Below are 55,579 nucleotides of genomic sequence, written 5' to 3' on the forward strand. Positions count from 1 at the left end.
CGAGGTGACGACCGGTGAGACGACGCGCCCTCCTCTCTCTTCTCGCGGGCGCGGGCGTCGCCGGCCTCGCGGGCTGTCTCGGCGACGGTTCGACCCCCGAGGGGTCCGCCGAGACGACCACAGCGACCGCCGGAACCGGAGACGACGGCACCGGAACTGCCTCGGCAACCGCGTCGCCCGACTCCGGCGACCTCCCGCTCGTCGTCGACACCGTGGAGGCGCAGGGCTCGACGGCCGGCGAGGCTCGAATCCCGGCGGACGGGACGCCGACCGTCCTCGACCTCTTCGCGACGTGGTGTGCGCCCTGCGTCGCCCAGATGGAGTCGCTTCGGACGCTCCACGAGGAGTTCGGCGACGACGTGGCGTTCGTCTCGGTGACGAACGAGCGCCTCGGCGGCGGCCTCACGATGGACGACATCCGCGATTGGTGGGCGGAACACGACGGGAACTGGACGGTCGGCCACGACCCCGACAGTAACCTGATGCGCGCGGTCCGCGCGAACGGCCTCCCGTACCTCGTCGTCTTCGACGCCGACGGCGAGGTGTCGTGGACCCACCGCGGCCTCGCCAGCGAGGAGAACCTCCGCGCCGCCGTCGAGGACGTCGCCTGATGCCCGGGTTCGGTCTCGGTCCCGTGCTGGGACTCGACCCCGGGTTCGCGGGCACGCTCGCGTTCGCCGTCAGCGCGGGCGTCGCCACCTTCTTCGCGCCCTGCGCCTACCCGCTTCTCCCGGGCTACGTCGGCTACTACCTCTCCCGCGAGGAGGCCGACCTCGGCGGCGCGGCCGTCCGCGGGTCGGTCGCCTCGCTCGCCGCCCTGCTCGTCCTCGGCGCTATCGGGAGCGCGCTCGCGGTCGTCGGCGGCCGCATCGCCTCGCACCTCGCGCTCCTCGAACCGCTCGTCGGCGTGGCCCTCGTCGGCTTCGGCGTCCTCATGTTCTCCGGTCGCGCGCCGAGCCTCCACGTCGTCCTCCCGGAGTACCGGTCGTCGGTGACCGGCTTCGGCGTCTTCGGCGCGGTGTACGGCCTCGCGGCCGCCGGCTGCGTCGTCCCGATTTTCCTCGGCGTCGTCACGCAGTCGCTCGCGCTCCCGACCCCGCAGGCGGTCGTCTCGCTGGGGGCCTACGCCGCGGCCGCCGCGCTCCCGCTCGCGGTCGTCACCGTCGCGGCCGCGCTCGGCGGCGACCGAATCCGGTCGCTGTCGGGCCACGTCGGCTCGGTCCAGAAGGTCGCCGCGGGCGTGATGGTGCTCGCCGGTCTCTGGCAGATTTGGCTGGCGCTGTCGTTCTTGGGACACGTCTGAGGGGGCGGGCGGTCGGCCGCCCGATAGCCCGCGGCGGCCGACTCAGTCGCCCAGCCCCGGAGCCTCGCCGGTCGGCGTCGGCAGCGACCGAATCTCCCGCGGCGGCACGAGGAAGTTGCCGCGGCGCTTGACGAAGATGTACTCCAGAATGCCGTTGTTGACGCGCTGGCGGACGGTCGGCACGTCGGTCAGGTCGGTGCCGTTCATCGCCTCGCGGACCGCCTCGAACTCGGAGATGCCGCGCTGGAGCGACGGGAAGTGCAGGCTCGCCACGCCGTCGTCGGCCGACTCGAAGTGTCTGCGGAGCAGTTTGACGTTGCCCTCGTCGTCGCGGTTGGCGCGGGCGGCCTTCTGGGCGTGGCCGACGTGGCCGAACTCGAAGGCGTCGTCGCGGAGGCTGTCGAGCATCGCGTCGATGCCGCTGTCGTCGCCGAGGTTGTCGCCGACGCCTTCGACGAGGTCCTGCTCGGCGTGGGCAGGCGAAAACAGCTTCATGACCCGATGGTAGCGGTCTTCCTCGTCGTACCAGTCCGAGAGGCGCTGGCGGACGTTCGCCACGTGCTTCGTGGTCGCGCCCGCGAACGGCCCCTCGTCGATGGTGACGTACTCCTCGGTGGCCTGATTCTTGGCGAAGCCGGCTTTGAACCCCATGAACAGCGGCGACTCCTCGGGGACGGGGTTCCCGTCGGGGACGCCGTTCAGGTCGGACTGGTGTTCCGCCGGGAGGCCGGCCCCGACGAAGCCCGTCCGTCTGGAGTCCACTGAGAAGACCCCCGAGAGGTCGGCGTCGACGGCGACGCCGTTGGCCTCGTCGACCTCGCCGCGGAGCGCCTGTTCGGCTTCGAGGACCGCGTCGGCGCGGTCGGACGCGAGGTGGACGAGCGCGTCCTGCCGGTCGAACTCGGGTGTCTCGAAGGGTGACAGCGCCCGCGGTTCGGGCAGGTCCACGCCCGCCGGGAGCGGGTCGTCGAAGCGGTCGAAGTACCGCGGGGAGTAGGCGACCGACCAGATGACGCCCTCGTGGCTCCGCTCGTAGGCGCGGTCGAGGACGCGGAAGGCGTTCTCGACGGCCTCGCGGTCGGCCTCGGCGGGCGGTCCCTCGCCCGCGAGGTCGAGGTAGAGAAGCACCTGATGCCGGGGCATCTCGACGTTGCCGTGGTCGTCAGCCCGGCAGAACTCGTTCCACGCGTGCTGTCTGCTCGGGAGCGTCTCGAACGCGTCGGTCCCCGCCGGGACGGGGTCGTCCGGTGCCCTGTCGAGGCAGGCGGAGAGCGCCGCCGCGCCCCCGGCCGCGACCGCGGCCTTCAGGAACTCCCGGCGGGACGGAGACCCGTCGAACATACCCCGGCTAGGGACCTCTCGGGGAAGTCCGTTCTGGTGTGTGCGTCGAAGATTTCGCCGCGGTCGTGCGAGACGAGAACACGCGCGCTGGCGTTCGAAACGCACACCAAACGGCATTTGAGTATCGGGCCGCTAGCGGTGGGTAATGAAACGACGAACGTATCTCCGCGCCGCGGGGGCGGGCGCGGCGCTCGGTCTCGCGGGCTGTCTCGGCGGCGGCGACGCCAATCCCAACGTCTCGCTGTCGAAGCCCGACCGCGAGAACGACGTGTCCAGCGAGGACCTCCCCTACCCGGCGTGGGGACAGCAGGTCCCCGACGTGACGCTCGCGGACCCCATCGCGGGGGGCGAGGTGTCGGTGCGCGACATCGACGTGCCGCACTTCCACACGTACTTTTTCACCAACTGCATGACCGTCTGTCCGGTCCTCATCAGCGCGCTCCGAGAGGTCCAGATTCACTCGGTCAGCGAGGGCTACGCCGACGAGGTGTCGTTCTACCCCATCACGTTCGACCCCGCCCGCGACGACGCCGACGCCTTCCGCGCGGAGGCCGACCAGATGAACGTCGACATGGACGCGGGCAACTGGCACTTCCTCCGCCCCGCCGACGAGGCCGAGGCGAAGTCGGTCGTCGAAGACCAGTTCGGCGTCTTCTTCCAGAAGAACGAGCCGAACGACGAGGGCAACTACATGTTCACCCACCTCGGGCTCGTCTCGCTCGTCAACGACGACGGCTACGTCGAGCGGACCTACCGCGGCAACCAACCGGACGAACAGACGCTCATCGACGACCTCACCGCGCTCCGGGAGGCATGACGAGTCGGCGTCGGTTTCTCGCGGCGAGCGGGACCGTCGCAACCGCCGGGCTCTCCGGCTGTCTCGCCGAACTCGGTCGACTCTACACGTCGAACGAACCGCCGGTCGTCTCGAACCGCCCCGACGAGGTGTACGTCCCGACCCACACCGAGGGGATGCGCATGGTCGGGAGCGCGGACGCCGGCGACCTCCGGGTGGGGGTCTTCTACAGCTACCCCCACCGGTTCTGGGTGATGTCCGACGAGGGCGACGGCTTCGGCACGTCGAAAATCTCGGTCGAGGCCGGCGACGACGTGCATCTCATGGCGTCCGTCTGGGACGCCGAGACGGGCGTCGTCGTCCCCGACACCGGCCTCTCGCTCGAAATCGCCCGCGACGGCGACCTCGTGAGCGAGGAGGTCGTCTACGCGATGCTCTCCCAGCGGATGGGCTTTCACTACGGCTCGAACTTCGGCCTCGACGGCGACGGGACCTACGAGGTGACGGTGGACGTGGGCGCGCCCTCCCTGCGCCTGTTCGGCGACCTCGTCGGCCGGTTCGACTCCCCGGCGACCGCGACGCTGGACTTCGAGTACAGCGCCCGCGACCGCGACGACCTCCCGTACACGACGCTCGACGACCAGCAGGGCGACCTCGGCGCGGTCAAGCCGATGGAGATGGACGGGCTTCCCCTCGGCCGCGCCCCCGAGACGCTTCCGGGGACGGCGCTCGGGTCGGCGACGACGGGCAGCCTCCGACTCGTCGGCACCGTCCTCGATGCCGACCGCTTCGGCGACGACCCCTACCTCGCTGTCTCCCCGCAGACGCCCTACAACCGCCTTCTCGTCCCGCGGCTGGGGCTCACCGCGACCGTCGCGTCCGGCGGGTCGACCCGCTTCGACGGCCGGCTCGAACCCGGCCTCGACGCCGACCTCGGCTTCCACTACGGCGCGTCGGTTCCGGGGCTCGCCGGCGACGACGCGACCGCGGACCTCGCGGTGGACGTGCCGCCGCAGGTCGCCCGCCACGAGGGCTACGAGACGGCCTTTCTCGAATTCGACCCCGTTCGCCTCGGGTAACGGCAACCGAGTCGAACAAGGACAGGGCTATTTTCGTCCGGACCGACCGACCCCGTATGGACTCGACGCGCCGCGAACGAGCGACACTCGCCCTCGCCGTCTGGGGCGTCCTCGTCTCGCAGGTGCTCCTCTACCCGGGCGTCTCCGACCTCGTGACCGCCCTCGGCGGCGGACAGGGGGAGTACGACCTCTCGGCCGGGATGCTGTTTCTCGTCGCGGAGTTCGCCTCGTTCGTCGCCTTCTCCAGCGTCTGGGGCGCGCTCTCGGACGCCCTCGGTCGGCGGACGTGGCTCATCGTCGCGGGCGCGCTCGGCGGCGCGGCCAGCTACGTCGCGCTCCTCGCGCTCGCGACGCTCCCGTGGCTCGACGCGACCTTCGGCGCGGTCCTCGCCGTCCGCCTCGTCGGCGGCGCGATGACCATCGGCGCGTTCTCGCTGTCGATTACGATGCTCGCGGACCTCTCCGGAGGCAACGGACGGAACATGGGCGCGGCGGGCATCGCCATCGGCCTCGGCGCGGCGCTCGGCTCGGTCGTCGGCGGCCAACTCACCACCATCGACCCGCTCGCGCCGCTGTACGCGTCCGCCGCGGCGCTCACCGCCGTCGCGCTGCTCGTCACGACCGTCACCGACCGGACGCCCGATTCGACCCGCGTCGGCGTCGGCGTCGTCCTCAAGAAACTGGCCGCGCGCCCGGCGTTCGCGGTCCCCTACGCCTTCGGCTTCATCGACCGCATGACGGCCGGCTTCTTCGCCCTCGTCGGCGTGTACTACTTCCGCGAGACGTTCGGCGCGAACGCCGCCGTCGCGGGCGGGGTGCTGGCGCTCTTTTTCGTCCCCTTCGCGCTCCTGCAGTACCCCCTCGGGTCGCTGTCCGACCGCGTCGGCCGGTTCGTCCCCGTCGTCGCGGGGTCGATGCTCTACGGGGTTGCCATCATCGCGGTCGGGCTCGCCCCCGTCTTCGAACTCGCGGCGGGCCTGATGGTCGTCGTCGGCGTCTTCGGCGCGCTCGTCGCGCCCGCGACGATGGCGCTCGTGACCGACCTCGCCGAGCCGGGCGAGCGCGGGGCGGCCCTCGGTGGGTTCAACGTCTTCGGAAGCCTCGGCTTCCTCGCCGGCTTCCTCGTCGGGGGCGTCGTCGCCGACGCGGTCGGCTACCTCCCGTCGTTCCTCGTCGTCGGCTTCGCCGAGGTCGCAATCGCCGTCGTCGCGCTCCGGGCGGTGAAGCGACTCGACGGCATCGGCGCGGCTCAGACCCCGTCGAGCGCCGACTGAAGCTCGGCGTTCACGACGAGCCACATCCCGCGGAGGCAGACGACCACGGCGAGGCCGACGCCCGCGAGGACGAACGCCAAGAACAGGCCGACGAAGACGCCGCCGCCCCGCGGGTCGGGGACGGTCGCCGCGAACTCGCCGAGCTGGACCGCGAACGCGACGATGCCGGCGACGAGAAACGCGAGCAGCAGTTCGAGGAGCCGCCAGAACGTCTCGATTCGCAGACCGCCGCGGCCGGTGAGAAGGAGGGCGATTCGCCGCGACGCGGCCAGGAGCGAGGCGACCGTGAGAAGCACCGTCGCGGCGGCCGCGAGCCCGAAGCCGACGTCTGCGAGCGGGAGCGACGACGCGAGCGGCGAGACGAGCGTCAGCGCGACGCCGAGGAGGACGCCGGCCGCGAGGAGCGACTCGACGCCGAGAATCGCCGTCTCCGGCTCGTCGCGGGCGATTCGAGCGAGTGTCCGGTACACAACCGACGCTCTCGGCGGGTGCTGAAGGCTGTTTCCCTTGGCCCTAGTCGTGCCCGGAGACGCGAACCGGACGGTAGGGCGCTTCGAGGTAGTCGATGTCGGAGTCCGAGAGCTTGATGTCGAGGGCCTCGACCGCGTCTTCGAGGTGTTCGATACTGCTCGTGCCGACGATGGGCGCGTCCACCCAGTCCTTGTGGAGCACCCACGAGAGGGCGAGTTGCGCCATCTTGACGCCCTTCTCGTCGGCGAGTTCCTCGACGCGCTCGTTCACTTCGCGGCCGCCGCCCTCGAAGTACGGATGGCCCTTGGCGTGCTCGTCGGTCCGGCCGCGGGTCGTCGCCTCGAACTCCTCGTGGGGGCGGGTGAGGTAGCCGCGGGCGAGCGGCGACCACGGCATGACGCCGACGCCCTGCTTCTCGCAGAGGGGGAGCATCTCGCGTTCCTCCTCGCGGTAGAGCAGGTTGTAGTGGTTCTGCATCGTGGCGAAGCGGTCCAGTCCGAGCGAGTCGGCGGTGTACTGCGCCTCGGCGAACTGGTGGGCCCACATCGACGACGCGCCGACGTAGCGCGTCTTGCCGCGGCGAACCGCGTCGTCGAGCGCGCGCATCGTCGTCTCGATGGGCGTGTCGTCGTCGTAGCGGTGAATCTGCAGCAGGTCGAGGCTGTCCATCCCGAGGCGGTCCAGCGAGTTGTCGAGTTCCTGCTCGATGGCCTTCCGCGAGAGGCCGCCGGAGTTCGGGTCGGTTTCGTCCATCTGGAAGTACACCTTCGAGGCGACGACGGCCTCGTCTCGGCGGCCCTCCAGCGCCTTCCCGAGGACGCGCTCGGACTCGCCGTTCGAGTACATGTTCGCGGTGTCGAAGAAGTTGATACCGAGTTCGATGGCGCGGTCGACCAGTTCGAGGCCCGCCTCCTCCTCTAAGACCCACTCGCGCCACTCCGGGGTGCCGAAGCTCATACAGCCGAGACAGATGCGGGAGACCTCCATGCCGGTGTTTCCGAGCGTCGTGTACTCCATGCCGGAACATCCCCGCGAGTCGGCAAAAAGGTGGACCAAGCGGTAGCCGCGGCGGGGACCCTCCCTTCTCGGCCGGTCGTCGACTCACGAGATTCAGGTAAAACGGCCGTTTCTCGGGGTTTGAAACCGTCTCTCTCGATTTATGCCGCTGCGAGTCGTATCATTCATCCGAGGCGTTGCCTCGGTGATTCCGATGTTCACAACGAAACAACTGGTCGCGGTCCTCCTGAGTCTCCTCGTGGTGGGGTCGCTCGCGGGCGTCGCGGCCGCACAACAAGGGCCGGCGGCCGGCGGGACCGTCGTCGTCGGCGAAGGCGAGACCGTCGACGGCGACCTCGAAGCCGTCGGCGGCACGGTCGTCATCGCCGGGACGGTGACCGGCGACGTGTCGGCGACGGCCGGGACCGTCCTCCTGACTGAGACCGGAACCGTCGACGGGAACCTCGACGGCGTCGCGGGCTCCGCGACCCTCGAAGGGACCGTCGGCGGCGACGTGAGCCTCGCGGGCGGCGCGGTGTTCGTCCGCGACACCGCCGACATCGGCGGGTCGTTAGACGCCGCCGGCGGCACCGTCCAGCTCGACGGCGCGGTCGCCGGAAACGTCCGCGTCGGGGCCGACGAGTTCGCCGTCGGCCCGACCGCTCGGGTCGGCGGCTCGCTCGAATACGACGCGACGACCGCGACCGTCGACTCCGCGGCCGTCGTCGACGGCGGCGTGCGACAGGTCGACGACCTCGTGGTCGCCAGTCCCGTCGTCGCCGGCGCGCCGTTCCAGTTCGGCCAGTTCGAAGCCCCGGTCATCCCCGGCTGGGTGGTCTCGGGCTACTGGCTGCTCGCCAACTTCGTCCTCGGCGCGATTATCGTCCTCGTCGCTCCCGACTTCGCCCGCCGCGTGACGGGCCTCGGGACGAAGAAGGCCGTGCGGAGCGGCGGTGTCGGCCTCCTCGCCATCGTCGCGATACCCATCGTCCTGCTGCTCCTGCTGTTGACCATCGTGGGCATCCCGCTCTCGCTGGCCGGCGGGGTCGGATTCGTCCTCGCCCTCTGGGTCGCGGGCATCTACGGCGCGCTCGTCCTCGGGACGTGGCTCCTGTCGCTCGCGGACTACGACAACCGCTGGGCCGCGCTGTTCTCCGGCCTGTTCGTCCTCGCCGTCCTCGACTTCGTCCCCCTCGGGGGAATCCTCGAATTCGTCGTCCTCCTCGTCGGCCTCGGCGCGTTCGCGCTGGCGCTCCGCGGGGAGTCCGCCGACGACGGCGACGAGGGCGTGAGCGCCCCCGGTGAGGGCCCCCAGGAAGGCTCGCCGATGGCCTGACGGCTCGGCGACCTCGCACAATCCGGACGAACAATTATTATGGTCTGTTCTGTCTGTCGAGCCATGGCAGTCGAGTACGAGGCCGAGTCGGAATCGTTCGAGTGGGACATCCCCGAGGACTACAACATCCCCGCGGTCATCGAATCGCACGCCGACGCCTTCGGCGACCGCGTCGCCCTGAAGTTCCGCGACGCCGACGGCGGCCGCGAGGAGCGGACCTACGGCGACCTCCGGGACGACATGAACCGCTTCGCCAACGCGCTCGAATCCATGGGCGTCGGGAAGGGCGACCGGCTCATCCACCTGCTTCCCCGCGACCCCGACGTGTTCGCCGTCCAGCTCGGCGCGCTCAAGCGCGGCGCGCTGCTCGTCCCCAGTTCCTCGATGCTCAAGCCCAAGGACATCGCGTTCCGCGCGAACGACTGCGAGGCGACGACCGCCGTCGTCCACGAGTCGCTCGTCGGCATGGTCGACGAGGTGCGCGACGAGACGCCGCTTTCGAACTTCGTCGTCCTCGGCGGCGACGCCGACGGCTGGACCTCGTTTTCCGACCTCGTCGCCGACGAGTCCGCCGACCACGACGGCCCCGACCTCCGGGCCGAAGACCCGATGTCCATCAACTACACGTCGGGGACGACCGGCCAGCCCAAGCCGGTCCGCCACCGCCACCGCTGGATGCGCTGTTTCGAACTCGTCAACGCCCCCTACTGGTGGGGCGTCACGGCCGACGACGACCTCTCCGACGAACTGCTCTGGGCGACGACCGGAACCGGCTGGGCCAAGTGGTTCTGGAGCCCCGTCGGCGTCGGCCTGACGACCGGCGCGACCCAGTTCGTCTACCGCGGCGACTTCGAACCGGGCGCGTTCCTCGACATCATGGAAGAAGAGGGCGTCACCCGCCTCTGCGCCGTCCCGACCCAGTACCGGATGTTCGCCCAGCGCGACCTCGGCTCGTACGACCTCCGACTGAAAGAGGCGCTGTCGGCGGGCGAACCGCTCAACCGCGAACCCATCGAGGCGTTCCGCGAGGCGTTCGGCGTCATCCCGCGAGACGGCTACGGCCAGACCGAGACGGTCGCGCTCCTCACGAACTACCCCGGCATCGACGTGAAACCCGGCAGCATGGGCAAGCCGACGCCCGGCCTCGGCACGACCATCATCGACGAGAACGAGGCGGAGGTCGGCGTCGACGAAATCGGCGAAATCGCCGTCCCGGTCGGCTGTCCCGGCATCTTCGACGGCTACTACGAGAAGCCGAACCTCGACGAGAAGACGTTCTCGGGCGACTACTACCGCACCGGCGACCTCGCCTCCCGCGACGAGGACGGCTACTTCTTCTTCGAGGGGCGCGCCGACGACATCATCATCTCGGCGGGCTACCGGATCGGCCCCTTCGAGGTCGAAGACGCGCTCGTCTCCCACGAGGCGGTCGCGGAAGCCGCCGCGGTCGCCAGCCCGCACGAGGAGCGCGGCAGCATCGTCAAGGCGTTCGTCGTCCTCACCGACGGCTACGAGGGCTCCGACGACCTCGTGGACGAACTCCAGTCGTTCATGAAAGCGCAGACGGCCCCGTACAAGTACCCGCGCGAAATCGAGTTCGTCGCCGAACTGCCGAAGACCTCCTCGGGGAAGATTCGCCGCATCGAACTGCGCTCGCAGGAACGGGACTGAGCCGCGTCGCCCGGGGAACCCATTTCCCCTTTGTCACCTTTCTTTAGGCGTCGTCGCTTGGTGACGCCCATGTACATCGCGGACCAGACGTGGCCCGAACTCGGCGACTACGTGGCCGAATCGTCGCTCGCGGTCGTGCCGCTCGGCTCGACGGAACAGCACGGCCCGCACCTCCCGCTCGCCACAGACCACCTCATCGCGGAGGCGTTGGCCCGCGAGGCGGCCGACCGGACCGGCTACCTCTGCACGCCGACCGTCAACGTGGGCGTCAGCCCGCACCACCGCCAGTTCCACGGGACCATGTGGGTGGACGCGCCGCAGTTCCGCGACTACGTGGAGTCGATGACGCGGAACCTCGCGTACCACGGCGTCGACCGGGTCGTGTTCGTCAACGCCCACGGCGGCAACGTCCAGCACCTCCGGGAGGTCGGTCGCCGCCTCCGCGACGACGGCACCATGTACGCCATCGAGTGGATGTGGGACGAGTCGATTCCGGACCTCGTGACGGACCTGTTCGACCACCCCGGCCCCCACGGCGGGCCGAAGGAGACCTCGATGATCATGCACATCGCCCGCGACCTCGTCCGCGAGGGCGAACTCGACTCGGCCCGCGACGGCGGCGTCGTGGACCTGAGCGACGCCCACCTCCGCGAACACGGCGCGCGGACGTTCTACGACGCCGTCGAGAACTCCGGAAACGGCGTCTTCGGCGACCAGACCGACGCGTCGCCCGAAGCCGGCGAGGAACTGTTCGAGGCCGCGGCGGACCAGCTCGTCCGCCTGCTGTCGTGGCTCGACGACCAGCCGATTGCGGACCTGCTCGCGCCCGCGCACGTCGACCCGCAACCGGGCTCGCGTCGCTAATCAATCGACTGGCCGACACGCTCTTTTCTCCGCCGCCGAAGGGACGCCTATGACCGTCTGGGTCCTCGGCGACCAACTCGACCCGTCGGCCGCGCCGCTGCAGTCCGACGACCGCGTGCTGATGATAGAGGCCCACGCCTTCGGCGACCGACTGCCGTACCACCCCCAGAAGCTCGCGCTCGTCTTCTCGGCGATGCGGCACTTCCGCGACGACCTCCGCGAGCGCGGGTACGAGGTGACCTACGTCGAAGCCGAGACGTTCGGCGAGGGGCTCGACCGCTACTTCGACGCCGCGCCGGGTGACGACCTCGTCGCGATGGACCCGCCCAGTCACGGCGCGGGCGAGCGGCTTCGGGAACTCGTCGCCGCCCGCGGCGGGTCGCTCACGCTCGTCGAGAACGACCTGTTTCTCACGACGCCCGCCGACTTCGACGACTGGGCCGGCGACGCCGACGCCTACCGACAGGAACACTGGTACCGGCACGCCCGCCGGGAGACGGGCGTCCTGATGGACGGCGACGGCCCCGTCGGCGGCGAGTGGAACTACGACGACCGGAACCGAGAGACGCCGCCGGAGGGGTGGACGCCGCCCGAGGCCCCGCGGTTCGAACCGGACGAGACGACGCGCGAGGTCATCGGGTTCGTCCGCGAGCGCTACCCCGACGCGTGGGGGTCGCCAGAACCGTTCGTCTGGCCGGTGACGCGCGAGGAGGCGAAGCAGGCGCTGTCGCACTTCGTCGAGGTCCGCCTTCCCGAGTTCGGCCCGTATCAGGACGCGATGGTCGACGGCGAGTGGGCGCTCTGTCACTCCCTGCTGTCGGCGGCCATCAACCTCGGCCTGCTCCACCCGCGCGAGGCGGTCGAGGCGGTCGAGGAAGCTTACGAGGCGGGCGACGCCCCGCTCAACAGCGCCGAGGGGTTCGTCCGGCAGGTCCTCGGCTGGCGGGAGTTCGTGCGGCACGTCTACCGGCGGTCGATGCCCGAACTGGCCGCGGCGAACCAACTCGACCAGACCGAATCGCTCCCGGAGGCGTACTGGACCGGCGAGACGGACATGCGCTGTCTCTCGGAGGCCGTGGGTCACGTCCGCGACCGCGGCTACGCCCACCACATCGAGCGCCTGATGGTGCTTTCGAACTTCGCGCTCGTCTACGGGGTCGACCCGGCGGAACTCGACCGCTGGTTCCACCTCGGCTTCGTCGACGCGTACCACTGGGTGACGACGCCGAACGTGGTCGCCATGGGCTCGTTCGGCACCGACGTGCTCTCGTCGAAGCCCTACGCCTCGTCGGGGAACTACGTCAACGAGATGTCCGACTACTGCTCGTCGTGTCCCTACGCGGTGTCGAAGACGACCGGCGAGAACGCCTGCCCGTTCAACGCGCTCTACTGGGACTTCCTGAAGGAGAACGAAGAACGCCTCCGGGGAACGGGCCGGATGGGGCTCATGTACTCCCACGTCGACCGGAAGGACGACGACGAGTGGGACGCCATCCGGGCGCGGGCCGACGAGATTCGGCGGATGGGCCGAGCGGGAACGCTCTGAGGCGAGCGACCGAAGCGACGACGAGCGACCACGACCCGACCGAGACCGGCGACCGCGGGGCGCGAACGCCGCGGCTGGCGGGGTGAAAATGCAGAACTCTGTTCGCTGTCGAGTCGTCGTCGGGCGGAACGCGCCGGACTCAGAGTCGCGTGACGTTGACCGCTCGCGGGCCCTTGTCGGCCTGCTCGATGTCGAACTCCACTTCCTGACCCTCTTCGAGGTCGGGGCCGCCGATGTCCTCCATGTGGAAGAACACGTCGTCGTCGTGGTCTTCGGTCTCGATGAAGCCGTAGCCGCCGGAGGACTTGAAGAATGCAACCTTACCTTTCGCCATTGCGTGTCGAAATGCACCGCTATCGGCCATAAGGATTCCGTCGATTGATACCACAGACCGTGGTACTGTTTACTACCCTCCGAGTCAGTCGTCGCGCGGCTCTCGGCCGAGCGTGTGGAACTCATCCCTGTACACTTTGTTGTGAAGGGAATACTGACGATAACCCCCCAGCCACAGAGGAGGTGAAGTGATATTTATTTTATACGTTAGACTGGTACGTCTCTTCCTTCGCTTCCTGAATGTCATCGTCTTCCACGATCTCCGAACCACTACGGTTCTTATTTCGATGCGCGACAGACGAGATTGTGTCAAGCTTCTCTGAAAAGCCAGGGTCTAATTTCCCCAACCCTCTTTTGATTCCTGACGCTACCTGTCTCCCCTTCGACGTAATTCTGAAAATGTGAATTGGTTCGTCGTCAGAATTATCAGTCAGATTCAAGTCGTCCATCGAGTCCATGATACTAGTGAACCCTGGGTCGGTTGGTCCCCATTGTTCTCTTTTAAATGCCCAGTTTTCTTCAGAGACTGCTCTGTGTCGATACTGATACAGGCTTTTATTGAACTTGAGCTCGCCCTCAATCTCACCACCAAACTCATCCAACATCAAAAGATGAGGATGGTTCTTTCCTTCTCGGTCCTTCATTCAGAAAACCTCCCAAGTGATGCTTGTATCGTTTGACGCGTTAGCTCTCCGAACATTGGGAAATGAGACTTCAACGCTTCCTCTGATGAAGTGCAAATGAACTGTTCGTCTGCGTCCTCTATGAACTCCAATAACTCTTTTCGACCATCTGAATCTAAACTGGAGAACGGCTCATCCAGAACAATAACACTCCAATTGATTAGGCCATTCTCTCTTGCAAATCTGTTGATTGTGACGACAAAAGAGATGTTTAAGAACCAAATCTCAGCATCACTTAAATCNTGTATAAGAGACAGATCTGAATCTATACTGGAGAACGGCTCATCCAGAACAATAACACTCCAATTGATTAGGCCATTCTCTCTTGCAAATCTGTTGATTGTGACGACAAAAGAGATGTTTAAGAACCAAATCTCAGCATCACTTAAATCACCTGCCGTATCATACGATCTAGGACCTTCATTCCCTGGAATTTCGACATCCCCTTGTTCTGTGAGCCGGATATTCAGACCGATTTCTCCAGCAGCAGATTGGAATATATTTTCCCAGCGTTGTGAAAATTCGCTGATTTCTTTTTCAATGCTTTCTTCTCGAAGCTCTACAATCTTCTTCTGGGTCTCGTCGATACTTTCCTGGAGATATTCGATTGATTCTTCATCACTCTGTATCCCGGTCACCACACTTTCCAACAGAGATTCTGCTTCGTTCACCGTGGATTGATTCTTCTCGACTTGTATCTCAACCTCTTCTTCTAACGGAGCCAAGTCAAAATCATGCTCACGGAGTTTACGTTCAACGAATGAAGTTACCTCTTCTAGACCTGGTTGTTGACTCTTCAGGTTTTCAATTCTCTCATCAATTTCTTCGACATCACGTTTTATCGACTCGATCTCTTCGACTAATTCATCTACTTCAGATTGTGCTCGTTGGACTTTGTGTTCCACGTCCGTATCGAGATCATTTCCACGACCCTCTACAGCACAGAACGGGCATCTAGATGACGATAGCCTCGTCTCTGCTAATTCAACCGGGACTCGGTCGCTACACGCGGGACAAACAAAGTCATTTACTGCTTGTGCTATAATCGTCTTCTTCTCATTATCCTTATACTTCTCCCACCTGTTTTTGAGTTTGGATTTTTGCCTGAGGCGTTGCCGGTTCGATTCTTTCTTTTTAAACTCTTCTTCGAGTGAGCGCTGAATCTCTTCATTCGCTTGAAGATTCTCCGATATCTCGGCGAGTTCGCCTGATTCCAAAAGTGTTGAAATGTTTTGGTACTTTTTGAGTTGATTCTTGGCACTATTTAATTGATTCTCTACTTCTTGTCTATCCTCACGACTCCGCCGAAGGGACTCCCTTGTAGAGTGTAATTCATCGTGGAGGTCCTCAAGCTCTTGCTCTTTGCTTTCAATATCTTGTTGCTTCGATTTGTCAACAACTCCGCGAGCGATAGCTAAACGCTGTTGTTTACTCAAACTACTCAGCGGTAACCGGTTCGGGTGAGTGTGGAGGAAGTGGGATTTTATCAGTGTCGACAGGGGGAGGTCGTTAGTTAGGTCTTCGCCCAGTTTTTCATGAAGTTTATTTTCTGCTTCTTGACTAGACAATTCCTCTCCACCAACTGTCAGTATATTCTCTGGTTGTCCTCTCTTGAACCGCATTTCGTCGTCAAACTCAATCGTGACGTCGTTACCATGACCTGTCGACAAATCAATTGTGTGAGTGGGACCAAAGAGATTGTAGAGGAGAGAATTGAATGTTAGTGTTTTTCCGGTTCTGTTTCCCCCCAGAATGAGCAAGTCTTCACCATCGATTTCCGAGTTTGAAAACCCATCGTACTCCTCCTTTGCGAACCGTCTTGTATATATTCCTGAAATTCTCATTCGTTAATCATACAGTTTCGGTGACGACTCAATAATCTTTTTTATTTTGTTATATGGCATGTATGAAAATAAAAAGAAGAATAATAGTGAAATCAATAGTGATGGTAGAGTCATAGACAGATCTGAGAAATAATAAACTTGACCCGGCAATGTTACAGCAACTACCCCACCGGTGTAGGTCAACACAGTATATCGGTAGACTTTGTCATCAAGATCGGTCAATTCGTCTTTTTTGTCCTCATGACCATAGTACATATGCTCATCTCCGATTTTCTCATCAATTTCGGCTTTTGCACCTTTGATGATCGGATACGCAATGAACTGAATAGCGCGATCACTAGTGAGTTCAATGAGTAGTGGAAATAGGAGTGCCACAAGAGCTCCTACAATAACATAATCCTGGATTGTATAACTCGGAAACCAAAAAGAGGCGCTAACTAATGTGTAAATTCCAATAATACTTCCACCAGGACCTCCCTGTGTGATTATCCGCCCAACAGACATTAAGATGTGAAATTGTGTCTATCTTGATAAATCTAGCTCTACATGTACTGCGCTGGATATGAAGTGCATGGATTTTTCTCTTTAGAAATCGTACTCAATAAATATCATCCAATTGACAGAAACGAGCCGTAAACGGTCTCGTCTGACACTCAACCAGTCATGTCCATATTCTTTTAGATATCGGACTTAATCTGTTTGTCTTCCTCCATCAGTTCACTTGAACACAGAGATCGTATGACCTACACAGAATCTCCACGTCCTAGAGTATGGAACTCCTCGTTCGGCCGCATGTCGGCGAACATCGCCATGCGGTTGCTGAGGTTGAAGAAGGCCGTGACCGCGCCGATGTCCCAGACCGCCTCCTCGGAGAAGCCGGCGTCGCGGAGTCGCTGCAGGTCGTCCTCGCCGACCTCGACGGGCGACTCGGTGAGTTTCACCGCCACGTCGAGCATCGTCTTGTGCTTCTCGGGGATGTCGGCGGTGCGGTAGTTGGCGACCAGTTGGTCCGCGAGCAGCGGGTCTTTCGCGTAGATGCGGACCAGCGCGCCGTGGGCGACGTTGCAGTAGTAACAGTGGTTGACGCCGGAGACGGCCACGATTATCATCTCGACCTCGTGGCGTTCGAGGTCGGTGTCCTCGACGAGGGCGTCGTGGTACTCGAAAAAGGGCCGGAAGTGCGAGGGCTTGTACGCGAAGGCGGCGAAGACGTTCGGGGTGAAGCCGGCGCGCTCGGTCTCGTCGTCGATGCGCTCGCGCAGGTCGTCCGGGAGGTCGTCGCGGTCGGGCACCGGGAAGCGGCGCATGGCGTCGTCGTCCATGCGTCTCCGCTCTCCCGGGCGGACCTTAACGATTCCTCAGGTTCGAGGGGCGCTCGCCGTCCCGAGTCCGGGGTCGCTCAGAGCGCGACTGAGAGGTACGCCGCCGCGGCCACGGCGAACACGCCGACGGCGAACAGGCCGTAGTTGGCGACGGTGTTGTCCGCGGTCCACAACGAGAGCGTGAACTTCCGGGACGAAAGCGGCCACAGGGGGCGGATGCCGGCCGGCGTGAGCACGTCGGCCAGGAGGTGCGCGAGGACGGTGAGCGCGCCCACGGCGAAGCCGAACGCGCCGAGCGCCGTCGCCGCGGCCTCGGGTTGGCCGGCGTTGCTGGCGAGGAGGTACGCGCCGCCGCCGCCGACGCCGCCGACGAGGGCCGCAAACAGGACCGTGTGGGTCGGCCCGCGGTGGGAGATGCCGGGGACGCGCATGTCGTAGTCGGGGAGCATCGCCAGCCAGCACATCGCCGCGCCGGCGGCGAACGCGAGTTCCGGGCGGCCGGCCTGCACGAGCGCGAAGCCGAGGGGGGCGAACACGAGGAGCGAGACGCCCCAGTGACCGAATCGGTACATCTGGTGTGCCCTCGCGCCCGCGGCGAACAAAACCTTTCGGCCTCCGCGACCGTCAGGGGAGCAATCGTTATCCCCGGTGGCCGCGATTTCCGCGGCATGAGCCAACACCTCTCGTCGTTCCTCTCGGGCCTGTCGGCGCTTGAGGTGACGGCCCTCGTGCTTCTCATCTCGGTCGGCGGCGCGTTCGTCATGGAGAAGGTGGTCATCCGCCTCCTGTTTCAGTACACCAGCCGAACCGAGACCTCGCTCGACAACATCGTCGTCCAAGAGCTTCGGTGGCCCATCGTCGTCACCGTCTCGTTGACCGGTATCTTCCTGTTCTCCAGGGCCCCCGCGGTCGCCGAGGCGCTCGTCGTCGATTCGGCGACACTCAACGACTTCTTCGGCCTGCCGTCGCTGTCTGTCGGCATCGTCGTCTGGGCGTGGGCGCTCAACCGCCTCGTCAACCGCCTCGTCGAGGCGGTCAAGGACAAGGGCAGTCGCTACGACTTCGCGCCCGTCTTCTCGAACGTCTGGACCATCGTCGTCTCGGTCGGAACCATCGGCGCGCTGCTGTACATCTGGGGCATCGAAATCACGCCGCTTTTCGCCGGCGCGGGCATCGCCGGCATCGCCGTCGGCTTCGCCGCGAAAGACACCGTCGCCAACTTCTTCGGCGGCATCGCGCTGTACTTCGACGACACCTACAAAATCGGCGACTACGTCGTCCTCGACTCCGGTGAGGCCGGCACCGTCGTCAAGGTCGGCATCCGCTCGACCACGCTTCTCACCCGCGACGAACTGCTCGTGACGGTGCCGAACTCGGTGCTCAACGCCGCGAAAATCATCAACGAGTCCGCGCCGAACCGCCGCCGCCGGCTGAAGGTCCCGGTCGGCGTCGCCTACGGCACCGACGTGGACGAGTTCGAAGAGCTCCTGACCGATATCGCCCTCGACGAGCCGCTCGTTCTCGACGCGCCCCGCCCGCGCCCGCGGTTCCGCCGGTTCGGCCCCGACGCGCTGGAGTACGAACTCGTCTGTTGGGTCAACAGCCCGCTCAAGCGCGGGAAGGCGACGCACAACCTCAACCGCGAGATATACAAGCGCCTGAACGACGCGGGCATCGGGATTCCGTTCCCCCAGCGAGACGTGCACGTCCACTCGACGGACGCCGAGGCGACCCGGCAGTCGCCCGCGGCCGGACTCTCGAACGGCGGGGTCCGGCAACCGGCTCGCACCCCCGACGTGGCGGGCGAGGGCGCGGCCGACGAAGTCGCGGACGCGGACGCGGACGCGGAAGCGACGACGGACGAAGACGACAGCGCCTACGACGAGTGAGCGACCGGCGTCGGCCGCCGCGAACGCCCGCGACGACCGCCCGCCGGGAACGTTAACCGCGGCGCGGCCGTGGCTCGGATATGCTCCAACTCGGCCCCGTGGACGGGCTCATCGAGACGTTCGGTCCCTTCGCGATTCCGGCCTTGCTGTTCGTCGCCGGGTTCGTCGGCTACCTCGTGCTCGTCGCGCTCGGACGGACCGGCCGCGACGAGAGCTGAGCCCGCTCCTCGACGACGATTCTACTCCTCGACGACGATAGTGCCCGTCATGCCGGCGGCCTCGTGGGGCACGCGGTCGTACGCGTGTTCGCCGGCCGTCTCGAAGGTGTGGCTGTAGGACTGGCTAGAGTAGACCTGCCTGATTATCGCAGAGAATCCGATTTCACGCGGGTCAAAAAGATTGTGCGGCGCTCGCTTCAGTCGGCCGTCGCCGACTCGTCGCCGCGGAACCGGTCCAGCGCCGACTCGAAGTCGCCGTCGTCTTCGACGGTGTCTTCCCACTCTTCGAGGCCGCGCTCGGCGCGGGTGCCCGCGATGGTGTTGTCGAAGAAGAAGGCGATGAGGCCGCCGACTGCCATACCGGTCGAACCGATGACGAAGACGGTGTCGGCGACGAGTTGGGTCCCGAGGACGGGGCCGACGAGCGCGACCTGCCGCATCCCCTCGCGGAACGCCGCCGCGCTCCCGACGTTGCCCATGTAGGCGGGGACGGCGAGGCCGGCGAACATGGCGACGCCGACGATGAACACGTTACGCGAGGAGTCGAGGTCGACGTACTTCAGGTTCGAGAGGCCGACGGCGACGATTTGGCCGAACATGGCGACGTAGAGGCCGCCGACGATGGGGTCGGGAATCGTCGCGATGAGTTGTCCGAAGTAGCCGACGAAGCCCATGATGAGCATCACGACTGCGCCGACCTGCACGACGTAGCGGGAGGCCACGCCGGTGAGACCGATAGCGCCGATGTTCTCGGAGTAGGAGGTCGAGCCGCTACCGCCCATGACGGCCGAGAAAACGTTCATCACGCCCTCCATGCCGATGCCGTGGTTGATGCGGCGCTCGGAGGGCGCGCCGACGCCCGAGAGCCGGGCGACGGCGTGGTAGTCGCCGAAGGACTCGACCATCGAGGCCGCGACGCCCGCGAGCATTCCGATGATGAAGGAGGTCGTGAACTGCGGGATGCCGAAGGCGACCGAGCCCACGACAGGGAGCGCGACCGTCGTCGTCCCCGCGCCGCCCGCGAAGCCCCACTGCAGGGGGTAGATGGGCATGAGCGCCGGGGCCTCGACGACCGTCTGGAGGTTCACGTAGCCCGCCGCGCCGGGGGCGATGACCCCCGCGACCGAGAGGCCGGCGGCGACGACGTACGAGACGATGACGCCGAGCAGCACCGGGAACAGCTTGAACGCCGGGTGCGCGGTGTCGAGGTACTGCGAGAACAGGACGATGAGCGCGAGCGTCAGGCCGAGGAGCCACCAGTTGTTGGTCGCCGACGCGACCTGCGGGGCGTTGAAGAGCGACAGCCCGATGAGCGCGATGGTCGGCGCGATGACGACCGGCGAGATGAACTTTCGGAGACGTCCGAGCAGGCCGAAGTAGCCGACGAACACCTCGACGACGGCCGCGACGATAATCGCGCCCTGCAGTTGCAAGAGGGCGCTCTGCCACGCGACGCCCGACTGGTCGGCCGCCGTCGCCACGCCGATGACGGCGAGCGCCGGCGCGAGCATCGAGAAGGGCGCGCCCTGCACGATGGGGTAGCGGTTCCCGAACGTCGTCTGCATCAGCGTCGCGATGCCGGAGACGACGAAGAACGTCCCGACGAACCGCGGCACCACGTCGGCGGGCATGCCGAGGGCTCCGGCGAGGATGAGGGGGACGGCGATGTTCGCGCCCACCATGGTGAGGTAGTGTTGGGCGCCGAGAAGGAGAGCGGTCGGAAGGGGTGGTTTGTCGTCGATACCGTACTGCACGAACGAGGAGGGAGAGGAGTCGTCCGTCACGACCGTCCCCCCGTGTGTGGTGGTTCGCTCCCGGGCATGGTTGTCCGAGGATTTTGTTCAGACTATATATGTCCTGCTTTTCGCGCGCGTTCGGGGGGTAACGACTTTGTTTCACCGGTTTCATTCGTGACGCGTGACCGACCGACACGGACGTTCGAAGACGGGGAACCGCGACCGGTGGCTGTTCGGGTGGGCGCTGGGCTACGCCGCGGTGGGCGCGTCGTCGCTCGTCGTCCCGCTGTACGCCATCGAACTGGGTGCGAACGCGCTGTTCGTCGGCCTCATCGCCGCGACCGCCGCCTTCGCCGGCGCGCCGGGCGCGGTGCTCTGGGGCCGGCTGGCCGCCCGCGCGAAGCGCAGGCGACCGTTCATCCTCGTCGCGCTCGTGGCGACCGCCGGCGCGCTCTCTCTCACGGCCACCGTGTCGTCGCCGGCCGCGGTCCTCGTCGCCAACGCCCTGTTGTGGTTCGTCGTCGCCGCGGCGGTTCGCCCGCGTGTCGGCCAGTATCCGCCGGCAGAGCGGCCTCGTCGGGCGTTCGGTCCGCGCGGTCCCGTACGGTCCCTCGCGGCTCTACTGGGCGCTCCAGAGCCTCGACCTCGACGACCTCCGGGCGCGGATGAGCCCCGAACTCCTCCGGTACCTCGCGGCCGCGACGCTGTTTTTCGTCGGCTTCTCGGTCTTCTTCGGGCCGCTGCCCGCGTACCTCGTCGGCTCCGGCCGGTCCGCCGACGAGGTGTTCGCCCTGTTCGTCCTGTCGAGTCTCGGGTCGGCGGTGAGCTACGCGAAGGTCGGCGCGTTCGCGGCGCGACACGACCCCCGTCGCCTCCAGGCCGGCGCGCTGGCGACCCGCGGACTCGCCTTCCCGGCGGTGGCGGTCGTCGGCACGCAGTTCGCGGCGCTCGCCGCGCTCGTCACCCTCGGCGCGACGTTCCTCGTCATCGGCGTCACGTGGGCGGTCATCGCGGTGACGGCGACGGGGATGGTGACGCGACTCGCGCCCGACCGGATTCGCGGGGAGGCCCTCGGCGCGTACACGGCGCTTTCGAGCCTCGGCGGCGGAGTCGGCTCGGCGCTCGGCGGGTTCGTCGCCGACGCCGCCGGCTACGTCGCCGCGTTCGGCCTCGCGGGCGTCGTCGTGGGCTGTGCGCTCGTCGTGGTGTTACTCACCGGCGGGCGGGGCGTCGCGGCGGGAGAGCAGTCGCTCGCCGATTAGGTTCTCGAAAACGAAAGCGGGGCCGGTCGCGGGACGTCCCTACTCGATGGCGTGCACCGGCGAAATCCAGACGACGAGGTCGCCGTCGCGCTTGATGACGCCCTCGATGGAGTCGTCTTTTTCGAGTGGCGGGTCCTCCACGTCGTCCATCGAGACGCGCACGACCTGGTACACCTCGTCGACGAGCCAGCCGGTCGCGGCCTCGTCTTCGAACTTGTTGGGGTCGAAGATGACGATGCGCTTCGACTCGCCCTCGTCGTCGATGCTGAGAAGCGACTTCGGGTTGATGATGGACGTGGTCCGCCCGCGGAGGTCCATCACGCCCTCGACGTAGTCCGGCGCGTTCGGAACCGCCGTGAGCTGGCCCTTGTCGACGATTTCGCTCACGTACTCGATATCGACGCAGTACGTCTCCGGGCCGAGTTGGAATTCCAGCACCTGTACTTCTTCGGCGGAGTCCTCCGCGTCGGTCTCGTCCGCGCTCATCTCGGTCGTGATTGCATCTTGTCGCATGGTCATCCCCGGCGGCGACATCCGCCGCCACCTGTCTGCTTCAGAGTGGTGAGATTCAGCGTATAAAGATACGTCCCCGATTATCAGCCGTGATTATCCTCGCCGAGTGTTTATATACCCGATTTCCGAACCTCGGAGGTAGATGAGCGGTCAACGAAACGGCACACTAACGAATCCACCGAGCCCTCGGCGGGGGGGCCACTCGGCGTCGTCGAGTTCCCGCCGACCCGGAACCGCCGGGTGGGGACGATGAGCGCGTCCGCCGGCGCGGACCCGACTCGCGCGGTCGTCGTCGACGACTCGCGGTTCATGCGGACGCTGATTCGCACGCTCCTCGAGGACGCCGACGTCGAGGTCGTCGCCGAGGCGGCCGACGGCCGCGAGGCGATTTCGGTGGTCGAGGCGAACCGACCGGACGTCGTGACGATGGACATCGAGATGCCCGAGATGAACGGGCTCGACGCGGTCGAGGCCATCATGGAGGAGTGTCCGACGCCCGTCCTCATGCTCTCGGCGCACGCCGAGGAGGACGCCGACGTGACGTTCGAGGCGCTCGACCGAGGGGCGGTCGACTTCGTGACGAAACCGGGCGGCGAGGTCACCTCCGAGATGCCCCGCGTCAAGCGGGAACTGGTCGAGAAGATTCAGTCCGCCGCGGCGGTCGACCTCTCGGCGACGCGCCGGGGCTCCCGGCCGCCGAAGACGGAGCCGAAGCCGGCGGCGACCGCGGGGTCGAAACCGGCGTCTTCGGGGACGAGCGGGTCGCTGCCGACCGAGGGCTCGACGCTGATTATCGGCGCGTCCACGGGCGGGCCGAACGTCGTCGAGCGGTTGCTCGCGGCGCTCCCCGAGGAGGCCGGCCTCCGCGTGCTGGTCGTCCAGCACATGCCGGCCGGCTTCACGAAGCGCTTTGCGGCGCGGCTCGACGGCCGCTGTGACTACGAGGTCCAAGAGGCGAGCGACGGCGAGCGAATCGGCCCCGGGCAGATTCGCATCGCGCCCGGCGGTTCCCACCTCCTCGTGACCGGCGACCGGGCCGGACGTCTCCGGCTCGAACTCTCCGACGACGAGCCGCTTCACGGCGTCAAACCGGCTATCGACCTCACGATGGCGTCGGCCGCGGAGGCGGTGGACACGCCGCTGGCCGGCGTGCTCCTCACCGGCATGGGCCGCGACGGCGTCGAGGGGATGACCCGAATCAAGCGGGCGGGCGGCCACACGGTCGCACAAGACGAATCGACCTCCGCGATCTTCGGAATGCCGAAGCGGGCCATCGAGGCCGGCTGTGTCGACACCGTCTCGGCCGACGGGCGAATCGCAGACGAAGCACTCCGCGGGCTCACTACCTGACCATGGACGAAGAACTCTACCAAGCATTCATCACCGAGAGCGAAGAGAGCATCACGCAGTTGAACAACTCCCTGCTGTCGCTGGAGTCGAACCCGGACGACACCGAGGCCATCGACGACATCTTCCGGCAGGCCCACACGCTGAAGGGGAACTTCGGGGCGATGGGATTCGACAACGCCGCGACGGTCGCCCACGCCGTCGAGGACCTCCTCGACGAGATTCGCCACGAGCGACTCGACGTGACGGCCGAGCGGATGGACCTCGTCTTCGACGGGATGGACCTCATCGTGGAGATTCTCCACGACATCGAGGAGAACGGCGAGTCCACCATCGACCCGACCGACACGGTCGAGGAGGTTCGCGCCGCCGTCGAAGACGGAGGTGACGCGGGAAACTCGAACCCGGCGGCGTCTGACGAGGCCGACCGCGAGTCGGTCGACCTCGACTCTCTCGCCGCCGACTGCGTCGACACCGATGCGCTCGACGCGACCACGCTCACCCACGCCCACGTCGAACTCGACGCGGGCCAGATGAAGGGCGTCGACGCCGGCATCTTCCTCAGTAGCATCCCGGAAGAACTCGACGTGGTCGGGGCGAACCCGAACCGCGACGCCATCGAAGACGGCGAGTTCGGCGACGGCTTCGACCTGTTCGTGGCCGAGCGCGACGCCGCCGTCGTCGAAAGCGAACTCGGCGGGCTCTGGAAGGTCTCGACGGTCGAGACGACTGACGTGTCCGACGCGCTCGCGGCCGGGGACGAGGCCGCGGACGCCGGCGACGCTCCGGCGGCCGAGTCGGAGGTTGACGCCGACGTTGACGCCTCGGCATCGGACGACTCCGACCGGTCTACTGACGCCGACGGCGCTGTCGACAGTGACGGTGGCAGTGATAGCGACGCGACGACCGACGACGCACCCAGCGTCGACGACGGGAGCGAAGGAGACGCCGACGAGGCCGAGTCGGACGAGAGCGACGACGAACCGGAGTCCGGCAAAGAGAAGAAAAAGGAGGCGCGCTCCATCTCCGCGGTCAAGTCCGTCCGCGTGGACGTGGACCAACTCGACGAACTCCACGAACTCGTCGAGCAGTTGGTCACGAGCCGCATCAAGCTCAGAAACGCCATCGACGTGGGGCAGACGACCGCCCTCGACACGCTCGACGAACTGGACAAGATTTCGTCGAACCTCCAGAACACCGTGATGGACATGCGGCTCATCCCGCTGAAGAAGGTGTTCGACAAGTTCCCCCGGCTCGTGCGCGACCTCGCCCGCGAGCAGGACAAACGCGTCTCGTTCAAGGTCGAGGGCGCGGACATCGAACTCGACCGCACCATCCTCGACGAGATTTCCGACCCGCTGATGCACGTCCTCCGGAACGCCGTCGACCACGGCATCGAAGACCCCGACGTGCGCGAGGAAAACGGCAAGTCCCGCACGGGGACCATCAGGCTCTCCGCGCGCCGCCAACACGACACCGTCATCGTGACCGTCGAGGACGACGGCGGCGGCATCAACGCCGACGCCGTCCGCGAGAAGGCCGTCGACAAGGGCGTTGCGACCCGCGAGGAGGTGAACCAGATGCCCGACAGCGAGGTGTACGACTACATATTCCACCCCGGCTTTTCGACCAACGACGAAATCACGGACGTGTCCGGCCGCGGCGTCGGCATGGACGTGGTGAAGACGACCGTCGAATCGCTCGACGGCTCGGTGTCCGTCGAGAGCGAACCCGGCGAGGGAAGCACGTTCAACATCCGGCTGCCGGTGTCGGTCGCCATCATCAAGGTGCTTTTCGTGCAGGTCGAAGACCGCGAGTTCGGCGTCCCCATCAAGTACATCGACGAGATAAGCCGGCGCGACCGCGTCCAGACGGTCAGCGGCGCGGAGGTCATCGTCCACGAGGAGACCATCTTCCCGCTGATTCGACTCCGCGAGGCGCTCGAAATCGACTCGCCCGAACCCGACGACGGCATGGTGGTTCGCATCCGTCCCGACGACAGGCAGGTCGCGCTCCACTGCGACGGCGTGACGAAACAGGAGGAAGTCGTCGTGACACCCCTGCAAGGACCGCTGTCGGGCGTCGGCGGGCTGTCGGGAACGGCCGTCATCGGCGACGGCAACGTCATCCCGATTCTGGACGTCTCGACGCTCGAACTCCCCGCAGACGGCCAGCAGGCGATGCGCGAGTTCGACCCGAGCCAGCTCCCCGACACCGCCGAGGAGGCGGCCGACTGATGCCCTCGTCGGCGACCGACGACCCGGCGTTCGGCCGGCTCTTGGACTACATCGAAGACTCCCTGCAGTTCCAGACGAGTTCGTACAACGACGCCTACCTCGACCGCCGAATCTCCGCGCGGATGCGGCGGCGACGCGTCGACGACTACGGGTCGTACCACGACCTCCTCACCGACGACGAGGAAGAACAGCAGGCGCTCCTCGACGCGCTATCAGTCAACGTCACGAGCTTCTTCCGCAATCCAGAGGTGTGGGAGGCGCTCCGCGGGGTGCTCCGCGACCTGAGTTCGCGGGGGAGCCGCCACGACCCCATCAAGATATGGAGCGCGGCCTGCTCGGACGGCCGCGAGGCCTACTCGCTGGCGATGCTCGCCCACGACGACGACCGCGTCGACGAGCGCCGCATCGAAATCGTCGGCACGGACATCAAACGCGAGATTCTCCGCGCCGCCAGGGCGGGCGAGTACCGCGCCTCCGAGACCAACGACGTGGCCGAACAGCTCGACCCCATCGGTCGCTGGCAGCGCTTCGTCGACCGCGACGACGATACCTTCCGGGTGAAAGACGCCGTCACCGACATGGTCCGCTTCGAGCGACGCGACCTCATCCGCGAGGAGCCGCCGGGGACGTTCGACCTCGTCGTCTGCCGGAACCTGTTCATCTACATCAACGCCGAGTCGAAACGGGCGGTCTTCGAGACGCTCGGCTCCGCGCTGAAGCCGGACGGGTACCTCACCATCGGTATGACAGAGACCATCCCGCCGACGTGTAGACAGCAGTTCGACCCCGTCGAGAAACGACTCCGCATCTACCGCGCGAGCGACGCCGCGGTCGGGAGGTGAGCGATGAAACCCGGTGAGCAAAAACTCGGAGACACCCGCGGGCGGTTCCTTCAAGTCATCAAGAACGGCCGGGAGATACACGACGTCGACTGGACGAGCGGCCGAATCCTGCTTTCGAACAGGCGACTCATCCTCGCGGGTACGGGCGGCAAGCGGACGATTCAGCTCTCGAAGATACAGGAGTTCGGCGGCCGGTACGACGTGAACCAGCGCATCGCGACCGTCTCCGACTACTTCAGCGTCCACATCCCGTCGGGCGTCGTCCTGCTCGCGCCCGTCGACTACGACGAGTTCGAGACGGACTTCTTCGGGGCGCTCCTCAACACCGAGCAGTTCCTCGCGCGACATCCCGCAGTCGCCGGCGGCGTCGTCCAGAACACCGAGTGGGAAAAGTCCCGGCTCAAAGTCGAAGCGGAGGCCGTGAGCATGGCGACCGTCGGCGGCAAGTTCGTCGAGGTCCGCCTCGACGACATCGGCGACGTGAAGACCGGCGAGCGGACCATCGTCGACGAACACCGGAGCGTCATCGAGGTCGAACACTCCGACGACGAGGGGACGAGCCTCCAGACGTACATCTCCGGCTCCGACCGCGCCGTCAGTTTCCTCTACACGCTCCTCCGCGAGGGCGAGGAGCTTTCGGAGACCTCTATCGAGCTGAGCGAGACGGACAAACAGGTCCTCACGGCGCTGTACTCCGGCGTCTCCCCGTTCGACATCCCCAGCTTCCTCGGCCTCGACGTGGACGAAGTCGAGGAACTCTTTCAGCGACTCATCGACCACAACGTCGTCGAGGAGATTCGCGTGCGTCACGAGGTGCAGCTCAACGCCCGCGGCCGCAGCATCGCCTCCGACGCCATCAACGAACAGTAGTCAGCACTCGGTTTTTCGCGGCGCAGTCGCCGGACGGAGAGCGACGCGTCGCGCTCGTCAGTCGTCGCTCGCGCGCCGCGAGGCGCGTTCGAGCGCGATTCCGGCGTAGACGCCTCCCAACCAGACCCCGGCTAAGAGAACGATGCCCCGCACGCGCTCGCCGGGTTCGAAGCCTAGACCGTGAATCGCAAGAATCGGTAACAGAGCGCTCAGGACGCCGATTATGGTGTACCAGAAGTGGTCGTTCGGCCCGGACCACCGCCAGCGGTACGCGGGAAAGGCAACGAACCCGAAGCCAGCGATTGTGTACGTGAGAAGCAGGGTGACGCCGACCAACGCGTCGCCGTGTCGGAAGCCGAAGGAGTAGCTGACCGCACTTCCGATTCCCAGTCCGACGAGCGCCGAAGTCCGCGTCCGCATGGTGGCTAATTAGTTGTCCAGTTGATAATTCTTCGCAACCATCGGACGAAACCGCTTCCGCTAAAAAACAGCTTCAGACGTTCACGTCTTCGATTTCCTCGTTGACGACGAACCGCCCCTGCGGCGTCAGCGAGGTCGGAAGCTCGTCGTCGCCGATGAGTTCCTCCTCGTGGAGCTTCTCCAGTTCCGCGTCGAGGACTGCCTCTTCGACGCCGAGGAGTTCGCTGAAGTCGACTTCCGCGGCCATCTCGCCGGCGGAGTACAGTCCGACGAGGACTTCGAGGCCCTGTTCCGTGACCTCGACGTTGCGGACGCCGGACTTTATCCAGTGGTAGACGAGTCGGAGGTAGCGCCCGAGGATGTTCATCTTCCGACGCGAGTCGAGCGTTATCTCGGAGGTGACCGTCTGGCCCTGCTTGACGTGCTGGACCGAAAGCACCAGCCGCTTTTCGCCGTCGACGGTCCGTTCGAGCACCTCGAAGAAGATGACGCTCGCGAGGTCGATGTGGAACGGGTCGCCGTTCTCCGTGAGCGGGCCGTCGTCGTCGGGGAACGTGACGGCCTCGTAGTCGAGGTGGAGCCCGGAGGGTTGTCGCTCCGTGTCGAGGACGCGCCCGCCGATACGGGCCGGGTGGGTGACCTGCGCGCGCGAGCCGTTGAGCGCCGCGCGGAACAGCAACAGCGAGAACTTCTCGATGGTATCTCGGTCGCCGCCGATGACGGTCGTCCGGCGCTGGCGACCGATGATGTAGCCGACCATCACCGTGTAGTCGAAGAACTCCTCGACCTCCGGGGGGACCTGTCCGACGGCGATGTCGAAGATGGAGGTGATGGGGATGACGGTCTTGGCCTTCGACGTGGCGAGGATGAGCCGGCGCTGGCTCATCAGGACGCGGCCCTTGACGGGCTCGAACGAGGCGTTGCCGCCGGCGACGAAGTTGGCGACGAAGTCGACGACGATGGACTCGCCGTCGCTGGTCTGTTTTTCCGTCTGTCTCTTCGAGCGCGCCCGCTCTTTTTCTTCGCGTTCGTCCGACGGTTCGGACTTCTTCCGGCGGTACGCCTGTAGGAGGTCGCTTTTCGCCACGTCGCCCCCCTCGGGCGCGCGGGAACGGGCCTCCTGTGGGGTCTGTTCGCCTGCCGCGTCTGGCATCGAATCTCGGGTCTGTTGTCCGTCTTCAGTCATATACTAATCAGCGCTCCTGCGAGCGACGAGGTGGCGACCGCCATCAGGGAGCCCACCCAGACGAGCATCACGAAGTGCAGGTAGGCGTTCGCCTTGTGTCCGCCGTCGACCATCCGAATCATGAGCGACGACAGGAGGGCGTTAAACAGGATGATGAGCGTCAGCATGTACTCGATGAAGGGCACGTCGTAGACGCCGGCGTAGATGAGCGTCCCGAACTGGAGGCTGTCGAGGTTCATCTGCGTCGAGAAGGACGCCAGAATCTCGACGACTTCCAGCCCGATGAAGAACGCGAACGACGCGGAGGCCGTGATGCCGTAGAGGACGCCGATGAGGGTGACCGTCGACTGCTTTCGCTGTCGGCGGAGCTTGATTATCTCGTTCATGTTACGGCTGATGAGCTCGCCGAGGAGCTTCGGTTTGCCACCCATCGACCGGCCGACGTTGTACATCTCGGAGAACTTCTGGACGAGGTAGGAGTTCGTCTCCGCGGTGAAGAAGAACCACGACCGGTCGGGGTCGAGCCGCATCCGAAGCCGCGTGTACAGCCGCGATATCTCCCGCGAAAGGACGCCGAAGTCCTTCGTCTTGAGCGTCTTCAGGACGGCCGTGGTCGTGCTCTGTTTCGCCGTCTCGGACGCCCCGAGCGCGCGGATGAACCCGGGGTACTCCTCGTCGCGCTCGCCGATGCGTTTCTCGTGGCGGCGCGCGACGATGCCGGGGACCGCAAGCGGCGTCAGCGGCGTCGAAATGAGGAGCGGAATCGGGAGTTCCATCATGATGGGCCGGACCGTCTCGCCGACGACGGTCAGGTTGAACGTGCCCAACGCGAGCACGAGCACCATCGTGATAGAGAGACCGACCGCGCCGTACAGGGTGATGTCTATCTGCCGGTCCGCCTTCGTCCGGTACTCGCGCTGGTGGAACCACAGCGGGTCGTACGGCGACATCGTCCGGATGACGAAGTAGAACCCCAACTGCACGAAGACGAAGAGCACGATGACCGCGCCGATGGTCATCGTCGCGTCGGTCCCGGTCAGGATGGGGAGGACGATGGCGTTGATGATGGCGAAGGTCATCGACAGAATCATCGAGAGATAGAGGTCCTTCATGACCTCCAAGTTCCCGAGGGCGCTCTCGTAGACGGTGATGTACTTCTGAATCATCGCGTTCTGCTCGCCGAGGAGGAAGTCGTCGATGCTCTGGCCGGCGTTGATGGAGTACGCGAGCCTGTCGAGGAAGTCCGCGAGGGGCTTCGACGGGACCTCTCGGGCCCGGCGCTGACAGGCGTCGTCGAGCGACTGGTTCCACGCGTCGACGAGCTGGACGATGCGGTTCATCTCGGTCGCTAGCTCGCCGTACTCCTCCTCGCGCGCGAGCGTTCGAAACACGGCGACGCGGTCGATGTTCGTCGTCGAGAGCACGGTCATGTGCGTGATGAGGAGGTGGAGTTGGTTCTCCAGACTGCGGCGCGTCTGCTCGACGAGGAGGCGCGGGTAGAGGACGGCCCCGCCCAACAGCAACACCCCGAGGAGGAACACGGGAATGCGGACGAGGAGGGGAAGCGGGAGCGCGATGGCGCCGGCCAGAGAGAGCATGAAGAACACGATGGCGGGGCCGAGCACCGCGAGCAGGTACCGCGGCAGCGCCATCGGCATCTTCTCGTAGGACTCGATGATGTCGCTGATGAAGTCCCGAACCTGCACCGCCTGCATCGACGCGCTCTGTTCCCCTGCCATGTCGTTACACCCTCGCCATGTCGAACGGCAGTCCCTCGACGCCGTCGCGCTGGTAGTCCTCGATGAGTTCGTTCACCTCGTGGTAGCCGAGGACGTTCTCCTGAATCGCCCGGCGGACGAGTTCGGCGCGGAACTGGATGTCGTCGTATATCTTCCGCGTGTCGTCGTAACCGAGGAGCGTCGCGACCTTCTGTTCCATGATGAAGGAGTTGTTCATCCCCTGGAAGATAATCTCGTCTTGGACGGGGTCCCAGTAGAACGCCTCGCGGGTGACGACGCCGCCCATCTCCTTCGAGTAGCCCTCGATTTCCTGCACGCTCGTCACCCGGCGGAGGATGTCGTTGCCCCGGCGGACGCGGTTCTGGAACAGCGCGATGTCGCAGTTGTCCATGAACGTCTCGGGGACGTTGATGGGGTCGCCGGTGAAGCGCTGAATCATGGAGACGATGTCGGACGCGTGGAACGTGAGCATCACCGGGTGACCGGTCTGGGCCGCCTGGAACGCCATGCGACCCTCCTCACCACGGACCTCCCCGACGATGATGTAGTCGGGGCGAGAGCGCAGCGCGGCCGCGACGAGGTCGAACATGTCGACTTCGGAGTCGGAGCCGCGTCCCTCGCGGGTGAGGAGTTGCTGCCACGTGTCGTGCGGCGGGAGCACCTCGGCGGTGTCCTCCGCGGTGTATATCTTCGAGTCCTGCGGGATGAACGAGAGGATGGCGTTGAGCGTCGTCGTCTTCCCCGACGCCGTCTCACCGACCACGAAGATAGTGCGTTCGTTCTCCAGCGCGATCCAGAGGTACGCGGCCAGTTCGGGCGAGAGCGTCCCCCACTTGGCGATTTGGAACACCGAAAGCGGCACGTCGTCGCCCTGACGGATGGTGAGCGACGACCCCTTCAGCGACACGTCGTCGGAGTAGATGATGTTGATACGCGAGCCGTCGGGGAGCGTGGAGTCCACGATGGGGTGGGCGTCGGAGACGGGGTCGCCGATGCGTTCGCCCATGTTGCGGAGCCAGTTATCGAACTGCTCCGTGCTGTCGAACTCGACGCTCGTCTCCAGCAGGCCGAACGTCCCGTGGTCGACGTCGACCTGGCTGGGGCCGATGACGTGAATGTCCTCGTTCTCCGGGTCGCGCATGATGGGTTCGAGCGGCCCGAGACCGACGATGTCGCGGACGAGTCGGTACTGTATCTTGTCGTAGGTCGTCTGGGAGACCTCGATGCCGGCCACGTCGAGCCGCTTGGCAACCGAGCCGAGCGGCCCGCGGTCGTCGCCCTCGATGTGGACGATTTCGGAGAGCAACTCCTCGATTCGCTCTTCGTAGTCGGCGCTTTCTTCGGGCGCCGGCTTCGAGACGCTGCGTTCGAGCAGTTTGTCCTTGACCCGGCCGAACACCTCGAGCTCGTCGTCGTCCATCTCGGGTTCGATGGTGTAGTACTTCGTCGTCTCGCCGAAGTTGCCGTACACCTGGCAGAACACGGGGCCGCCCAGCGGGTAGATGATGTTCGGACGCCGGGACTCGTAGTCGCCCGGCTCGTCGACGAGCATCGGGAACTCGCCGGTGATCTGTCGGAACCGCTTGAGGTGGTCCCGCAGGTGCGGCCACTGCATCGCGAGGCGCTTGAGGTCGTCCGACAGCCTGGCGGAGCCGTGTTCGCTCGCCATCTACGCCACGCTCCTCGATTCGATGACGAGCCCGATTCCCGACCGGACCGAGAAGCCGACGCGGTCGCCGACCTGCTGGCCCATCCCCGCAAAGCGCTTCACGAAGATGTTCCGTCGGACGTCGTTTCCGACCTCCACCATCTCCAGTTCGAAGTAGACGTCGGCGATAGAGCGGAACGGACCGATAGAGCCCTCGTCGACCGACGACGGGTCGACGGTGATGATGATGGTCTTGCCCTTCGTCGTCAGCTCGCGGAAAAACGAGATGATTTCGAGGGCGGCCTGCCGCTCGTCGTTCTGCCGGACCAGCGCCTCGAACTGCGGGTCGTTGCGCAGGATGGCGTCGAACGTGTCGATGATGATGACGTCGGCGTCCCAGAGCGTCTCGGCGTCCATCAGCCGGCGGAGGAGCTGCTTGCGCTCCTTCTGGCTGCTGCCGCCGGAGAGCGCGCCGCTGCTGTCGATTTCGGCCTGTAAGAACAGGATTCGCTCGTCGAGCAGATGCTTGACGATGTCGTACGAAAGCGAGTGCATCTGGTCGAGGAAGCCGCGGACGCCCAGCTCGGTCGAGACGAGCGTCACCACCGTTTCCTCGTCGCAGAAGCCGTAGCTGAATCGCTGCGACAGCACGCTTTTTCCGGCGCCGTAGTCCCCTTCGATGAGGACGATTGCACCCTTGGGGATGCCGCCGCCGAGTTCCTTTTCGAGACGGTCGTGCCCGGATAGCCCGAGAGAGAATTGACTGCTCATGATACGCGGAATTCGAACACCTCTTCGTCACCGTCGACGACGACGGTCATCCGGTAGTCGCCCGAGCTCAACGCGATGTCCGTCACCGTGAGTTCGATGACGTTGCTCGGCCGCCACTCGGTGCCGTCGACGACGTTCACCGTGACGTTGGTCTGATACTGTCCACCGACGATGATATCGAAGCCGCCGCTGGTCGCTGGGAGCGTCCTGAGGCCGGTGTTCTTGACGTATATCGAGAGGTTGTCGTTCGCACCGTCGTAGACACCCGCCTGCGGGTCGCTTATGACTTCGATGTCGGTTCTGATCTCCGTGCTCACGTCGCCGCCGCGCTCGTCGAGCGAACTGCTGATGCCGGTCACGGTGTCGATGAGGACGCCCGAGACGCCGGCGGCGACGACGATACTGGCGATGAACAGGATGAGGCTCGGAACGGAGATGTCTGCCATTTAGTTCACCGCCCCCGTGGCGGCGACGCCGCTTCCGGTAACCACTTTCACGCGTGCGGGCGTGGGCTCGGCGTCGACGACGAGACTGAGGTTCTCGCCGGCGTACCAGAGGTCGGTTCCGGCGTCGCCGTCGACGGTCGCGTTGGCCGCCGGCACGTCGACGTAGGTGTTGTCGACGAGCAGGGTGGTCTCGCTCACCGAGAGCGTCTCCGAGCCGGCGTTCGTCAGGTTCACCGTGAGGCTCTCGTTGCCCGCGTCGTAGGTCGCGTTCGTGACGGCGATGTCCGTGTTCGTCCGTTCGAGGGCCCGCTCCGCGTCGGCGTCCTGCGCTTCGAGCACGTTCTCCGACGCGTTCGACGTCGCTGTGTACAGCGTCCCCGTGGCGACGAGGACGCCGAGGAAGATGACGGCGGTCGAGCCGCTAACACCGAATCCCATCGAATCTCCTCCCGTAGGCGACTAACTCCTCGTACAGTTGGCCCCGCGGGACGTCCTCCGCGAGCCGGCAGACGTACGCGAGGCTCGTCTGGTGGTCGTCGATGCGGAGTTCGCCCCCGTCGGCGTCAGCGACCGACGGCGCAATCTGTCCGACGTGGGCGTTCAGTTCGCTCTCGACGGCGCGCGATATCCAGTCCTGCTCCCGATACTGGCGGAGCGCGCGCGACGCGCCGAGCGCGCCGCCGACCGCGACGAGGTGTTCGACCCATTCGAGGACGAGTACCTCGGAGACGTAGTTCGACGGGAGAGCCGCCAGGTAGGCGTCGGACTCCTCGACCGCCGCGGACGGCTCGGGTTCGGCGGCCGCGTCGTCCTCGTCGTCGTCCGAAAGCTCGTCTTTGGCCATCGCCGCCGTGGCGTACTCCGCCTCTAGCTCGTCGAGCGTCTTGCGGACGTCACCGTCGGCGTCTTCGACCTCGGGTTCGTGTTCGGGCTCTGATGGTTCGTCGCTCGGGTCGTCGGTCTCGTCGGCGACCGCTTCGAACTCGTCTTCGATGCCGCCGACCGGCTCGTCTTCGAACCCGTCTTCGAGGTCGACCGCCGCGTCGGCGAGGTCCGTTTCGGCGTCGTCCGCCTCCATTTCGTCCGCCTCTGCTTCGTTCGCCTCCGCTTCGTCTTCTTCGTCCCAGCCGCCGCCCTCCTCGTACTGCTCTTTGAGGTCGTCGAAACTCGCGCCGCCCGCGGCACCCGAGTCGTCGGCTTCGTCGGCCTCTTCGTCGCCGTCGTCGAGGGCGTCCGCGGGGCTCTCGCGCTCCGCTTCCGCGAGTTCGTCTTCCGCGGCGAGTTCCGCTTCCTTCGCGCCCTCCTCGGCGTCGAGTTCGCCGAAGTCGTCGTCGAAGAACGACTCGGCGTCGGCGTTCGCCACCTCGGGGTCGAGGTGCTCTTCGTCCTCGGCTTCCGCCTCGAAGAGCCCGAACGCTCCGCCGCCGTCGAGGCCGCCCATCTCGCGGGCGTCGTCGACGAACGGGTTGATGCCGCGGGTGACCATCTCGTAGATGTCGAGCAGTTTTCGAATCGTGTCGTCGAGCTCTTCGACGGTCTCACCGATCTGTTTGTTCTCTTCGCGGACGGTGTTCATCCCCGACGAGATGGCGCTTACTTCGTTCTCGAGTTCGCCGACGCGATCTTCGAGCTCTGCGAGTTCCTCGCTGTTGTCGTCGTCGAATCCGCCGAAATCGTCATCGTCGAATCCGTCGTCGAGGTCGTCGCCGAAGTCACCAAACTCGTCGGAGAGGTCGTCTATCCCCTCCTCGAATCCAAGTCCATCGTCTGATGACATGTGTTGTTCTTCCGTCTCCGTTTCGTCCCCGGCGTCAGCCGTGTCTTCGTCGTTCTGCCACTCCATCATGCTCGCAGCGAGCACCTCCGTACCGTTCGCGGGGCGCTTCGTTCGAGCGACGGCCTGTCACCCGGCCGAGCGGCGGACCGGCCGGGGCGGTCCGACGGACTCGGGGGAGCAGGTAACATTGGTGCAAGGTACGTAAGTCGGTACAAGAAAGTTCCCGTCCCGTTATCAGTCGCGATATTTTAGACGTTCGGAATTTTCGCCCGTCAAGTATGTAATAAAAGTCAGACGGCGCCGTAGCGGCGGTAAGAAGAATTATCCGGCGTCGGCACGGACGTTCTTCCGACAGCCAACACACGTTCCAACACAATCATGACAGAACTAGTCAAGACCGGTGTCGAAGGACTCGATTCCATCCTGAACGGCGGTATCGTCAAGAACGCCGCGGTGCTCATCAGCGGAAACCCGGGGACGGGAAAGAGTATCCTCGGCCTCCAGTACCTCTACAACGGCGTCGACCAGTTCGACGAGGGCGGCCTGTATCTCACCTTCGAGGAGACCGAAGACGACATCCGCGAGGCGGCCGAGTCCATCGGCTTCGACCGCTGGCACGAGTACGTCGAGTCCGGAGATATCAAGGTTTACGACAAGCGGACGCTCCTCCGCGACGGTGACTTCTCGACGACGCTCGACCGCATCCTCGGCGACCTCCAGGACACCAACTACGACCGACTCGTCCTCGACTCGCTGACGATGTTCCAGCTGTTTTTCGACGACGAAAAAGAACAGCGCCAGTACCTCCTGAAGTTCATCGACATCCTGAAGGACAGCGGCCTCACCTCGCTTCTGACCACCGAGCAGTCGGCCATCTTCCCCGAGACCGACATCGGCCTCGAGAACTTCCTGACCGACGGGAACATCTACCTCATCCAGAGCCCCGCGGGCGCGACGAGCAACCGCTACGTCTGGGTGGCGAAGATGCGCAAGCAGAGCATCAAGAACTCGATGTTCCCGCTGGAAATCGCACAGGGCGGCATCAAGATATACGAGCAGGCGGCCGGGTTCTCCATGGTCGGGGAGTCGCCGCCGTGGTTCGGCGAAGAGACCGAATAACCGCGGACTCGGCGGCGAGCGACCCCGGTCCCGACGGTTCCTTTTCTGTCTTCGCCGAATCGACTGTTCTGACGTCCCCGGACGCGGAGCGCGCGCCGCGCTCGTCAACTTCGCCCGGGGTCATTCGCTGTAGACGTATCGGCTCGCCTCGCCTCTCTGGCCGTCTCGACTCGACTGTGATAGTTGTCTCCGAGCGAGGTCGATGCCGGCGTCTGAGAGCGTTGCCGTCTCAGTCCAATCGCTCCTGTGTGCGCGGTGTCTACGGACGCACGACAGCGCCGCCGCTCGGCGGCTGAGGTCGATAAAATGAACGGAAAGCGTGAAGTCGGGTTACAGTTCGACCGGTTCGCCCTGCGTCTTGCCCGCGAGCTGCTGGGGCATCGTCAGGATGACCTGCGTCGTACCGCCCGTGCGGGAAGTGATTTCGAGGGTGACCTGCTCGCCCGTCGAGAGGCCGCCGACGAGGTCGGTCTCGTCACCGTTGCTGTCCTCGATGGCGGCGGTGTCGATCTTGACCTCGTAGCGGTCGTTCATGCTGTTGAGGACACCGAACGAACTGTCGTCGTCGGTGACCTCGGTGAGACCGAACTCATCGGCGTCGGGGTTCGGCTCCGTCCCGTCGCCGTCGTACTGCGTCTGGTTAGTCAGAGTCTCGACGCTGTCACCACTGAGGTACTTAATCGAGGTCTCGTTCATGTCCACCGCGTCCGAGCCGGCCGCCAGACGAACGGTGAGCGTGATGTTGTCGATGTCAGCCTCTCCGCCGACCGTTCCGTGCGTGTTGAGGACTTCGACGCGGTTGGTGACCTTGTTCACGGACTGCTCACCGGCGTCTTCGGCAGTCGCCTGCAGGAAGCCGGCCGTGTTCACGAGGACGCCCGCCGCGATTGCGGCGACCAGAACCATCGCGATGAAGACGATGAGCGTACCGATACCGACCTGACCGCGGTCGTCGTCAGTAATCTTGTTAAACATATGAATCTCCTTAGAGCGCGATCGGGTCGTTGTCGTCCTTACCCGCGAGCTGCTGGGGCATCGTCAGGATGACCTGCGTCGTGCCACCGTTGCGGCTGGTGATGTCGAGCTTGACCGTCTGGCCCGTCGCCGTTCCGTTGGCGGAGGAGCCTTCGACCGTCGAGGTGTTGATGACGATCTCAGCGCGGTCGGACTGCTCGTTGAGGACCTCGAACGAACCGTCGCTGTCCTCGAGGACGCCCGCGGTGAAGTTGTTCCCCGTCGTCAGGTTAGCGGGGTCTGCGGTGTCAGCGTTGTTGACGGTGTCGTTGTAGGTGAGCGTCCGCGCGGTCGTCTCACTCAGGTACTTGACCGTCGTGTCTTCAAGAGAGACACTTCCGGAACCGGCCGCGAGGCGGACGGTCAGGAAGACTTGGTCGACCGTGCGTTCCTCACCGGACTGGTTGACCAGCCCGTGCGCGTTGACGACGTCGACGCGGTTGGTGACCTTGTTCACAGATTGCTGTCCAGCGTCCTCGGCGGTAGCTTGCAGGAAGCCAGCCGTATTCACGAGGACGCCCGCCGCGATTGCGGCGACCAGAACCATCGCAATGAAGACGATGAGGGTCCCGATACCGACCTGACCCCGGTCTTCTTTGATGTTTTCGAACATGGGTTTCGTGGGTTTGGTCCCACACTCAGCGGGGAGCGGGGAACCGTCACTCGTCAACTTGGAGAGGTGCTACATAACGCTACGGCCCCCAATATCAAGAATGATATCACACGGCCGGTACGTCGATAAGTAAACTTCTTCGCACGCTCACGCGAGACGCTAGTCGACACTTACCTCAGGAAATATAAGAAAAGAGTCCGGAGCCGGAGCGGTTCAGTCCTGCGTAATCTTCCGCCACACGTCGTCGAGTTTGTTCTTCACCTCCGGGCGCTCGGTGACGCTGACCGTGTAGTCGTCGCCTTCGAAGCGGACGACGATTTCGTCGACTTCGCGGCGGTAAACGTTCGTCCGGCGGTGCTCGTCGGAGAGAACCCGGTCGTGAAGTTCGAGGAGGCCCGCCGCCGTCAGTTCCTCGATTCGGCGATAACAGGTCGCGATGGGGATATCCAGCATCTCGCTGAACTCCTGTGCCGAGTGCGGTTCGTCCGCGGCACGGAGGATATCAGGGTTGTATTCGTTCCCCAGTGCGGAAAGGGTCCTGTCAGACTCCATAGATGGAAATTTATCGGAACGCACCGCTTGTCAATGTGTTGGTTGTCTCTCTGCCACGTTCTCAGTCATAGTAGTGAGTCTGCCACGCCCGGTGACGATGGGATTATATGCCACGGCACCGAGCATTCGCCGATGGACGACGAGGACGAACGTCCTCCCAATCACCCGCGGGAACAGGGTGTCGTCGGGGCGGACGAACTGGATATCAGCCGCGACGAGCACGTCGCGGCGCTCGACACGGGCCGGTACGTCATCTCGACGGGAGAAAACAGGCCGCCCGCGCCGGTCGACGACGGGGGCAGTGACGGTGACGGTGACGGTGACGACCGCCGACCGCCCGGTCCGGACGGAGCGACCCAATCCGACTCCGAGCCGACCGGCGAGCGAGGAGAGAGCGACCGGAACACCGGCGCTCCCGAACTCGTCCTCCCGAAAGACCCGAAAAAACGGGCCGTGCTCGCCCGCCGGCTGCTCGCAGAGCGCGTCGGGGCAGTCAACGCGGACCACGCGCTCGTCACCACTGCCCTCGTCGATGGCGAGGTAACCCGCCACGAGACCGTCTCCGACGACGTGACCGAGGTCGTCAACTCGTTTCTCTCGTGGTACGCCGACGCTGTCGGCAGCCCCGATACGCCGCCCGACGAGGTGCTCGGCATCCTGCTTTTAGCCTCGGAAGTCCAGGTCACCTATCCCGGTCGGGCCGTCGAGGCGCTCGCGACCGCGAACGGACTCGACCGCGACGACAGTATCGGTGACCTCCTCGACGCCGTCGAAGAGACCGGCGCTTCGTTCCCGCCGCGTCGACGATGATGCGACGGTGACAGGTTCCGGTTCGAGCATCGGAGCTCCCGAATCTCCGGGCGACACGATGTGACGCGGGCGAATCGCCCGTCCAATGCCGTATCATCCTTGATAATGGGGAGGAAGGGTTTATGGTGTGATTTTCGGAAATCTGGAGGTATGGCAAGCAAGGTACTGGTCGTGGACGATTCTGCGTTCATGCGGAACCTCCTCAAACAGCTCCTCGAGGGTGAACACGAAGTCGTCGGCGAGGCCGAAAACGGGGTCGAAGCGGTGGAACTCTACCGCGAACTCGAACCCGATGTCGTCACGATGGACGTCGTGATGCCGATTCGAAACGGCATCGAAGCGACGTCCGAAATCAAGTCGCTCGACGCCGGCGCATCGGTCATCATGTGCACGTCGGTCGGACAGGAAGAGAAGATGCGCGAAGCGGTCGAAGCGGGGGCAGACGGCTACATCACGAAACCGTTCCAGAAGCCGAACGTGCTCCAGGCTATCGCCGACGTGATTCAGGCAGAGGCATGAATCTCGACGTCCGGTCGCTTCGCACGTTCAGTCGGCTCGCCCACTCGGGCGCGGAGAAAGCCGCGGGTTCGCTGACCACGCTCGCCGGCATCGACACGTACGTCAACGTCACCAAGGTGGAACTCGGGACGAAGGCGGACGTCGAAAACGAGTTCGCCGAGCGCGACCTCGTGAGCGTCCACATCGGCTTTTCGGGCGGGTTGGACGGCCACACCGTGTTGGCGTTCTCGCCGGAGTCCGCAGAGCGTCTGGTCGACGCGCTGATGCCGGGTATCAACGCCACCGACGCCGAGGGTGAACTCGCCGAGAGTAGCCTGAAGGAGGTTGCGAACATCATGCTCGGCGGCTTCATCGACGGCTGGGCCGACTACCTCGACACCACCGTCGACATCACGACGCCGACCTACGTCGACGACGAAAACGACGGCCCGCTCGACCACGTCGACGCCGAGGGGTTCGAGAACGGCGGCGACGACGAGCACGTCCTCGTCTTCCGTAACCAGTTGGAGGCCGCGGACAACGCCATCGAGTTCGACCTGTACATGGTGCCGACCGCCTCGTCCATCGGGACCATCGTCGAGGCGAGCGGCGAGGACGGCGCGCTCCCGGTCGAGTCGTTCGCCGCCTTCTCCGAGATGATAAACGACGGCGCGAACCAGGCCTCGGAAGACATCACGGCGATGACGGGCATCGACACGACCGTCGAGGTGAGCCGGCTGAGCTTCGTCCCCATCGAGGGCGTCCCCATGTCGTTGACCGACGCGGTCCGCCGCGGCGTCGTGTTGGAGTTCAGCGGGACGCCGAGCGGTTACATCGCCATCCTCTTCGACGAGCCGTCGGCAGAGAACATCGCGAGCAGCCTCCTGCCGGGCATGGAAGGCGACGAGGCGATGCGCCAGAGCGCGATTCAAGAGATTGGCAACATCACCACCTCCGGCTTCCTCGACGGCTGGGCCAACGCGCTCGAGACGACCATCGACATCTCGCCGCCGAAGCACGTCCACGACATCGGGTCGGCCATCATCGACCCGCTCGCGACCGACCTCGCGCAGTCTCAGGAGTACGCGTTCCTCATCGATTCGACCATCCGGACGGACGACGACGAGTTCACCTGCGACATCTACGCGCTCCCCGACGAGACGGAGCTGCGCAAGGCGCTCAGGAAGCTCTCTCCCGCCGCGTGAACCCTCCGTAGAGGCACCCAGTAATGCAAGTATACACCACGGACACGCCCGCGGCTCGCTCCGGTCGAATCAAGGTCGGAATCGCCGATTACGCCGTCTCCGGCGACGAGAGCACGCTGACCACGAGCGGTCTCGGCTCCTGTATCGGCGTCGCGTTGTACGACCCCGAGACCGGCGTCTCCGGTCTCGCACACGCGATGCTCCCGGAGGCGGACGACGGCAGCGAGCCGGCGAAGTTCGTCGACACCGGCATCGAGCTCCTGCTCTCGGAGATGCGAGCCGCCGGCGCGGACATAGACCGCGTCGTCGCGAAAATCGCCGGGGGAAGCACCATGTTCGACTTCACCTCGGCCGACGGCGACGGCAGTATCGGCGATAGAAACGTCGCCGCGACGCGAACGACGCTCGACGGGTTCGGCATCGACGTCGTCGCCGAAGACGTCGGTGGCTCCCACGGCCGCTCGTTGGAGCTCGACAGCCAGACCGGCGACCTCCGCGTTCGGAGCGCGAAGAGCGGCAACCACGTTCTCTGAGGGCGTCACCGGCCGAAGTTCGGCTCGACGACCGTCTCTCCTGTCTCTCGGCCGTCTCAACTGCGTCGAGCGCCGCCCGCGAGCAGGGAACCGAAAGCGGCCGACGCGTGAGAACCGACCGAAGCCGGTTCGACTCCCCATCCGAGATATCAGTTCTGATAGCGCCTCGAATAGATTTATGTCGCCTCCTTCGAATGCTTTCACCGAAACGGTACGATATCGCGTGTGACACCGCGGACAGCGCTCCGCGCTCTCCGCCGCCCTGAGTCGGGGGACTCGGGGGAGTCGTGCCGTCCCCAACGAGGTGACCTATGTACTTGGACCCGGACGAATACGACCCAGACGAACTTCGACGTATCGCGCGTGACGCCCCACGGCCCAGACGGAACGGTGACGGCCGGTTCGACGACAGCCGATTCGACGACGGCAGATTCGATGACAGCCGATTCGATGACGGCCGGTTCGACGACCGGAGTCCGTTCCGGTTCGACAACCCGCTTTTCGACCGGAGCCGACAGGAGGCGTCCGAAGCCCTCCGGTCGAGCCAGCTCGAACACCTGCTCGTCCACCAGTCTCGCGACGAGGAAGACGGCGTCGAAAAGCCGTACCTCCGCTCGCTGCCGGACAAGTACGGCGCGGAACGCGTCGTCTTCGACTGGCTCGAGTTCCTCGTCCTCAAGGGCGGGTTCAAGCGGGCGATGGACGCCCTCCGGTACTACCAGACGGTCGACTGGGTCACGCCCGGCGTCGAGGAGACGCTCCGGGACTACCTCCTCGGGTTCTCCGCTGACGTCGACGAACCGACCGACCTCGACGTCGACGACCACCTGCTGAGTCTGGTCTACGTCGCACGTCTCTCCTCGATGGTGTGACGCCGACCGACGGGTCTCGAATACGGTCTCTCCTTCCGACAACCGAGTGTATACCATGACTGCGCGAACCACCCGCCCGCCGAGTCCGAACCGAGTTGATACCGCATGACGAACGACGCAGCCGCCGCTACCGACGCTGGTGTGACCTCCGAGTCCGACGAGACCGACGTGCCGACGGCCGTCGGCGTCAAGTTCGGGAGCGCCCGGACGGCGCTCGCCTTCGACGACGGCGACGCGGCGAGGACGGTTCACCTCCCCTCGCGCCTGACCGACGGCGAAGACGCGCCCGCCGGCGACGAGGGCGTCCACGACGGCGGAGAGACAGTCCGGGAGTCGCCCGAGCGAGTCGAGTTCATGCTCCGCTCGGGCGTCCCGGCGACCGCCCGCGACGCCGAGTCGTTCGAGCGGTTCGTCCGCGAACTCTGCGCGCGACACGACCTCCCCGCCGAGAGCGCCGTCGTGTACGCGATGCCGACCGTCGACGACGATGTCGGCCTCGCGAACTTCGGCACCGCGGTCGGCGAGTGCGGCATCGGTGAGGCGCTCGCGCGAGGCTTCCCCGAATCGCTGTGCGCGTCGATTCCGGCGCTCGGCGACGGAATCGAGGCGGTCGACGAGGTCTTCGTCGCTCTCAACCTCGGCGCGACGAACCTCGAAGCGTGCGCGTACCGACGCGGAGAGCGGTTACTCCCGTTCGTCTCCGCGGAGGCGTCCGGCGACCGCGTCGACCGGCGCATCGCCGAGGCGGTCGAAGCCGAGACGGGCGGGCGAGTGACGATCGACCCCGCCACCGCCCGCGAGTACAAGGAGACCCGCGCCGACTTCGGCGGGTTCGACCCCTTCACCGACGCGGTCGAACGCGGGAGCGAGGGCGCACACGAGTTCACCGTCGAACGGGGCGTGATGGAGCCGTTGGACGAGTATCTCGACGACGTGGTCGCCGAGCTCTGCGATTTCTTCTCGCGACTGGCGAGCTCGCACATGAAAACCTATCAGCTCGCTCGCGCACGCCCGCTCGTCGTCTCCGGCGGGATGGCGTGCATTCCCGGACTGGTGGAGGAACTCGAAGCGCGTCTCGCCGCGGAACTCGACCGCCCGGTGAGCGTGGTCGTCCCCGACGACCCGGTGACCGCCGCGGCCGAGGGCGCACACAGACTCGCGGTGCGGCTCCGCGACGCGGCCTGAACGCTCGGCTCTCGGGTCGTCTCGTTTTCTGTTCGACTCACCCAGTCGCTGCGTAACTCAGTCCGTCTCCGACTCGGTCGCCACCGTTCCGCCGTCGCCGACGGAGACCGCTCGGTCGGCGCTCCGGAGGCCGACGATTGCGACGGTTCCCCTGGGGTCGTTCTCCGCGAACCGGAGCCGACCGTTCGAGCGGTCGATTATCCACTGGACCAACCAGAGCCCGAGCCCGCTGATGTGTTGGAGCGGCGTCTCGGTCCCCGATTCGAGGACGGAGAGCTCGGCGTCGGGGACGCCCGGCCCGTTGTCGGCGATTCGAATCTCCACGTAGTCGGTCGAGGTCGCCCTCCGCTCGACCGTGACGCCGACTTCCGGAATGACGCGGTCGTTGTGTTCGAGCGCGTTGTCGATGAGGTGTTTGATGGCCGATTCGATGAGGTCGTCCGCCGAGACCCACATCTCGTCGGGGAGGCTCCGGTGGACGATGGCCTCGGGGTAATCGGACTCGATGTCGTCCAACTGCGCCTCGATGCGCTCGACGACCTCGACGGGTTCGATTCCGGACGACCCGCGGGTCAGCGTCGTGTCGATGTGGCGAGTCTGCTCGCCGAGTTCGACCAGCGACGACGCCTTCCGCTTTATCGTTCGGGCGTGGTCTTTCGACTCGGCGGGGATGCGCTCGTCGAGGAGGAGGTCCGCGTGGCCGAGGATGACGTTCATGTCGTTTCTGAGGTCGTGTCGAAGGACGCGATTCAGCACCCGGAGGCGCTGTTCGTAGCGATGGCGACTGGTCACGTCCCGCGAGTTCAACACGACGCCGTCGACGGCGGGGTCGTCGAGGAGGTTCACACCGACCGTCTCGAACCGCCGCCACACGCCGTTCTTGTGGCGGATTCTGAACTCCGAGCGCACGGGAGAGTCGCCGGCTATCACCTCGTCGAGGCAGCCGGCGACCCGCTCTCTGTCTTCGGGGTGGACGAGGTCGAGCACCGACTCGCCGACGAGCGCGTCGGTCTGATAGCCGAGTACCTCGGTCATCGAGGGGCTCGTGTAGGTCCGTTCGCCGTCCTCGTTGAGGACGGTAATGACGTCCCGGGAGTTCTCGATGAGCGCGCGGAACTCCTCTTCGGTGTGCCGGCGCTCCGTCACGTCGTAGAAGACGAGCAAGAGTGCGCGGTCGTGCGTCTGGTCGCCGACCGCCTCGGAACGGATCTCGAAGTAACGACAGGTGCCTCCGTCTTCGACGACCGCCTCAGCCCTGTCTCGACCCTCCAGAACCGTCCGGACCTCGGCCGGAACGCGAACGCTTTCGAGGACCGACTCGCCGATGCACTCGTCGACCGGCCGCTCTAGGAGCTCCGAGGCGGCACCGTTCGATTCGACGATTCGGTCCTGTTCGTCGAGGACGACGACTGCGTCCCGCATCTCCGAGAGAATCGCGTCGCGGGCGATGGGTGTGATGTCGAACAGCTGGTGTCTGAAGAGCGCCCAGAGCACGACGACCGAGCTGACGCCGATAGAGAGGGGAACCGGGTTGATTCGAATCGGGAAAAAGAACTCACCGGCGAGTGCGGCGAGAGGTATGAGACCGGCGACGACGAGGAACCCGGCCTGTCGTCGATGGATGCTCGAACTCCGGAGATACGTCTTTCCGATGACGGTCAGCCCGGTGAGGGCGACGCCGGAGCCGTAAATCACGTGTACGACGAAGAGGAGTTCCGGACCGGGTGGGACGAGAAGGTGCAGACCGGCTCCTCCGGAGGTGTCCGGTGCGCTGGCCGCCCAGAGGTCGAGCGAGGACCCGAGGAGTCCGTGGGAGTGGTTCGTCAGCGCGAGGGCGATTGCGACGGCGGGCTCGACGGCGAGGAAGCCGACCATTCGGGTGGTGAGCAGTTGGTCCTCGCCGGCGTAGACGAGGGCGAAGATGAGCCATATCGTGGGGAGGACGGCCGCGCCGGCCCACGCCAGATACGCGTAGAACAACTCGGCACCCGGCGTCGTCGCGAGAAAGGCGAAGCCGTACGCGGTGGCCCAGATACTTCCGGAGAGCGTCAGGAGCGCGAACGGGAGGCGGACCCGCCGAGAGTAGAGTCGGAACCGACCGAGGACGACGAGCGTCACGACCCCCGCGAGGATGCCCGCGGCGAACAGCGCGTACGCGTACGGGAACTGCCCAACGCTGGTCATGAGTTGGTCGTGGTGCGCATCTGTGAGTCTCTGGAACTATTCTTTCCGATGAGTGTCACATCGGAGCGATATCAAACGTGTATCCGTTTCTGAACTTAAGCGGTTCGCCCTCTCTATCAACGCTGATACTTGGTTTCGGTTGAGAGACGAGCGGCCGGTTCGAGCGCCTCGTACGCCTTAATAAGGCCTTCATTCTCTGAATGGTCGGTTACATTATCAGAGATAACATCACGAGTAACGCCGACGGTTCTCGCGCGGCGCAGAAATGTCGATATTCGGACGTTCGCCCGAACGCTTAATTCGGATGGATGCACACGCAGGGATAGATGCCGCGCGAGTCACGTCGTCCCAACGTCGCCGAAGGCCCGAGCGGACCCGGACCCCGTCGGGACACCAGCGACCGGTCGTTCGACTGGGTCGACGCGCCGACGAATCGGACGTGGAGCGACGTGGCCCACGAGCGCCTGCTCGCGACGACCGCGGCGGTCACGTCGGACGGCGAGCCGTTTCTCGACGAGGTTCCGCGGACGCCGCGGGCCGAGCGGGTGCTCCTCGAGTGGTGCGTGCACCTCGTCGAGCGATTGGGCGGCCGCGGCGCGCTGGAGATGGCGTCGTACTACCGCGATATCGGCTGGATCGGCGACGGCCCCCACGACGCGATTCGCGAGCGCGTCGTCTCTTTTACCGTCCCCTCGGACTTCGAGGACGCGCCGACCGAAGAGGACCACGTCCGCAGTTTCTCGTACGTCGCCCGGCTGTCGGTGATGGCCGACTCGGAGTGAGAAGAGGACGGCTTCGACGAGTCCCTAGAGTCCGAGTTCGCGACCGATGATGAGGTGTTGAATCTCGCTCGTCCCCTCGCCGATTTCCATGAGCTTCGCGTCGCGGTAGAACCGCTGGGGGGCGAAGTCGGTCGTGTACCCGTAGCCGCCGAGCACCTGCACCGCGTCTTCGGCGACTTCGCGGGCGGCCTCCGAGGCGTCGAGTTTCGCCAGTGCGGACTCTCGACTGACCCGCTCGCCGGCGTCGTACCGCGTCGCCGCCTTGTGGGTGAGCAGTCGCGCGCGCTCGGTCTTGCGGTGCATCGAGACGAGTTTGTCGCGGATGGCGTCGAACTTCGCAATCGGCCGGTCGAACTGCTCGCGCTCTTGGGCGTACGATTTCGCGTGGCCGTACGCGCCCTCGGCGAGTCCCACCGAGAGCGCCGCGATGGAGATGCGGCCGCCGTCGAGCGTCTTCATCGTCTGCTTCCAGCCCTCGCCCTCCTCGCCGAGAAGTCGGTCTTCCGGAACCCAGCAGTCGTCGAAGGAGAGCTCGCAGGTCGGCGAGCAGTTGAGGCCCATCTTGTCCCACTCGGTCGTCACCTCGAAGCCGTCGTCGTTCTCCGGGTCGACGATGAACGTCGAGATGCCGTCGTAGCCCGCACCGGGGTCCGTGACGGCCTTCACGAGGACGGAGCCGGCGACGCTCGCGTTCGTGATGAACTGCTTCGTTCCGTTGATGACGTAGCCGTCGCCGTCCCGCTCCGCGACGGTGTCCATGTCGCTGGCGTCGCTCCCGGAACCGGGTTCGGTCAGGGCCCAGCCGCCGAGGTACTCGCCGGTCGCGAGCGGCGTGAGCCAGCGCTCCTTCTGCTCGTCGGTGCCGAACAGCTCGATGGGCTTCGACGCGAGGCTGACGTGGGCGGCGTACGACAGGCCGATACCGCCCGAGACGCGACCGAGCTCCTCCACGACGAGGGCGTACATCAGCTGGTCGCCGCCGAGGCCGCCGTACTCCTCGTCGATGGGGACGCCCATCACGTCCAACTCGGCCAACTGGTCGAATACCTCCGCGGGGAATCGGTGTTCGTCCTCGATGTCCTGCGCGATGGGGGCGATTTCTTCCTCGCAGAACTCGCGGACGGTGTCGCGAATCATCCGGTGTTCGGCCGGGATGTCGAAGTCCATGCGACCAACTATCGCCGTGTCGGACATAAACTAATCGAACGACCATGAAGGATTGTGCCGTCGCGGGCGGCGAAGCGGGGGCGGCCGACCGGTTTCGGACCGACCATTCCCGGCTGGTCCGCTCTCACCGCGTGGGAATAGGCGTCCGGGTCTTTTTGCGCCGCGGTCCGAGGCTCTCGTATGTACTCCCACATCCTCTTTCCGACCGACGGAAGCGACTGCGCCGACGCCGCCTTGGACCACGCCATCGAACACGCCCGCACCTACGACGCGACGCTCGTTGCGCTCTACGTCGCCGACGTGCGCGAGGTCGGCTACGCCGCGCCCGCGCTCTCGCTCGAACGGGTCCGAGAGGCGCTCCTCGAAAGCGGCGAGCAGGTGTTAGACCGCGTCGCCGAGACGGCCCGCGAGGCCGGCGTCGAGGTCGAAACCGTCGTCACCGAGGGCACCCCCGCGAGCGAGATTATCCGCCACGCCGACGAGCGGGACATCGACCTCGTCGTGATGGGCACCCACGGCCGAAGCGGCATCGACCGCTATCTCATCGGCAGCGTCGCCGAGCGCGTCGTCCGCGGCTCCGACGCACCCGTGTTGACCGTCCGACAGGAATCGGCGTAGGCCCACGAGGTTAAGCCGCCCCTCGTCTTACGGGGGTGCATGGACCTCCGTCGGCTCGTCCGCGGCCGCCTCGGGTGGCCGCGTCTGGAGACGGTCGCCCGCGAACTCGCCCGGCGATACGACCGCGACACCCTCCACATCCGATTTCTCGAGGCGGACAACTGGCTTTCGACCCCGATGGTCGTCGACGACGAGTGGTTCGTGAAGGTCATCTCCAAACAGAACTCGCTCGTCCACGCCGTCTTCACGACCGGGCGGAACCTCGGCGCGTTCTCCAGCGGGACGGAGGGTTTCTTCGGCCACTTCGGGACGCCGCTCGAGATGGCCGAACACGAACTCGAAGCGACGAAGCGACTCCGAAACATCGGCCTGCAAGCGCCCGCGCCGGTCGAGGCGTTCGAGGTTGACGGCCTCGGCGTCCTCGTCCTCGAATACCTGCCGAACTTCCACACCCTCGACACCGCCCCGCGGGAGGAGGTCGAACGGCTCGCGCCCGAGCTGTTCGCGGCGCTCGCGGAGATGCACGACAACCACCTCGCCCACGGCGACCTCCGGGCGGAGAACGTCCTCGTCCGCGAGGACGGCATCTACTTCATCGACGCGACGAACGTCAACGACGAGGGGATGCGCGACGCCCGCGCGTACGACCTCGCCTGCGGGCTGGCGGCGCTCGAACCGCTCGTCGGTCCCAAGAAAGCCGTCGCCGCGGCGCTCGACTCCTACGAGGTGAACGCGCTCTTGGACGCCGTCGATTTCCTCGACTTCGTCAACATCCGGCCCGACCACGACTTCGACGCCGCGTCGCTCAAAGGCGAGATAGAAAAGCACGCGGCGTAGCTGTCTCCGGTTCCCCGTGTCCCGACGTCCTCCGACTCACTCGCAGGGGAGCGTGCCGTCGTAGTTCGCGTCGCCGACCACGACGACCCCGCACATCGCCTTCGAGCCGTGGACGCCGCAGTCGTACTGGTAGACGCCGGGGTCGTCGAACCGGTAGGTGACCCGCCCGTCGCGGCCGACCGTCTCGGACTGAAACGACCAGTCGGCCGCCGCGTCGTCGAGGCTCGCGGCGCGGACGTTGTGCCGAAGCGCCTCTCTGTTCTCCCACGTGACCGTCGTCTCCGACTCGACCGATAGCCGCATCGGCGAGAAGGCGACGCTCTCCATGGTGACGAGCGGGTCGGACCCGTCGTCCGACGCCGGTTCGCTCGTCGGCGTTGGCGACTCGGTCGGTGTCGGCGTCGCCGTCGTGTCCGGCGACGTGGCCGTCTCCGGAGACGCCGTCGTCGCGGTTGTGGTCGCGGGCCCAGTCGGCTCCGTCTCGTCGTCCGTCTCTCCAGCGTCGTCGCCGGTACAGCCGGCGAGCAGTCCGAGTCCGGCGGTCGCGGCGGCGAGGGCTCGTCGTCTCGTGAGTCGCATACCGGTGGTCGGGCCACCCGAAGAATAAGCGATGTCCCAAATTCCGCCCGACTGACGCCCCATCCCGCCGGGAACGGCGGGGGTCGTGGGCGGACCGCAGTTCAGCGGGAGTTCGGACGCGAGTCGCGGGCTACTCGCCCTCGACGCCCTCGTAGTCCGCGCCGCCCATGTAGAGCCGCGAGACTTCGGGGTCGTCGAGGAGGCCGTCGGCGTCACCCTCGTAGGCGACGGTCCCCTGGTCGAGGACGTAGCCGCGGTCCGAGATGCCGAGCCCCTCGCGGGCGTTCTGCTCGACCATCAGGACCGCCGTCCCGAGTTCGTTCACCTTCTTCACGTCCTCGAACACCGACTTGACGATGTTGGGCGCGAGGCCCGCCGAGGGTTCGTCGATGAGGAGCACCTCGGGCTCCATCACGAGCGCCCGGGCGAACGCGAGCACCTGCCGCTGGCCGCCCGAGAGCGTCCGCGCCTTCGCCGAGCGCTTCTCGTCGAGAATCGAGAACTGGTCGTACAGCTCGTCGATTCGCGCTTGCAGGCCGCTCTCACGGGCGACCCCGCCCATCTTGAGGTTCTCGTCGATGGTGAGAGACGAAAAGACGTTGTCCACCTGCGGGACGTAGCCCATCCCGACGCGGACGAGGTCCTCCGGCTCCTCGCCGGTGATGTCCCGCCCGCTCAGTTCGACCGTCCCGGTCCACGGCTTGAGGAGGCCGAACACCGTCTTGAGGACGGTCGACTTCCCCGCGCCGTTCGGCCCGATGATGCAGACGATTTCGTCGGATTCGAGGTGGAGCGTCAGGTCCCGGAGGACCTGCACCTCGCCGTAGCCGCTGTCGACGCCCGAGACGTCGAGTGCGCGCTTCATGGGCCGGCCCCTCCGAGGTACGCCTCGATGACGCGGTCGTCCGAGCGGACTTCGTCCGGCGAGCCCTCCATGAGCACCTTCCCCTGGTCGAGGACGATGATGGGGTCTGCGAGGTCCATGATAAACGGCATGTCGTGTTCGATGATGAGGAAGGTCTGACCCTCCTCGTTGAGTTCGCGGATGAACCGCTTGATGTCGTTCGCGAGCGTCGGGTTGACCCCGGCGACCGGCTCGTCCAAAAGCAGGATGTCGGGGTTCGTCGTGAACGCCCGCGCCAGCTCGACGAGCTTCATCTGCCCGCCGGAGAGGTCGGTCGACGGCTGGTCGATGAGGTGCCCGATTTCGAACCGTTCGAGCAACTCGCGCGTCTGTTCGATGTTCGCCCGCTCCTCTTCGGTGACGTCGGAGCCGGAGAAGAAAAGCGAGAAGATGGACTCGCCTTTCTGCGGCCCGGGACCGACGAGCATCGCCTCGCGGACGGACATCCCCTCCAGCCGTCGGGGCGTCTGGAAGGTCCGAACGAGCCCTTTTCGGGCGCGCTCGTGCGGTTCGAGGTCGGTCACGTCCTCGCCGTTGACGGTGACGTGACCGGCGTCGTTCTCGTAGAAGCCGGAGATGAGGTTGAACAGCGTGGACTTGCCCGCGCCGTTCGGACCGATCATCCCGGTGATAGTCCCGCGTTGGACCTCGATGGAGACGCTGTCGGTGGCGACGAGGCCGCCGAACGCCTTCTCCAAGCCGGTCGTCTTCAGGACGACGTCCGACTTATCGAGGCGGGCACCCTCGTACGCGTCGTCGTTCATCGGTCGTCACCCCCGTTCGAGGAGGTGCCACCGTCCGGGGCGGCACCCGACGCGGACGCGCCGCCGGCACCGCTCCCGTCGCGCGCCGCCGGCCAGATGAGTTCGTCCTTCGGCGGAAGGAGTCCGTCCTGCCGGAAGCGCATGATGAGGATGATGAGCCCGCCGACGAACAGCAGTCGAAGCGGGGCCAGGTCGACCCCGAGCGTCTGGATGAACCCGATGTCGTTGAGGAAGCGGGTCCCCTCGCGGATGGCGATGACGACGGCCGCGCCGACGACCGCCCCCCGGTTCGACCCGGTCCCGCCGAGGATGACGGCGATCCAGATGTAGAACGTCGTCAGGGGAACGAGGTCGGAGGGGTCGATGTAGAGGTTCAAGTGGGCGTAGAACGCCCCGGCGATGGCCATGATGACCGAGCCGATGACGAACGCCTGCATCTTGAACTGGTAGGTGTTTTTGCCGAGCGCCTTGGCGAGGTCCTCGTCGGACCGGATGGTCCGGAGGACGCGGCCCCACGGCGACCGGTGGACGCGCCGGAGGAACAGGTAGACGACAGCGATGAGAAAGACCACGACGGCGGCCGTCGTCGCGGCGTCGGTCAGCGGCAACCACGACAGGAGTTCCGGGATACCGCTGATACCGCTCGACCCGGCGGTCCACTGGTCCTCGTTCAGGATGATGGCGCGGATGACTTCGGCGAGTCCGAGACTGGCGATGGCGAGGTAGTCCTCGCGCAGGCGGAGCGTCGGGATGCCGATGAGCACCGCGATGAACGCGCTCACGACGATGGCCGCGAGGAACCCGAACACCGGGTGGAGTCCGAGTCCGAGCGGGGAGTTCGGCGCGGTCAACAGCGCGGCGCAGTAGGCACCGATGCCCCAGAACGCCGCGACGGAGAAGTTGATGAGCCCGGCGTAGCCCCACTGGACGTTGAGTCCGAGCGAGAGCAGGGCGTACATCCCGACGAGCGCGATTTGGAACAGGAGGAACCGCGGCCCGATGACGCCGGTGAGGACGCCGACGACGAGCAGCACCGTGATGAGTCCGAGCGTCGCGAAGATGCGCCGCTCGGTCGCGTCGCGGACGAGCGTCTCGCTCACCCACGAGGACACGGCGCTCATCCGCTATCACCCGCGATTCCGCTCGGGCGAACGAGCAGGATGGCGACCATGATGACGAACGCGACGGCCGCGGCGTACCGCGAGCCGACCGGGATGATTCCCCACTGGTTGAAAAGCGGAACCAGTTCGTGGACCATCCCGATGACGAGGCCGCCGAGCATCGCGCCGTAGACGGAGCCGATGCCGCCGAGGATGACGGCGGCGAAGATGATAAGCAGGATGTCGAAGCCCATGCGCGGGCGGACGAGTTCCTCTAACCCGAGGAAGACGCCGCCGGCCGCGGCGAGCGCGCCGCCGATGAGCCACATGGCGAAGATGACCTCTCTCGTCCGAATCCCGCTGACGCGCGCGAGGTCCGCGTTGTCGGCGGTCGCGCGCATCTTCCGGCCGAGGGTCGTCCGCGTCAGCGTCAGGTGCAACGCCGTCACGAGGACGACAGTGAGCATCACGACGACGAGGTTGCGCGGCGTGACCGCGATGCCGAGCGTTTCGCGGACCCACGGTATCGGTCCCTGTCTGGGCACGCCGTAGCGCTCCGGCTCGGTTCCGAACGACAGGAACACGAGCGCGCGATAGACGAGCGCGACCCCGATACTGGAGATGAGCAGGCCGATGGAGTCGGACCCCTTCACCGGTTGGTAGACGACGCGGTCGGTGATGACGGAGATGACCGCCGCCGCGCCCATGCCGAACGCGAGCGCGAGGAAGAACCAAAGCGGCAGGCCGAACACGCCCGCGTCGCCCAGCATCGGTCGGAGGAACCCGACCGAGAACAGCGCGGAGAACGCCCCCACGGTCATGAGGTCGCCGTGGGCGAAGTTCGCGAAGTCCGCGATGCTGTAGACGAGCGACAGCCCGATGGCCGCGAGGACGATGATGCTAGAAAACACCACGCCGTTTGCGACGTACTGGAAGGGGCTGACTTGGAGCGGTATCACGGCTCGGTGGCCCCCCGAAGGGTCGTTCGGCGTCCGTTCCGTGCGTGCATGGTTAGCTCGTGATGTAGTCGCCGAAGACGTACTCGTGGTCCTGGACGCTGTAAATCTGGTAGTAGCCCGGCGGGTCGCCGTTCTCGTCGAGGTCGACCGGACCGCTGACGCCCTGATAGTTGATGTCGCTCGGTGAGCCGCCGTCGCGCAGGACGGCCGCGGCCTCCTCGAAGTTGAAGACCTCCTCGCCCTCGGGGCGGGTCACGTCGCGGACGACCGACGAAAGCGCCTCGCCGGAGAACTCGTCGGCCGCCTCGATGGCGAGCGCCGCCACCGTGACGGCGTCGTAGGCGTAGGCCGACCAGACTGTCGGCGTCGCGTCGTAGTTCTCTTCGAACGCGGAGACGAAGTTCTGGTAGTTCTCCTGGTCCTGCGGGGCGCTCTCGGTGATACCCTTCATCCCGTCCATGCTGCCCGGGGCCGTGTTCTCGATGATGGAGTCGGCGACGGTTGACTCCGCGCCGTAGTAGTCGACGGTCGTGTTGTAGCCCTGGTCGAACCCCTCGTTGACCATGACGGTGTACTCGTTGGCGTAGGTGATGAAAATCCACGCCGAGGCGTCCGTCGAGGCCATCTCGGTGAGGATGCCGCTGTACGACGACTGACCCTGGTCGTGGGGCTCGTTGTAGGCGACGGTACCGCCGAGTTCGGACTCGAACGTCTCGGCGAACACGTCCGACAGCCCCGTCCCGTAGTCGTTGTTGATCCACGTGACGGCGACGGTGTCGTGGCCGTCGTCGCTGACGAGGCTGGCGAGCGCCTGCCCCTTCGCCGCCCCCGAGGGACTCATGCGGAGCAGCTCCGGCCGCGACGTGAGTTCGGGGCTCGTGCTGTTCTGGCTGATCTGGACGACGCCGGCGTCGTTGGTGACGCTGTCGTGGATGGCGATGGAGACGCCCGAGCCGACGGAGCCGATGAGGAGCGGCACGCCGTCTTGGTTGACGAGCTTCTGCGCGCCGTTGACCCCGCCCTGATTCGTACTCTCGTCGTCCTCGACGGAGATTCTCAGCGACCCACCCTCGGAGCCGATGCCGACATCGTTGATGGCGGCGAGCGCGAGTTCGCGACCGCGAGTGTTGCGCTCGCCGTAGGGCGCGAGCGACCCGGTGAGCGAATCGACCATGCCGATGGTGTACGACTCGCCGCTGCCACCGCTTTCCTCGGTCGTCGTGGTCTCCTCGCCGCCGCCACCGCCACTCTCCTCAGTCGTCGTGGCCGTGGTCGTGTCTTCGTCTTCGCCTTCGAGACAACCGGCGGTCGCCCCGACAAGTGAGAGTCCCGACAGCTTCAGCAGCGTTCTGCGGTCCATGTCGTGTGGTGACATAACAAGCTATGCTCCCCAATTATCGTAAATATACCTGTAACCGTCCATGGTCGGTGCGGCGAAACCCGCCGGACGAAACGAGTATCCGCGTTTTATTTCACCAATATTTTTCAGAATTATTTGGTAGGGTCTCTCTTTAGGGTACGTGT

At 65.5% G+C, this 55,579-nt stretch carries 55 protein-coding genes and 2 pseudogenes; 27 read left to right on the plus strand and 30 right to left on the minus strand.

Going from position 1 to position 55,579, the window contains the following annotated elements; translation table 11 throughout:
• The first annotated feature begins 14 nt into the window (after positions 1-14).
• Positions 15-611 (plus strand): TlpA family protein disulfide reductase, encoded by a 597-nt coding sequence (locus C454_RS16185; protein ID WP_004977328.1) that lies wholly within the window; start codon positions 15-17, stop codon positions 609-611.
• Positions 611-1,303 (plus strand): cytochrome c biogenesis CcdA family protein, encoded by a 693-nt coding sequence (locus C454_RS16190; protein ID WP_004977329.1) that lies wholly within the window; start codon positions 611-613, stop codon positions 1,301-1,303. Before C454_RS16185 ends, C454_RS16190 begins: the two co-directional genes overlap by 1 nt.
• Before the next feature lie 42 nt (positions 1,304-1,345).
• On the opposite strand, the gene C454_RS16195 is transcribed toward C454_RS16190, so the two are convergent.
• Positions 1,346-2,644, minus strand: a complete 1,299-nt coding sequence (locus tag C454_RS16195) for a DUF7405 family protein (RefSeq protein ID WP_004977330.1) — start codon at positions 2,642-2,644, stop codon at positions 1,346-1,348.
• A gap of 145 nt (positions 2,645-2,789) precedes the next feature.
• Here C454_RS16195 and C454_RS16200 point away from each other — a divergent pair, with 145 nt between their 5' ends.
• Genes C454_RS16200 through C454_RS16210 form a run of 3 tightly spaced genes read left to right on the plus strand, consistent with a single transcriptional unit; the run spans position 2,790 to position 5,793 of the window.
• Positions 2,790-3,461, plus strand: coding sequence for an SCO family protein (locus C454_RS16200; RefSeq protein ID WP_004977331.1), 672 nt, complete (start codon positions 2,790-2,792; stop codon positions 3,459-3,461).
• A complete protein-coding gene (locus C454_RS16205) occupies positions 3,458-4,519 on the plus strand; it encodes an iron transporter (protein WP_004977332.1) in 1,062 nt (353 codons plus the stop codon). Before C454_RS16200 ends, C454_RS16205 begins: the two co-directional genes overlap by 4 nt.
• A gap of 56 nt (positions 4,520-4,575) precedes the next feature.
• Positions 4,576-5,793 carry an MFS transporter gene (locus tag C454_RS16210; RefSeq protein WP_004977333.1) on the plus strand — a complete coding sequence of 406 codons (1,218 nt, stop codon included), beginning with the start codon at positions 4,576-4,578 and terminating at the stop codon, positions 5,791-5,793.
• On the opposite strand, the gene C454_RS16215 is transcribed toward C454_RS16210, so the two are convergent.
• Both C454_RS16215 and C454_RS16220 read right to left on the minus strand, forming a co-directional pair.
• Positions 5,769-6,263 (minus strand): hypothetical protein, encoded by a 495-nt coding sequence (locus C454_RS16215; protein WP_004977334.1) that lies wholly within the window; start codon positions 6,261-6,263, stop codon positions 5,769-5,771. The genes C454_RS16210 and C454_RS16215 overlap by 25 nt on opposite strands.
• A 43-nt stretch (positions 6,264-6,306) precedes the next feature.
• The gene (locus tag C454_RS16220) at positions 6,307-7,281 is read right to left on the minus strand and encodes an aldo/keto reductase (RefSeq protein ID WP_004977335.1); all 975 of its coding nucleotides are present in this window, start codon (positions 7,279-7,281) and stop codon (positions 6,307-6,309) included.
• 193 nt (positions 7,282-7,474) lie between these two features.
• Here C454_RS16220 and C454_RS16225 point away from each other — a divergent pair, with 193 nt between their 5' ends.
• From C454_RS16225 to C454_RS16240, 4 genes are all read left to right on the plus strand, one after another.
• Complete coding sequence (locus tag C454_RS16225) at positions 7,475-8,596, plus strand: bactofilin family protein (RefSeq protein WP_004977336.1); 1,122 nt, start codon at positions 7,475-7,477, stop codon at positions 8,594-8,596.
• A 63-nt stretch (positions 8,597-8,659) separates the two neighbouring features.
• Entirely contained in the window at positions 8,660-10,267 is a 1,608-nt protein-coding gene (locus tag C454_RS16230) for an acyl-CoA synthetase (RefSeq protein WP_004977337.1), read from the plus strand.
• Positions 10,268-10,336: 69 nt separating this feature from the next.
• Positions 10,337-11,131, plus strand: coding sequence for a creatininase family protein (locus tag C454_RS16235; RefSeq protein ID WP_004977339.1), 795 nt, complete (start codon positions 10,337-10,339; stop codon positions 11,129-11,131).
• A 49-nt stretch (positions 11,132-11,180) separates the two neighbouring features.
• Positions 11,181-12,677, plus strand: coding sequence for a cryptochrome/photolyase family protein (locus C454_RS16240; RefSeq protein WP_004977340.1), 1,497 nt, complete (start codon positions 11,181-11,183; stop codon positions 12,675-12,677).
• Between the two features lie 139 nt (positions 12,678-12,816).
• Here C454_RS16240 and C454_RS16245 read toward each other — a convergent pair whose 3' ends face one another.
• The 5 genes from C454_RS16245 to C454_RS16260 all read right to left on the minus strand — a co-directional run bounded on the left by C454_RS16245 (position 12,817) and on the right by C454_RS16260 (position 17,431).
• Positions 12,817-13,011, minus strand: a complete 195-nt coding sequence (locus C454_RS16245; protein WP_004967996.1) for a cold-shock protein — start codon at positions 13,009-13,011, stop codon at positions 12,817-12,819.
• 199 nt (positions 13,012-13,210) lie between these two features.
• Positions 13,211-13,654: a hypothetical protein gene (locus C454_RS16250; RefSeq protein ID WP_049905231.1), complete on the minus strand. Its 444-nt coding sequence runs from the start codon at positions 13,652-13,654 to the stop codon at positions 13,211-13,213.
• A gap of 1,886 nt (positions 13,655-15,540) precedes the next feature.
• Positions 15,541-16,041 carry a hypothetical protein gene (locus C454_RS20425; protein WP_152421549.1) on the minus strand — a complete coding sequence of 167 codons (501 nt, stop codon included), beginning with the start codon at positions 16,039-16,041 and terminating at the stop codon, positions 15,541-15,543.
• Positions 16,042-16,280: 239 nt separating this feature from the next.
• The gene (locus C454_RS16255; RefSeq protein ID WP_004977343.1) at positions 16,281-16,859 is read right to left on the minus strand and encodes a peroxidase-related enzyme; all 579 of its coding nucleotides are present in this window, start codon (positions 16,857-16,859) and stop codon (positions 16,281-16,283) included.
• Between the two features lie 77 nt (positions 16,860-16,936).
• Complete coding sequence (locus C454_RS16260) at positions 16,937-17,431, minus strand: metal-dependent hydrolase (RefSeq protein WP_004977344.1); 495 nt, start codon at positions 17,429-17,431, stop codon at positions 16,937-16,939.
• A gap of 96 nt (positions 17,432-17,527) precedes the next feature.
• Between C454_RS16260 and C454_RS16265 the strand changes: the two genes are divergently transcribed.
• Both C454_RS16265 and C454_RS20845 read left to right on the plus strand, forming a co-directional pair.
• Complete coding sequence (locus C454_RS16265) at positions 17,528-18,748, plus strand: mechanosensitive ion channel family protein (protein ID WP_004977345.1); 1,221 nt, start codon at positions 17,528-17,530, stop codon at positions 18,746-18,748.
• A gap of 80 nt (positions 18,749-18,828) precedes the next feature.
• Positions 18,829-18,966: a hypothetical protein gene (locus C454_RS20845; protein ID WP_004977346.1), complete on the plus strand. Its 138-nt coding sequence runs from the start codon at positions 18,829-18,831 to the stop codon at positions 18,964-18,966.
• A gap of 21 nt (positions 18,967-18,987) precedes the next feature.
• Here C454_RS20845 and C454_RS21275 read toward each other — a convergent pair.
• Positions 18,988-19,101 (minus strand): annotated as a pseudogene (locus C454_RS21275) (plastocyanin/azurin family copper-binding protein); the annotation flags it as partial.
• 62 nt (positions 19,102-19,163) lie between these two features.
• Positions 19,164-20,750, minus strand: coding sequence for a uracil-xanthine permease family protein (locus tag C454_RS16270; RefSeq protein ID WP_049905232.1), 1,587 nt, complete (start codon positions 20,748-20,750; stop codon positions 19,164-19,166).
• A 211-nt stretch (positions 20,751-20,961) separates the two neighbouring features.
• Here C454_RS16270 and C454_RS21200 point away from each other — a divergent pair.
• Positions 20,962-21,270: pseudogene (locus C454_RS21200) on the plus strand (hypothetical protein); the annotation flags it as partial.
• Between the two features lie 97 nt (positions 21,271-21,367).
• Positions 21,368-21,964: an MFS transporter gene (locus tag C454_RS21205; protein ID WP_338072492.1), complete on the plus strand. Its 597-nt coding sequence runs from the start codon at positions 21,368-21,370 to the stop codon at positions 21,962-21,964.
• 39 nt (positions 21,965-22,003) lie between these two features.
• Here C454_RS21205 and C454_RS16280 read toward each other — a convergent pair whose 3' ends face one another.
• On the minus strand, positions 22,004-22,477 hold the full coding sequence (locus C454_RS16280; RefSeq protein WP_042662095.1) for a chemotaxis protein CheW: 474 nt from the start codon (positions 22,475-22,477) through the stop codon (positions 22,004-22,006).
• Between the two features lie 249 nt (positions 22,478-22,726).
• On the opposite strand from C454_RS16280, the gene C454_RS16285 reads away from it, so the two are divergent.
• Genes C454_RS16285 through C454_RS16300 form a run of 4 tightly spaced genes read left to right on the plus strand, consistent with a single transcriptional unit; the run spans position 22,727 to position 27,773 of the window.
• Positions 22,727-23,827 (plus strand): protein-glutamate methylesterase/protein-glutamine glutaminase, encoded by a 1,101-nt coding sequence (locus C454_RS16285; RefSeq protein ID WP_049905244.1) that lies wholly within the window; start codon positions 22,727-22,729, stop codon positions 23,825-23,827.
• A 2-nt stretch (positions 23,828-23,829) separates the two neighbouring features.
• On the plus strand, positions 23,830-26,061 hold the full coding sequence (locus C454_RS16290) for a chemotaxis protein CheA (protein WP_004977351.1): 2,232 nt from the start codon (positions 23,830-23,832) through the stop codon (positions 26,059-26,061).
• Positions 26,061-26,903 (plus strand): CheR family methyltransferase, encoded by an 843-nt coding sequence (locus tag C454_RS16295; RefSeq protein WP_004977352.1) that lies wholly within the window; start codon positions 26,061-26,063, stop codon positions 26,901-26,903. Before C454_RS16290 ends, C454_RS16295 begins: the two co-directional genes overlap by 1 nt.
• Before the next feature lie 3 nt (positions 26,904-26,906).
• Entirely contained in the window at positions 26,907-27,773 is an 867-nt protein-coding gene (locus tag C454_RS16300) for a CheF family chemotaxis protein (RefSeq protein ID WP_004977353.1), read from the plus strand.
• A 57-nt stretch (positions 27,774-27,830) separates the two neighbouring features.
• On the opposite strand, the gene C454_RS16305 is transcribed toward C454_RS16300, so the two are convergent.
• From C454_RS16305 to C454_RS16340, 8 genes are all read right to left on the minus strand, one after another.
• A complete protein-coding gene (locus tag C454_RS16305; protein ID WP_004977354.1) occupies positions 27,831-28,193 on the minus strand; it encodes a hypothetical protein in 363 nt (120 codons plus the stop codon).
• A gap of 73 nt (positions 28,194-28,266) precedes the next feature.
• On the minus strand, positions 28,267-29,280 hold the full coding sequence (locus C454_RS16310) for a CheF family chemotaxis protein (RefSeq protein WP_193363464.1): 1,014 nt from the start codon (positions 29,278-29,280) through the stop codon (positions 28,267-28,269).
• A 95-nt stretch (positions 29,281-29,375) separates the two neighbouring features.
• Positions 29,376-31,118, minus strand: coding sequence for an archaellar assembly protein FlaJ (flaJ, locus tag C454_RS16315; RefSeq protein WP_004977356.1), 1,743 nt, complete (start codon positions 31,116-31,118; stop codon positions 29,376-29,378).
• A gap of 4 nt (positions 31,119-31,122) precedes the next feature.
• Entirely contained in the window at positions 31,123-32,787 is a 1,665-nt protein-coding gene (locus C454_RS16320) for a type II/IV secretion system ATPase subunit (protein ID WP_004977357.1), read from the minus strand.
• The gene (locus C454_RS16325; RefSeq protein ID WP_004970800.1) at positions 32,788-33,537 is read right to left on the minus strand and encodes an ATPase domain-containing protein; all 750 of its coding nucleotides are present in this window, start codon (positions 33,535-33,537) and stop codon (positions 32,788-32,790) included.
• Positions 33,534-33,983 (minus strand): CARDB domain-containing protein, encoded by a 450-nt coding sequence (locus C454_RS16330; RefSeq protein WP_004977358.1) that lies wholly within the window; start codon positions 33,981-33,983, stop codon positions 33,534-33,536. The genes C454_RS16325 and C454_RS16330 overlap by 4 nt, the downstream gene beginning before the upstream one ends.
• Positions 33,984-34,421, minus strand: coding sequence for a fla cluster protein FlaF (locus C454_RS16335; RefSeq protein ID WP_004977359.1), 438 nt, complete (start codon positions 34,419-34,421; stop codon positions 33,984-33,986).
• Positions 34,405-35,844: a flagella accessory protein C gene (locus C454_RS16340; protein ID WP_193363463.1), complete on the minus strand. Its 1,440-nt coding sequence runs from the start codon at positions 35,842-35,844 to the stop codon at positions 34,405-34,407. Before C454_RS16340 ends, C454_RS16335 begins: the two co-directional genes overlap by 17 nt.
• A 294-nt stretch (positions 35,845-36,138) precedes the next feature.
• Between C454_RS16340 and C454_RS16345 the strand changes: the two genes are divergently transcribed.
• Positions 36,139-36,879, plus strand: coding sequence for an RAD55 family ATPase (locus C454_RS16345; protein ID WP_004977361.1), 741 nt, complete (start codon positions 36,139-36,141; stop codon positions 36,877-36,879).
• Positions 36,880-37,209: 330 nt separating this feature from the next.
• Here C454_RS16345 and flgA2 read toward each other — a convergent pair whose 3' ends face one another.
• From flgA2 to C454_RS16360, 3 genes are all read right to left on the minus strand, one after another.
• Entirely contained in the window at positions 37,210-37,854 is a 645-nt protein-coding gene (gene flgA2, locus C454_RS16350; protein WP_004977362.1) for a flagellin A2, read from the minus strand.
• A 10-nt stretch (positions 37,855-37,864) separates the two neighbouring features.
• The gene (flgA1, locus tag C454_RS16355; RefSeq protein WP_004977363.1) at positions 37,865-38,506 is read right to left on the minus strand and encodes a flagellin A1; all 642 of its coding nucleotides are present in this window, start codon (positions 38,504-38,506) and stop codon (positions 37,865-37,867) included.
• Between the two features lie 213 nt (positions 38,507-38,719).
• Complete coding sequence (locus C454_RS16360) at positions 38,720-39,058, minus strand: ArsR/SmtB family transcription factor (RefSeq protein ID WP_004043733.1); 339 nt, start codon at positions 39,056-39,058, stop codon at positions 38,720-38,722.
• Between the two features lie 132 nt (positions 39,059-39,190).
• Here C454_RS16360 and C454_RS16365 point away from each other — a divergent pair, with 132 nt between their 5' ends.
• The 6 genes from C454_RS16365 to C454_RS16390 all read left to right on the plus strand — a co-directional run bounded on the left by C454_RS16365 (position 39,191) and on the right by C454_RS16390 (position 44,161).
• Complete coding sequence (locus C454_RS16365) at positions 39,191-39,868, plus strand: DUF7500 family protein (protein WP_004977365.1); 678 nt, start codon at positions 39,191-39,193, stop codon at positions 39,866-39,868.
• Between the two features lie 150 nt (positions 39,869-40,018).
• Positions 40,019-40,387 carry a chemotaxis protein CheY gene (cheY, locus tag C454_RS16370; RefSeq protein ID WP_004043735.1) on the plus strand — a complete coding sequence of 123 codons (369 nt, stop codon included), beginning with the start codon at positions 40,019-40,021 and terminating at the stop codon, positions 40,385-40,387.
• The gene (locus tag C454_RS16375; protein ID WP_004977366.1) at positions 40,384-41,571 is read left to right on the plus strand and encodes a chemotaxis protein CheC; all 1,188 of its coding nucleotides are present in this window, start codon (positions 40,384-40,386) and stop codon (positions 41,569-41,571) included. Before cheY ends, C454_RS16375 begins: the two co-directional genes overlap by 4 nt.
• Before the next feature lie 23 nt (positions 41,572-41,594).
• Entirely contained in the window at positions 41,595-42,104 is a 510-nt protein-coding gene (locus C454_RS16380) for a chemotaxis protein CheD (protein ID WP_004977367.1), read from the plus strand.
• Positions 42,105-42,415: 311 nt separating this feature from the next.
• Complete coding sequence (locus C454_RS16385; protein WP_004977369.1) at positions 42,416-42,976, plus strand: FlaD/FlaE family flagellar protein; 561 nt, start codon at positions 42,416-42,418, stop codon at positions 42,974-42,976.
• 105 nt (positions 42,977-43,081) lie between these two features.
• Positions 43,082-44,161: a hypothetical protein gene (locus tag C454_RS16390; protein WP_004977371.1), complete on the plus strand. Its 1,080-nt coding sequence runs from the start codon at positions 43,082-43,084 to the stop codon at positions 44,159-44,161.
• A gap of 57 nt (positions 44,162-44,218) precedes the next feature.
• Here C454_RS16390 and C454_RS16395 read toward each other — a convergent pair whose 3' ends face one another.
• On the minus strand, positions 44,219-46,345 hold the full coding sequence (locus C454_RS16395) for a histidine kinase N-terminal 7TM domain-containing protein (protein WP_004977374.1): 2,127 nt from the start codon (positions 46,343-46,345) through the stop codon (positions 44,219-44,221).
• Between the two features lie 326 nt (positions 46,346-46,671).
• On the opposite strand from C454_RS16395, the gene C454_RS16400 reads away from it, so the two are divergent.
• Positions 46,672-47,127, plus strand: a complete 456-nt coding sequence (locus C454_RS16400; RefSeq protein WP_004977375.1) for a FlaD/FlaE family flagellar protein — start codon at positions 46,672-46,674, stop codon at positions 47,125-47,127.
• Between the two features lie 24 nt (positions 47,128-47,151).
• Here C454_RS16400 and C454_RS16405 read toward each other — a convergent pair whose 3' ends face one another.
• Complete coding sequence (locus C454_RS16405; RefSeq protein WP_004977376.1) at positions 47,152-48,294, minus strand: acyl-CoA dehydrogenase family protein; 1,143 nt, start codon at positions 48,292-48,294, stop codon at positions 47,152-47,154.
• Between the two features lie 180 nt (positions 48,295-48,474).
• Here C454_RS16405 and C454_RS16410 point away from each other — a divergent pair, with 180 nt between their 5' ends.
• Positions 48,475-48,912: a universal stress protein gene (locus C454_RS16410; RefSeq protein ID WP_004977377.1), complete on the plus strand. Its 438-nt coding sequence runs from the start codon at positions 48,475-48,477 to the stop codon at positions 48,910-48,912.
• A 39-nt stretch (positions 48,913-48,951) separates the two neighbouring features.
• Positions 48,952-49,749: an RIO1 family regulatory kinase/ATPase domain-containing protein gene (locus C454_RS16415; RefSeq protein WP_004977379.1), complete on the plus strand. Its 798-nt coding sequence runs from the start codon at positions 48,952-48,954 to the stop codon at positions 49,747-49,749.
• 36 nt (positions 49,750-49,785) lie between these two features.
• Here the strand turns inward: C454_RS16415 and C454_RS16420 are convergent, their stop codons facing one another.
• The 6 genes from C454_RS16420 to C454_RS16445 form a co-directional block, all read right to left on the minus strand.
• Positions 49,786-50,328: a cupredoxin domain-containing protein gene (locus C454_RS16420; RefSeq protein ID WP_004977381.1), complete on the minus strand. Its 543-nt coding sequence runs from the start codon at positions 50,326-50,328 to the stop codon at positions 49,786-49,788.
• 130 nt (positions 50,329-50,458) lie between these two features.
• A complete protein-coding gene (locus tag C454_RS16425; RefSeq protein ID WP_004977382.1) occupies positions 50,459-51,193 on the minus strand; it encodes an ABC transporter ATP-binding protein in 735 nt (244 codons plus the stop codon).
• Positions 51,190-51,996, minus strand: a complete 807-nt coding sequence (locus C454_RS16430; protein WP_004977383.1) for an ABC transporter ATP-binding protein — start codon at positions 51,994-51,996, stop codon at positions 51,190-51,192. The genes C454_RS16425 and C454_RS16430 overlap by 4 nt, the downstream gene beginning before the upstream one ends.
• Positions 51,993-53,117: a branched-chain amino acid ABC transporter permease gene (locus C454_RS16435; RefSeq protein WP_004977384.1), complete on the minus strand. Its 1,125-nt coding sequence runs from the start codon at positions 53,115-53,117 to the stop codon at positions 51,993-51,995. Before C454_RS16435 ends, C454_RS16430 begins: the two co-directional genes overlap by 4 nt.
• Positions 53,114-54,055, minus strand: coding sequence for a branched-chain amino acid ABC transporter permease (locus C454_RS16440; protein ID WP_004977385.1), 942 nt, complete (start codon positions 54,053-54,055; stop codon positions 53,114-53,116). The genes C454_RS16435 and C454_RS16440 overlap by 4 nt, the downstream gene beginning before the upstream one ends.
• 52 nt (positions 54,056-54,107) lie before the next feature.
• Positions 54,108-55,415 carry an ABC transporter substrate-binding protein gene (locus C454_RS16445; RefSeq protein ID WP_004977387.1) on the minus strand — a complete coding sequence of 436 codons (1,308 nt, stop codon included), beginning with the start codon at positions 55,413-55,415 and terminating at the stop codon, positions 54,108-54,110.
• Between the last annotated feature and the right edge of the window lie 164 nt (positions 55,416-55,579).

This window comes from Haloferax gibbonsii ATCC 33959, from assembly GCF_000336775.1.
Taxonomy (GTDB): domain Archaea; phylum Halobacteriota; class Halobacteria; order Halobacteriales; family Haloferacaceae; genus Haloferax; species Haloferax gibbonsii.

Excerpts from the sequence above, each read along its gene's own strand:
- C454_RS16380 (WP_004977367.1), top strand. The coding sequence starts at position 41,595 with ATGCAAGTATACACCACGGACACGCCCGCGGCTCGCTCCGGTCGAATC.
- C454_RS21205 (WP_338072492.1), top strand. The coding sequence starts at position 21,368 with ATGAGCCCCGAACTCCTCCGGTACCTCGCGGCCGCGACGCTGTTTTTC.
- C454_RS20425 (WP_152421549.1), bottom strand. The coding sequence starts at position 16,041 with ATGTCTGTTGGGCGGATAATCACACAGGGAGGTCCTGGTGGAAGTATT.
- C454_RS16230 (WP_004977337.1), top strand. The coding sequence starts at position 8,660 with ATGGCAGTCGAGTACGAGGCCGAGTCGGAATCGTTCGAGTGGGACATC.
- C454_RS16395 (WP_004977374.1), bottom strand. The coding sequence starts at position 46,345 with ATGACCAGCGTTGGGCAGTTCCCGTACGCGTACGCGCTGTTCGCCGCG.
- C454_RS16290 (WP_004977351.1), top strand. The coding sequence starts at position 23,830 with ATGGACGAAGAACTCTACCAAGCATTCATCACCGAGAGCGAAGAGAGC.
- C454_RS16360 (WP_004043733.1), bottom strand. The coding sequence starts at position 39,058 with ATGGAGTCTGACAGGACCCTTTCCGCACTGGGGAACGAATACAACCCT.
- C454_RS16375 (WP_004977366.1), top strand. The coding sequence starts at position 40,384 with ATGAATCTCGACGTCCGGTCGCTTCGCACGTTCAGTCGGCTCGCCCAC.
- C454_RS16430 (WP_004977383.1), bottom strand. The coding sequence starts at position 51,996 with ATGAACGACGACGCGTACGAGGGTGCCCGCCTCGATAAGTCGGACGTC.
- C454_RS16400 (WP_004977375.1), top strand. The coding sequence starts at position 46,672 with ATGCCGCGCGAGTCACGTCGTCCCAACGTCGCCGAAGGCCCGAGCGGA.
- flgA1 (WP_004977363.1), bottom strand. The coding sequence starts at position 38,506 with ATGTTCGAAAACATCAAAGAAGACCGGGGTCAGGTCGGTATCGGGACC.
- C454_RS16410 (WP_004977377.1), top strand. The coding sequence starts at position 48,475 with ATGTACTCCCACATCCTCTTTCCGACCGACGGAAGCGACTGCGCCGAC.
- C454_RS16190 (WP_004977329.1), top strand. The coding sequence starts at position 611 with ATGCCCGGGTTCGGTCTCGGTCCCGTGCTGGGACTCGACCCCGGGTTC.
- C454_RS16345 (WP_004977361.1), top strand. The coding sequence starts at position 36,139 with ATGACAGAACTAGTCAAGACCGGTGTCGAAGGACTCGATTCCATCCTG.
- C454_RS16300 (WP_004977353.1), top strand. The coding sequence starts at position 26,907 with ATGAAACCCGGTGAGCAAAAACTCGGAGACACCCGCGGGCGGTTCCTT.
- C454_RS16415 (WP_004977379.1), top strand. The coding sequence starts at position 48,952 with ATGGACCTCCGTCGGCTCGTCCGCGGCCGCCTCGGGTGGCCGCGTCTG.
- C454_RS16325 (WP_004970800.1), bottom strand. The coding sequence starts at position 33,537 with ATGAGCAGTCAATTCTCTCTCGGGCTATCCGGGCACGACCGTCTCGAA.
- C454_RS16280 (WP_042662095.1), bottom strand. The coding sequence starts at position 22,477 with ATGCGACAAGATGCAATCACGACCGAGATGAGCGCGGACGAGACCGAC.
- C454_RS16250 (WP_049905231.1), bottom strand. The coding sequence starts at position 13,654 with ATGAAGGACCGAGAAGGAAAGAACCATCCTCATCTTTTGATGTTGGAT.
- C454_RS16285 (WP_049905244.1), top strand. The coding sequence starts at position 22,727 with ATGAGCGCGTCCGCCGGCGCGGACCCGACTCGCGCGGTCGTCGTCGAC.
- cheY (WP_004043735.1), top strand. The coding sequence starts at position 40,019 with ATGGCAAGCAAGGTACTGGTCGTGGACGATTCTGCGTTCATGCGGAAC.
- C454_RS16385 (WP_004977369.1), top strand. The coding sequence starts at position 42,416 with ATGTACTTGGACCCGGACGAATACGACCCAGACGAACTTCGACGTATC.
- C454_RS16245 (WP_004967996.1), bottom strand. The coding sequence starts at position 13,011 with ATGGCGAAAGGTAAGGTTGCATTCTTCAAGTCCTCCGGCGGCTACGGC.
- C454_RS20845 (WP_004977346.1), top strand. The coding sequence starts at position 18,829 with ATGCTCCAACTCGGCCCCGTGGACGGGCTCATCGAGACGTTCGGTCCC.
- C454_RS16210 (WP_004977333.1), top strand. The coding sequence starts at position 4,576 with ATGGACTCGACGCGCCGCGAACGAGCGACACTCGCCCTCGCCGTCTGG.
- C454_RS16435 (WP_004977384.1), bottom strand. The coding sequence starts at position 53,117 with ATGAGCGCCGTGTCCTCGTGGGTGAGCGAGACGCTCGTCCGCGACGCG.
- flaJ (WP_004977356.1), bottom strand. The coding sequence starts at position 31,118 with ATGGCAGGGGAACAGAGCGCGTCGATGCAGGCGGTGCAGGTTCGGGAC.
- C454_RS16240 (WP_004977340.1), top strand. The coding sequence starts at position 11,181 with ATGACCGTCTGGGTCCTCGGCGACCAACTCGACCCGTCGGCCGCGCCG.
- C454_RS16420 (WP_004977381.1), bottom strand. The coding sequence starts at position 50,328 with ATGCGACTCACGAGACGACGAGCCCTCGCCGCCGCGACCGCCGGACTC.
- C454_RS16195 (WP_004977330.1), bottom strand. The coding sequence starts at position 2,644 with ATGTTCGACGGGTCTCCGTCCCGCCGGGAGTTCCTGAAGGCCGCGGTC.
- C454_RS16390 (WP_004977371.1), top strand. The coding sequence starts at position 43,082 with ATGACGAACGACGCAGCCGCCGCTACCGACGCTGGTGTGACCTCCGAG.
- C454_RS16205 (WP_004977332.1), top strand. The coding sequence starts at position 3,458 with ATGACGAGTCGGCGTCGGTTTCTCGCGGCGAGCGGGACCGTCGCAACC.
- flgA2 (WP_004977362.1), bottom strand. The coding sequence starts at position 37,854 with ATGTTTAACAAGATTACTGACGACGACCGCGGTCAGGTCGGTATCGGT.
- C454_RS16365 (WP_004977365.1), top strand. The coding sequence starts at position 39,191 with ATGGACGACGAGGACGAACGTCCTCCCAATCACCCGCGGGAACAGGGT.
- C454_RS16335 (WP_004977359.1), bottom strand. The coding sequence starts at position 34,421 with ATGGGATTCGGTGTTAGCGGCTCGACCGCCGTCATCTTCCTCGGCGTC.
- C454_RS16305 (WP_004977354.1), bottom strand. The coding sequence starts at position 28,193 with ATGCGGACGCGGACTTCGGCGCTCGTCGGACTGGGAATCGGAAGTGCG.
- C454_RS16405 (WP_004977376.1), bottom strand. The coding sequence starts at position 48,294 with ATGGACTTCGACATCCCGGCCGAACACCGGATGATTCGCGACACCGTC.
- C454_RS16425 (WP_004977382.1), bottom strand. The coding sequence starts at position 51,193 with ATGAAGCGCGCACTCGACGTCTCGGGCGTCGACAGCGGCTACGGCGAG.
- C454_RS16330 (WP_004977358.1), bottom strand. The coding sequence starts at position 33,983 with ATGGCAGACATCTCCGTTCCGAGCCTCATCCTGTTCATCGCCAGTATC.
- C454_RS16260 (WP_004977344.1), bottom strand. The coding sequence starts at position 17,431 with ATGTACCGATTCGGTCACTGGGGCGTCTCGCTCCTCGTGTTCGCCCCC.
- C454_RS16295 (WP_004977352.1), top strand. The coding sequence starts at position 26,061 with ATGCCCTCGTCGGCGACCGACGACCCGGCGTTCGGCCGGCTCTTGGAC.
- C454_RS16445 (WP_004977387.1), bottom strand. The coding sequence starts at position 55,415 with ATGGACCGCAGAACGCTGCTGAAGCTGTCGGGACTCTCACTTGTCGGG.
- C454_RS16320 (WP_004977357.1), bottom strand. The coding sequence starts at position 32,787 with ATGGCGAGCGAACACGGCTCCGCCAGGCTGTCGGACGACCTCAAGCGC.
- C454_RS16235 (WP_004977339.1), top strand. The coding sequence starts at position 10,337 with ATGTACATCGCGGACCAGACGTGGCCCGAACTCGGCGACTACGTGGCC.
- C454_RS16220 (WP_004977335.1), bottom strand. The coding sequence starts at position 7,281 with ATGGAGTACACGACGCTCGGAAACACCGGCATGGAGGTCTCCCGCATC.
- C454_RS16255 (WP_004977343.1), bottom strand. The coding sequence starts at position 16,859 with ATGGACGACGACGCCATGCGCCGCTTCCCGGTGCCCGACCGCGACGAC.
- C454_RS16265 (WP_004977345.1), top strand. The coding sequence starts at position 17,528 with ATGAGCCAACACCTCTCGTCGTTCCTCTCGGGCCTGTCGGCGCTTGAG.
- C454_RS16200 (WP_004977331.1), top strand. The coding sequence starts at position 2,790 with ATGAAACGACGAACGTATCTCCGCGCCGCGGGGGCGGGCGCGGCGCTC.
- C454_RS16225 (WP_004977336.1), top strand. The coding sequence starts at position 7,475 with ATGTTCACAACGAAACAACTGGTCGCGGTCCTCCTGAGTCTCCTCGTG.